Annotated in this window: 52 protein-coding genes and 2 pseudogenes (2 of these 54 only partly in view); 19 read left to right on the top strand and 35 right to left on the bottom strand. The window is 70.5% G+C overall.

What is annotated here, in order from left to right:
• The 4 genes from E8A49_RS11035 to E8A49_RS11020 form a co-directional block, all read left to right on the top strand.
• A protein-coding gene (locus E8A49_RS11035) for a LysE family translocator (protein ID WP_293380552.1) crosses the window boundary here: on the top strand, positions 1–312 show its final stretch. Its footprint begins 318 nt before the window's first position; the window shows 312 of its 630 coding nt (coding positions 319–630); its start codon lies off the left edge, out of view; it ends in the stop codon at positions 310–312.
• Between the two features lie 32 nt (positions 313–344).
• Positions 345–578, top strand: coding sequence for a BolA family protein (locus tag E8A49_RS11030; protein ID WP_293381031.1), 234 nt, complete (start codon positions 345–347; stop codon positions 576–578).
• 74 nt (positions 579–652) lie between these two features.
• Entirely contained in the window at positions 653–997 is a 345-nt protein-coding gene (grxD, locus tag E8A49_RS11025; protein ID WP_293380549.1) for a Grx4 family monothiol glutaredoxin, read from the top strand.
• Positions 997–1,422, top strand: coding sequence for a thioesterase family protein (locus tag E8A49_RS11020; RefSeq protein WP_293380546.1), 426 nt, complete (start codon positions 997–999; stop codon positions 1,420–1,422). The genes grxD and E8A49_RS11020 overlap by 1 nt, the downstream gene beginning before the upstream one ends.
• Here E8A49_RS11020 and E8A49_RS11015 read toward each other — a convergent pair.
• The gene (locus tag E8A49_RS11015; protein WP_293380543.1) at positions 1,419–2,594 is read right to left on the bottom strand and encodes a hypothetical protein; all 1,176 of its coding nucleotides are present in this window, start codon (positions 2,592–2,594) and stop codon (positions 1,419–1,421) included. The two genes, E8A49_RS11020 and E8A49_RS11015, sit on opposite strands and share 4 nt — an antisense overlap.
• A 101-nt stretch (positions 2,595–2,695) precedes the next feature.
• Between E8A49_RS11015 and E8A49_RS11010 the strand changes: the two genes are divergently transcribed.
• On the top strand, positions 2,696–3,139 hold the full coding sequence (locus tag E8A49_RS11010) for an Lrp/AsnC family transcriptional regulator (RefSeq protein ID WP_293380540.1): 444 nt from the start codon (positions 2,696–2,698) through the stop codon (positions 3,137–3,139).
• Between the two features lie 21 nt (positions 3,140–3,160).
• Here E8A49_RS11010 and E8A49_RS11005 read toward each other — a convergent pair whose 3' ends face one another.
• The 5 genes from E8A49_RS11005 to E8A49_RS10985 all read right to left on the bottom strand — a co-directional run bounded on the left by E8A49_RS11005 (position 3,161) and on the right by E8A49_RS10985 (position 8,542).
• Positions 3,161–5,404 (bottom strand): S9 family peptidase, encoded by a 2,244-nt coding sequence (locus tag E8A49_RS11005; RefSeq protein WP_293380537.1) that lies wholly within the window; start codon positions 5,402–5,404, stop codon positions 3,161–3,163.
• Between the two features lie 58 nt (positions 5,405–5,462).
• On the bottom strand, positions 5,463–5,819 hold the full coding sequence (locus E8A49_RS11000) for a hypothetical protein (protein WP_293380534.1): 357 nt from the start codon (positions 5,817–5,819) through the stop codon (positions 5,463–5,465).
• A gap of 84 nt (positions 5,820–5,903) precedes the next feature.
• Entirely contained in the window at positions 5,904–6,521 is a 618-nt protein-coding gene (gene rpsD / locus E8A49_RS10995; protein ID WP_293380531.1) for a 30S ribosomal protein S4, read from the bottom strand.
• Between the two features lie 147 nt (positions 6,522–6,668).
• Entirely contained in the window at positions 6,669–7,745 is a 1,077-nt protein-coding gene (locus E8A49_RS10990) for a DUF561 domain-containing protein (protein WP_293380528.1), read from the bottom strand.
• A complete protein-coding gene (locus E8A49_RS10985) occupies positions 7,742–8,542 on the bottom strand; it encodes an RNA methyltransferase (RefSeq protein WP_293380525.1) in 801 nt (266 codons plus the stop codon). Before E8A49_RS10985 ends, E8A49_RS10990 begins: the two co-directional genes overlap by 4 nt.
• Before the next feature lie 64 nt (positions 8,543–8,606).
• Between E8A49_RS10985 and bla the strand changes: the two genes are divergently transcribed.
• From bla to E8A49_RS10970, 3 genes are all read left to right on the top strand, one after another.
• Positions 8,607–9,617 carry a class A beta-lactamase gene (gene bla / locus E8A49_RS10980; RefSeq protein ID WP_293380521.1) on the top strand — a complete coding sequence of 337 codons (1,011 nt, stop codon included), beginning with the start codon at positions 8,607–8,609 and terminating at the stop codon, positions 9,615–9,617.
• 94 nt (positions 9,618–9,711) lie between these two features.
• A complete protein-coding gene (locus E8A49_RS10975) occupies positions 9,712–10,926 on the top strand; it encodes an NADP-dependent isocitrate dehydrogenase (RefSeq protein WP_293380518.1) in 1,215 nt (404 codons plus the stop codon).
• A 68-nt stretch (positions 10,927–10,994) separates the two neighbouring features.
• Positions 10,995–11,375: a VOC family protein gene (locus E8A49_RS10970; RefSeq protein ID WP_293380515.1), complete on the top strand. Its 381-nt coding sequence runs from the start codon at positions 10,995–10,997 to the stop codon at positions 11,373–11,375.
• A gap of 89 nt (positions 11,376–11,464) precedes the next feature.
• On the opposite strand, the gene E8A49_RS10965 is transcribed toward E8A49_RS10970, so the two are convergent.
• The 7 genes from E8A49_RS10965 to E8A49_RS10935 all read right to left on the bottom strand — a co-directional run bounded on the left by E8A49_RS10965 (position 11,465) and on the right by E8A49_RS10935 (position 19,032).
• Positions 11,465–12,121 (bottom strand): PEPxxWA-CTERM sorting domain-containing protein, encoded by a 657-nt coding sequence (locus E8A49_RS10965; RefSeq protein WP_293380512.1) that lies wholly within the window; start codon positions 12,119–12,121, stop codon positions 11,465–11,467.
• Between the two features lie 93 nt (positions 12,122–12,214).
• Positions 12,215–14,887 (bottom strand): alanine--tRNA ligase, encoded by a 2,673-nt coding sequence (gene alaS, locus E8A49_RS10960; protein WP_293380509.1) that lies wholly within the window; start codon positions 14,885–14,887, stop codon positions 12,215–12,217.
• A gap of 332 nt (positions 14,888–15,219) precedes the next feature.
• On the bottom strand, positions 15,220–16,287 hold the full coding sequence (recA, locus tag E8A49_RS10955) for a recombinase RecA (protein ID WP_293380506.1): 1,068 nt from the start codon (positions 16,285–16,287) through the stop codon (positions 15,220–15,222).
• 206 nt (positions 16,288–16,493) lie between these two features.
• The gene (locus E8A49_RS10950) at positions 16,494–17,135 is read right to left on the bottom strand and encodes a glycine zipper 2TM domain-containing protein (protein WP_293380503.1); all 642 of its coding nucleotides are present in this window, start codon (positions 17,133–17,135) and stop codon (positions 16,494–16,496) included.
• A 178-nt stretch (positions 17,136–17,313) separates the two neighbouring features.
• Positions 17,314–17,502: a hypothetical protein gene (locus tag E8A49_RS10945; protein WP_293380500.1), complete on the bottom strand. Its 189-nt coding sequence runs from the start codon at positions 17,500–17,502 to the stop codon at positions 17,314–17,316.
• Positions 17,503–17,597: 95 nt separating this feature from the next.
• Positions 17,598–18,662, bottom strand: a complete 1,065-nt coding sequence (locus E8A49_RS10940) for a sensor histidine kinase (protein WP_293380498.1) — start codon at positions 18,660–18,662, stop codon at positions 17,598–17,600.
• Positions 18,663–18,849: 187 nt separating this feature from the next.
• Positions 18,850–19,032, bottom strand: coding sequence for a hypothetical protein (locus E8A49_RS10935; protein WP_293380495.1), 183 nt, complete (start codon positions 19,030–19,032; stop codon positions 18,850–18,852).
• 266 nt (positions 19,033–19,298) lie between these two features.
• Between E8A49_RS10935 and E8A49_RS10930 the strand changes: the two genes are divergently transcribed.
• The 3 genes from E8A49_RS10930 to E8A49_RS10920 all read left to right on the top strand — a co-directional run bounded on the left by E8A49_RS10930 (position 19,299) and on the right by E8A49_RS10920 (position 21,285).
• A complete protein-coding gene (locus tag E8A49_RS10930; protein WP_293380492.1) occupies positions 19,299–20,147 on the top strand; it encodes a phytanoyl-CoA dioxygenase family protein in 849 nt (282 codons plus the stop codon).
• Positions 20,148–20,339: 192 nt separating this feature from the next.
• Positions 20,340–20,933 (top strand): PEP-CTERM sorting domain-containing protein, encoded by a 594-nt coding sequence (locus tag E8A49_RS10925; protein ID WP_293380489.1) that lies wholly within the window; start codon positions 20,340–20,342, stop codon positions 20,931–20,933.
• 118 nt (positions 20,934–21,051) lie between these two features.
• Positions 21,052–21,285, top strand: coding sequence for a hypothetical protein (locus E8A49_RS10920; RefSeq protein ID WP_293380486.1), 234 nt, complete (start codon positions 21,052–21,054; stop codon positions 21,283–21,285).
• A 63-nt stretch (positions 21,286–21,348) separates the two neighbouring features.
• Here the strand turns inward: E8A49_RS10920 and E8A49_RS10915 are convergent, their stop codons facing one another.
• Positions 21,349–21,717, bottom strand: a complete 369-nt coding sequence (locus E8A49_RS10915) for a hypothetical protein (protein ID WP_293380483.1) — start codon at positions 21,715–21,717, stop codon at positions 21,349–21,351.
• 120 nt (positions 21,718–21,837) lie between these two features.
• Between E8A49_RS10915 and E8A49_RS10910 the strand changes: the two genes are divergently transcribed.
• From E8A49_RS10910 to E8A49_RS10900, 3 genes are all read left to right on the top strand, one after another.
• On the top strand, positions 21,838–22,554 hold the full coding sequence (locus E8A49_RS10910; RefSeq protein WP_293380480.1) for an SDR family oxidoreductase: 717 nt from the start codon (positions 21,838–21,840) through the stop codon (positions 22,552–22,554).
• Between the two features lie 93 nt (positions 22,555–22,647).
• Positions 22,648–23,973: an alkaline phosphatase family protein gene (locus tag E8A49_RS10905; protein ID WP_293380477.1), complete on the top strand. Its 1,326-nt coding sequence runs from the start codon at positions 22,648–22,650 to the stop codon at positions 23,971–23,973.
• Positions 23,974–23,991: 18 nt separating this feature from the next.
• Positions 23,992–24,705, top strand: a complete 714-nt coding sequence (locus E8A49_RS10900; RefSeq protein WP_293380474.1) for an MgtC/SapB family protein — start codon at positions 23,992–23,994, stop codon at positions 24,703–24,705.
• A 10-nt stretch (positions 24,706–24,715) separates the two neighbouring features.
• On the opposite strand, the gene E8A49_RS10895 is transcribed toward E8A49_RS10900, so the two are convergent.
• Entirely contained in the window at positions 24,716–25,804 is a 1,089-nt protein-coding gene (locus E8A49_RS10895) for an alpha/beta fold hydrolase (RefSeq protein ID WP_293380471.1), read from the bottom strand.
• A gap of 136 nt (positions 25,805–25,940) precedes the next feature.
• On the opposite strand from E8A49_RS10895, the gene E8A49_RS10890 reads away from it, so the two are divergent.
• The gene (locus E8A49_RS10890) at positions 25,941–26,582 is read left to right on the top strand and encodes a hypothetical protein (protein WP_293380468.1); all 642 of its coding nucleotides are present in this window, start codon (positions 25,941–25,943) and stop codon (positions 26,580–26,582) included.
• A 59-nt stretch (positions 26,583–26,641) separates the two neighbouring features.
• Here the strand turns inward: E8A49_RS10890 and E8A49_RS10885 are convergent, their stop codons facing one another.
• Complete coding sequence (locus E8A49_RS10885; RefSeq protein WP_293380465.1) at positions 26,642–27,229, bottom strand: TIGR00730 family Rossman fold protein; 588 nt, start codon at positions 27,227–27,229, stop codon at positions 26,642–26,644.
• Positions 27,230–27,423: 194 nt separating this feature from the next.
• Between E8A49_RS10885 and E8A49_RS10880 the strand changes: the two are divergent.
• Both E8A49_RS10880 and E8A49_RS10875 read left to right on the top strand, forming a co-directional pair.
• Positions 27,424–27,615, top strand: a pseudogene (locus E8A49_RS10880) (cold-shock protein); the annotation flags it as partial.
• Positions 27,616–27,801: 186 nt separating this feature from the next.
• The gene (locus E8A49_RS10875; RefSeq protein WP_293381028.1) at positions 27,802–27,999 is read left to right on the top strand and encodes a cold-shock protein; all 198 of its coding nucleotides are present in this window, start codon (positions 27,802–27,804) and stop codon (positions 27,997–27,999) included.
• Between the two features lie 42 nt (positions 28,000–28,041).
• Here E8A49_RS10875 and E8A49_RS10870 read toward each other — a convergent pair whose 3' ends face one another.
• Complete coding sequence (locus E8A49_RS10870; protein ID WP_293380462.1) at positions 28,042–28,737, bottom strand: DUF1345 domain-containing protein; 696 nt, start codon at positions 28,735–28,737, stop codon at positions 28,042–28,044.
• Positions 28,738–28,887: 150 nt separating this feature from the next.
• Between E8A49_RS10870 and E8A49_RS10865 the strand changes: the two genes are divergently transcribed.
• Together E8A49_RS10865 and E8A49_RS10860 are read left to right on the top strand one after the other, a co-directional pair.
• Complete coding sequence (locus E8A49_RS10865; protein WP_293380459.1) at positions 28,888–29,373, top strand: DUF2076 family protein; 486 nt, start codon at positions 28,888–28,890, stop codon at positions 29,371–29,373.
• 137 nt (positions 29,374–29,510) lie between these two features.
• Complete coding sequence (locus E8A49_RS10860) at positions 29,511–31,040, top strand: EAL domain-containing protein (protein WP_293380456.1); 1,530 nt, start codon at positions 29,511–29,513, stop codon at positions 31,038–31,040.
• Here E8A49_RS10860 and ligA read toward each other — a convergent pair.
• The 18 genes and pseudogenes from ligA to E8A49_RS10770 form a co-directional block, all read right to left on the bottom strand.
• Positions 31,037–33,376 carry an NAD-dependent DNA ligase LigA gene (gene ligA, locus E8A49_RS10855; RefSeq protein ID WP_293380453.1) on the bottom strand — a complete coding sequence of 780 codons (2,340 nt, stop codon included), beginning with the start codon at positions 33,374–33,376 and terminating at the stop codon, positions 31,037–31,039. The two genes, E8A49_RS10860 and ligA, sit on opposite strands and share 4 nt — an antisense overlap.
• Before the next feature lie 21 nt (positions 33,377–33,397).
• The gene (gene recN / locus E8A49_RS10850; protein WP_293380450.1) at positions 33,398–35,095 is read right to left on the bottom strand and encodes a DNA repair protein RecN; all 1,698 of its coding nucleotides are present in this window, start codon (positions 35,093–35,095) and stop codon (positions 33,398–33,400) included.
• A 345-nt stretch (positions 35,096–35,440) separates the two neighbouring features.
• Positions 35,441–36,331 (bottom strand): annotated as a pseudogene (locus tag E8A49_RS10845) (outer membrane protein assembly factor BamD); the annotation flags it as partial.
• Positions 36,332–36,457: 126 nt separating this feature from the next.
• Positions 36,458–37,366 (bottom strand): UDP-3-O-acyl-N-acetylglucosamine deacetylase, encoded by a 909-nt coding sequence (gene lpxC, locus E8A49_RS10840; RefSeq protein ID WP_293380447.1) that lies wholly within the window; start codon positions 37,364–37,366, stop codon positions 36,458–36,460.
• A gap of 220 nt (positions 37,367–37,586) precedes the next feature.
• Positions 37,587–39,050: a cell division protein FtsZ gene (gene ftsZ / locus E8A49_RS10835; RefSeq protein WP_293380444.1), complete on the bottom strand. Its 1,464-nt coding sequence runs from the start codon at positions 39,048–39,050 to the stop codon at positions 37,587–37,589.
• 443 nt (positions 39,051–39,493) lie between these two features.
• Positions 39,494–40,873, bottom strand: a complete 1,380-nt coding sequence (gene ftsA / locus E8A49_RS10830) for a cell division protein FtsA (RefSeq protein WP_293380441.1) — start codon at positions 40,871–40,873, stop codon at positions 39,494–39,496.
• A gap of 21 nt (positions 40,874–40,894) precedes the next feature.
• Positions 40,895–41,668 (bottom strand): FtsQ-type POTRA domain-containing protein, encoded by a 774-nt coding sequence (locus E8A49_RS10825; protein WP_293380438.1) that lies wholly within the window; start codon positions 41,666–41,668, stop codon positions 40,895–40,897.
• 103 nt (positions 41,669–41,771) lie between these two features.
• The gene (locus E8A49_RS10820; RefSeq protein WP_293380435.1) at positions 41,772–42,719 is read right to left on the bottom strand and encodes a D-alanine--D-alanine ligase; all 948 of its coding nucleotides are present in this window, start codon (positions 42,717–42,719) and stop codon (positions 41,772–41,774) included.
• Between the two features lie 56 nt (positions 42,720–42,775).
• Positions 42,776–43,687, bottom strand: coding sequence for a UDP-N-acetylmuramate dehydrogenase (gene murB / locus E8A49_RS10815; RefSeq protein WP_293380432.1), 912 nt, complete (start codon positions 43,685–43,687; stop codon positions 42,776–42,778).
• Between the two features lie 13 nt (positions 43,688–43,700).
• Positions 43,701–45,134, bottom strand: a complete 1,434-nt coding sequence (murC, locus tag E8A49_RS10810) for a UDP-N-acetylmuramate--L-alanine ligase (RefSeq protein WP_293380429.1) — start codon at positions 45,132–45,134, stop codon at positions 43,701–43,703.
• 50 nt (positions 45,135–45,184) lie between these two features.
• Positions 45,185–46,441 carry a metallophosphoesterase gene (locus E8A49_RS10805; RefSeq protein WP_293380426.1) on the bottom strand — a complete coding sequence of 419 codons (1,257 nt, stop codon included), beginning with the start codon at positions 46,439–46,441 and terminating at the stop codon, positions 45,185–45,187.
• A gap of 57 nt (positions 46,442–46,498) precedes the next feature.
• Positions 46,499–47,593 carry an undecaprenyldiphospho-muramoylpentapeptide beta-N-acetylglucosaminyltransferase gene (murG, locus tag E8A49_RS10800; RefSeq protein ID WP_293380423.1) on the bottom strand — a complete coding sequence of 365 codons (1,095 nt, stop codon included), beginning with the start codon at positions 47,591–47,593 and terminating at the stop codon, positions 46,499–46,501.
• 12 nt (positions 47,594–47,605) lie between these two features.
• Positions 47,606–48,817, bottom strand: coding sequence for a putative lipid II flippase FtsW (ftsW, locus tag E8A49_RS10795; RefSeq protein WP_293380420.1), 1,212 nt, complete (start codon positions 48,815–48,817; stop codon positions 47,606–47,608).
• Positions 48,814–50,223: a UDP-N-acetylmuramoyl-L-alanine--D-glutamate ligase gene (gene murD, locus E8A49_RS10790; RefSeq protein ID WP_293380418.1), complete on the bottom strand. Its 1,410-nt coding sequence runs from the start codon at positions 50,221–50,223 to the stop codon at positions 48,814–48,816. The genes ftsW and murD overlap by 4 nt, the downstream gene beginning before the upstream one ends.
• 18 nt (positions 50,224–50,241) lie before the next feature.
• Complete coding sequence (gene mraY / locus E8A49_RS10785; RefSeq protein WP_293380415.1) at positions 50,242–51,357, bottom strand: phospho-N-acetylmuramoyl-pentapeptide-transferase; 1,116 nt, start codon at positions 51,355–51,357, stop codon at positions 50,242–50,244.
• Complete coding sequence (gene murF, locus E8A49_RS10780) at positions 51,357–52,754, bottom strand: UDP-N-acetylmuramoyl-tripeptide--D-alanyl-D-alanine ligase (RefSeq protein ID WP_293380412.1); 1,398 nt, start codon at positions 52,752–52,754, stop codon at positions 51,357–51,359. The genes mraY and murF overlap by 1 nt, the downstream gene beginning before the upstream one ends.
• Entirely contained in the window at positions 52,747–54,207 is a 1,461-nt protein-coding gene (locus E8A49_RS10775) for a UDP-N-acetylmuramoyl-L-alanyl-D-glutamate--2,6-diaminopimelate ligase (protein ID WP_293381025.1), read from the bottom strand. The genes murF and E8A49_RS10775 overlap by 8 nt, the downstream gene beginning before the upstream one ends.
• A 5-nt stretch (positions 54,208–54,212) precedes the next feature.
• Positions 54,213–55,752, bottom strand: partial view of a penicillin-binding protein 2 gene (locus tag E8A49_RS10770; RefSeq protein ID WP_366928807.1) — the 3' portion only. The gene runs 215 nt beyond the window's last position; 1,540 of the gene's 1,755 nt are visible here — the last part of the coding sequence; the start codon falls outside the window, past its right edge — the gene reads right to left on this strand; the stop codon is at positions 54,213–54,215.

The following is a 55,752-nucleotide window of genomic DNA, read 5'->3' as shown; positions in this document are numbered from 1 at the left end:
TCGCCGCCCGCCCTCTCCTGGCCCGCGGCCTTCTGGCAGGGGTTCGTGGTCAACATGGCCAACCCCAAGTCGGTGCTCTACTTCGCCAGCATCTTCTCGGCCTATGTCGGCCCGCACACGCCGGTCTGGGTGAAGCTCGCCGCGGTGGCGATCTGCGTCTTCACCTGCCAGGGCTGGCAGAGCGCCATGTCCTGGCTGTTCTCCACCCGCCGGGCGGTGGCGGCCTATGCCCGGGCGCAGCGCCTGCTGGACCGGCTGTCGGGCGCCTTCCTGGGCGCCTTCGGGGTCAAGCTGCTCTGGATCTTCGGTTGAGCCCGTGGCTCGGCGGGGCTAAGCCCTCGCCCATGCCCATCGCCCAAGCCGACCTCGAACAGATCCTTAAAGACGGCTTCCCCGACGCCGAGATCGCCGTCGAGGACTTGGCGGGCGACGGCGACCACTACCGCGCCCGCATCGTCTCGGCGGCCTTCGCCGGCCTGCCCCGCGTGCGCCAGCACCAGCTGGTCTACGCCGCACTCAAGGGCAAGATGGGCGGCGAGCTGCACGCCCTGGCGCTTGAGACCTCAGCCCCCGCTTGACCCGGAGCCTCCTTGACCGAAGAGGGCGGCGTCCCTAGCTCTTGGGCTTAAGAATTCACGCCGAGAGGGCGACCATGACCGACACCGCCACCGCCAACCCCGTCCACGACTTCATCGCCAGGACCATTGAGGAACATCCGGTGACGCTCTTCATGAAGGGCGTGCCGGAACAGCCGCAGTGCGGGTTCTCGGCGGTCTGCGTGCAGATCCTCGACCACCTGGGCGCCGACTTCGTGGGCGTCAATGTCCTGCAGAACGACGACCTGCGTCAGGGCATCAAGGCCTTCTCCGACTGGCCGACCATCCCGCAGCTCTACGTGCAGGGCGAGTTCGTCGGCGGCGCCGACATCGTGCGCGAGATGTTCCAGTCGGGCGAGCTGAAGACCCTGCTGGCCGAGAAGGGCCTTCTGGAGGCCTGATGCCGTCCGGCGGACTTCTGGAGCCGCCGGAAGGTCGCCAGGTCTTCCGGCTGACCTTCCAGCCGACGCCCGCCGACATCGACGAGAACGGCCACGTCAACAACGTGGTCTACCTGCGCTGGGCGCAGGACCTGGGCACCGCCCATTGGCGCAGCCGTGCGCCCGCCGACGCGCAAGCCGCCTGGGCCTGGGTCGCGCTGCGCCACGAGGTCGACTACCGGCGCGCCCTCCTGCCCCACGAGACGGCCCTCGGCCGCACCTGGGTCGCCGCCACCGCCGAGGGGCCGCGCTTCGACCGCTTCATCCGCATCGACGCCGAGGACGGCGCCATGTGCGCCCAGGTGAAGACCACCTGGGTCCTCATCGAACAGGCCACGGGCCGGCCCCGGCGCGTGCCGGCGTGGATGGTGGAGCTGTTCAGCTAGGTGACGCCGAGGAGGTTGGCCTTCGTCTCGTCGCGATGCTTCTTCAGGTACTTCATGAACGGGGTGCCGCCCGTACCGATCTCGGTGTCGTTCCCCGCCGATTTGCGCCCCTGCATATGGATATAGCTGGCGGCGTACTCGAGGTGGCGCGTGCGGAAGTCGGCGACGGCCTGCACCGCGGCGTTATAAGCCTGCGTGAGGGGCCCGTGGCCCGCCCGCTGCACGAAGCCACGCACACCGCTCTCCCTTCGGACATCGTCGATGAATCGCCGGTGCCCGGGGGAACGGTAGATATGCAATTCGTCGAGGAACGCCCGGAGCGGATCCGCCGCGTGTCCGACGCCCAGCAAGGCGTCCATTGACGGAACGATTGAGGACTGTGATCCCGTCTGCCCACGGAAGGCCTGCGGCAGGCCGCCAAACCGCTTGACCCCGCGGTAGACGATGCCGGCGCCGAGGGCTGGATTGTCCTTCCAGCCGTGGATGTAGGGACGAACCCGGCGAAAGTAGATGTACGGATCGCACTGCTCGGGCATGCGATCGAAGAGCGCGTTGATCTCGGCCCAGATCGCCACAATCTGCGTCAGCAGCCCTTCCGCCAGGTCCGCGGCGCCGTTGGCCGCCGCGTCGATCAAGGGACCGAAGAGCGCGAGCGCCGCGCCGGCGCGGGCTTCGATCGCCACGTGGACCATCACGAACCAGGCCTCGTCCGTGCCCGCCGCGAACTTCTGGACCATGTAGATGTTGTCGAGCGAGACGCCCTTCGCCGGGTCGAGCAGGCCCCAGTTGTCCAGCACGTAGCCGCTGTATTGCAGCAGCGGCTGCAGCCCGAGCCGCTCGGCCAGCGCGGCGATCGGGATCGCCAGGGCGGGCGGCAGGGCCGACACCGGCGGCTCCGCGCCCCAGACGTAGGCCTGCACCAGGAAGGAGTAGTGGACCATGGCCATGCGGGCCTGGACGTCATCGAGTTCGGCGATCCGCTCGGGCGGCACCACGGTCAAGGTGTCGAGGACCTTACGGACCGCCCCGGCCGGCAGGAGCTCCGGCAGCCGCAGAGCCAGATCACGCACCTGACCGAGATCCCCATCCAACGCGACGGCCGTCGCATCGTAGGGGCAGAGGAAGCCGCGCTCAGCCGTGACGTCGTAGGCCGCCAGTCTCGCCAAACCCATCGTGCGCTCCTTGATTCCGTGGCACAATGATATTCGGAGCACAGCGGCGATTTGTTGTGAATTGACGAGACACGTCACGATCTACACAATATCCCCCCAGTATGGACGCCATTGACGATAAGATATTGCGCCACCTGCAGCGGGATGGGCGGGTGACCAATTTGCAGCTCGCCGAGCGTGTGGGCTTGTCGCCGTCAGCTTGCCTGCGGCGGGTCCAGGCGCTGGAGGCGGCGGGCGTCATCAAGGGCTACAGGGCGGTGCTGGACCGGGCGCAACTCGGCGCCGGGCTGACGGTCTTCGTGATGGTGGGCCTTTCCGGCCAACTGCAACGCGATGCGCTGGCCTTTGAGCGCGCCATGGCGGAGGCCCCCGAGGTGCTGGAGTGCCACAACATCACCGGGTCGGTCGAATACCTGCTCCGGGTCGAGGTGTCCGATCTCGCGGCCTACAAGCATTTCCATTCCGACGTCCTCGGGACGGTCAGCCAGGTCAGCAGCATCACCTCGCATGTGTGCCTCGGCTCCTCGAAGGACCTTCGGGCCTGATGGAGACCAAGAACCCGGGGCTCAGGATTTCGGCTTCAGCTTCCTGTCGAAGAAATCCAGCGTGGCATGGGTGCGGTGGATCATCGGCTTGGAGGTCCAGCCCGTGCGATGGCGCAGGCCCGGATAGGTCATCATCTCGAAGGGGATGCCCTTCTGCTGCAGGCCGTAGAGCACCCGGGTCGAGTTCTCGAAGATGACGTTGTCGTCGGCCATGCCGTGGATCAGGAGCAGGGCGCCGGGCTTCAGGTTGCCCAGCCGGGCGATCACCTGGCTGTCGCGGTAGCCCACCGGGTTGTCCGCGGGCGTCCCCATGTAGCGCTCGGTGTAGGCGGTGTCGTAGAGCGTCCAGTCGGTTACCGGCGCGCCGGCAACCCCTGCGGCGAACGGTGAATTGGGGACCGTCAGCAGCATCAGCGTCATGTAGCCGCCATTGGAATAGCCGGTGACGCCTAGGTGCGCCCCGTCCACGAAGGGCAGCGACTTCAGGAAAGCCGCGCCGGCCAGCTGGTCCTCCACGTCCGGCCCGCCGGTCTTGCGGTCGAGGGCGGTCTTGAAGGCCACCGAACGGTTGGGCGTGCCGCGGTTGTCGATGGAGAACAGGATGTAGCCTGCGTCCAGCAGCACCTGGTCGGCGGGCGCGGCCCAATGGTTCTGCACCAGGGCGCCGGCCGGGCCGCCGTAGACCTGGACGATCACCGGGTATTTCTTCGCCGGATCGAAGCCTGCGGGCTTGCGCATCTCCCAATGCAGGGTCTGGCCATCGCTGGCCTTGATCGTTCCGAACTCCGGAACCGACAGGTGGTCGCGGTAGGGCCAGAACGGATGGCTGGCGTCGAGCGGGTTCGCCTCGATCCAGCGCACCAGGGTCCCGTCGGCCTTGAAGAGCCCGGTGCGCGGCGGGGTCTTGGGGTCGGAATAGCTGCCGGCGAAGGCGCCGCCGGCCTTGGCCACGTCCGCCGTCCACCAGCCGCCGGCGGGCGTCAGCGGCTTGGGCTCGGCGGGATTCAGCCAGGAGACCTCATAGAGCCGCCGTTCGATCGGCGTATCCTTGCTGGCGCTGAAGATCGCCACGTGCCGCGCCTCGTCGATCCCCTCCAGGTCGGCCACCGGCCAGTCGCCGTGGGTCAGCTGGCGGATCAGCTTGCCGTCGCCGGCGTAGAGGTAGAGGTGCTTGTTGCCGTCCCGCTCCGACGACCAAAGGAAGGTCCCGTCCTTCAGGGGCTTCATGTCCTCGCTGAGCGCCACCCAGTGCGGGCTGGTCTCGGTGAGGATCACGTGGCTCACGCCCGTCGCCGGATCGACCGCCAGGACGTCGAGCCGCTTCTGGTCACGGGTCAGGCGCTGGACGTAGACAGTCTTGCCGTCCTTCGCCCAGTTCACTCGGGCGAGGTAGATGTCGCTGCTGGCGCCCAGATCGACCTTGACGCGGGCGCCGCTGGCCACGTCGGCCACATAGAGTTCGACGATGGCGTTCGGCCGGCCCACGCGCGGATAGCGCTGGTGGACGATGGTCCCGCCCTCGGCGCCGATGTCGACGCGGTCGATGACATCCACACCGGCCTGGTCGACGTGGGCCAGCGCGATCTTCGTGTCGTCCGGCGACCACCAGTAGCCGGTCTCGCGGTGCAGCTCCTCCTGGGCGATGAACTCCGCCGTGCCCCAGCTCTTCAGTTCGGTCCCGCCGGTGGTCAGCGCCCGCTCGGGCCCGCCCCCAACCTGACCTTGAGCCAGCGGCATGAGGTAAAGGTTGTCGTCGCGGACGTAGGAGACGAAGCCGCCCTTGGGCGAGATCTTGCCGTCGATCTCGTCACCGGGCGTGTCGGTCAGCCGTCGGGTCTGGCCGGCGGCCACGTCATAAAGCCACAGGTCGCCCTGCACCGGCGCCAGGATGTACCTGCCCTGGTCGTCCCAGTGGTATTCGACCACGCCGCGGGTGCGCAGGCCCATGCGCTCGCGCCGGCTCTTCTCCGCCTCGGAGAGGGTCTTGTTGTCGGGCGCCAGCGCGCGGCCGTCGATCAGCATGTGCGGCGCGCCGCCCTTTACGTCGGCGATCCAGAGGTCGGTGACGTCCACGTCGTCGACCTTGGCCTTGAGGTAGGTCACCGCCGAGCCGTCGGGCGCCAGCGCCACCCCGCGGGCCTGCGGCCCCGACAGGTCGGGGCTGGCGAACACCCGCTCGGGCGTCAGGACTTCGGCGTTGGCGGTCATGGACGGACCCGTGGACAGACTGAGGGCCGCGATGGCGGCGGTTAGGACGAGTTTCATGGATTCCCCGACGGTTCGGGACTGACCTGACCGCAACCGCGCGCCCTTGCCAAGACCCTCAGGCGCGCGGCGGCGCCATCGGGTTCAGCAGCACGACCGGCGTCCTCGGGGCCACGCCCAGCTCGGTCCAGCCGAAGACGATCTCCGCCTGGCCGCCCCCAGCCTTGCATACGTCCACATGCTTACGCGCGAAGGCTAGGCTGACCGCGCCCGCGCGCCGCTCGACGTAGAAGGTGAAATCGGGCCTGGCCGTGCAGCCGGCGGAGGCCACACGGATCGTGACACCGTCCGGCCCGGTGCGCACCGCCAGCAACGGCTCCAGCTCAGCCAGCGGCCCGGGCGGCGCCACGGGCGCGCCCACTGTCGCGCAGCCGCCCAGCGCCAGGAAGGCGAGCACAAAGCCTCTGCGGTCCATGGCGCCACTCCGCCACAGGCGCGCCCAAAGCAAAAGGCCCGGGATCGCTCCCGGGCCTCCGCGGATCTTGGAACTCGACGCCCTTTACGACGCGTAGAATTCGATGACGAGGTTGGGCTCCATCTTCACCGGATAGGGCACCTCGGCCAGCTCTGGCATGCGCACGTACTTGGCGCTCATGCCCTTGCCGTCGACCTCGATGTAGTCCGGCGTGTCGCGTTCCGGCGACTGCAGGGCTTCCAGCACCAGGGCCATGTTGCGCGAACGCTCGCGCACCGAGACCACGTCGCCCGGCTTCACGCGGTAGGACGGGATGTTGACCCGCTTGCCGTTGACCAGCACGTGGCCGTGGTTGACGAACTGGCGCGCGGCGAACGGGGTCGGCACGAACTTGGCGCGGTAGACCACCGCGTCCAGGCGGCTTTCCAGCAGCGAGATCAGGTTCTCGGAGGTGTTGCCCTTCCGGCGGGCGGCCTCTTCGTAGATCTTGCTGAACTGCTTCTCGGTCAGGTTGCCGTAGTAGCCCTTCAGCTTCTGCTTGGCGCGCAGCTGCAGGCCGAAGTCGGAGACCTTCTGCTTGCGGCGCTGGCCATGCTGGCCGGGGCCGTAGGCGCGCTTGTTGATCGGGGATTTCGGGCGACCCCAGATGTTTTCGCCCATCCGGCGGTCGAGTTTGTACTTGGCGCTATGGCGCTTGGACATCGTTCACTCTCATTCGACCCGAGCCGGCGCCTCTCGAAAGAGGCGCGATTTCAACGGCGGCCTTCGCGTCAACCCGTCATACATCCACGACCGCGCGGTTGCCCGGCGGCGAGGAAGGCGCGGGTATGCCTATCCGGCCCTTCGGAGTCAAGTTTTGGCGGTCCGCCGGGCCAGGGCCTGGGCGACCTCTTGCGCCTCCGCCCACCAACGCTTGACCAGCTCGCCCGCCGCGCCGGGTCCGGCGAGCTTGATGGCCTGGCCGGCCCACAGCGACATCATCTCCGGGTCGCCGGCCTGGTTGGCGGCGGCGCGCATGGCCTGGGTCAGGCGGTTCTGGATCGGATAGGCCGGGACCTTCTCCTGCTCGTCGTGCATCTCGCGCACGAAGCGGTTCTCCAGTCCGCGCGCATAGCGGCCGGAAAAGGCCCGGGTCAGCCGCGTGGCGTCGTCGGGCGCCGCGCTGAGCGCCTTCTGCCAGGTGGGCCCGTTGATCGCCTCGTCGGCCAGCAGGAAGGCGCTGCCCATCTGCACGGCGTCGGCCCCCAGCGCGAGCGCCGCCGCCACGCCGCGCCCGTCCATGATCCCGCCCGCAGCGATCACCGGCAGGTCGACGGCCTGCCGCACCGTGGCGACCAGGGCGAAGGTCCCGATCGAGGAGGCCTCGATATCCTCCAGGAAGTAGGCGTGGTGGCCGCCGGCTTCGACGCCCTGGGCGCAGATGCCGTCCGCGCCGACCTCGGCCCAGGCGCGCGCCTCCGCCACGGTGTTGGCCGTGCCCACCACATAGCTGCCGGCCGCGTGCAGGGCGTCCACCTGCGCCGGGCTCAGGATCGAGAAGGTGAACGAGGCCACCGGCGGCGCGGCGCGGGTCAGGGCCTCCAGCTGGGCGTCGAAGTCATAGGAGAAACGGTTCGGGTGGTCCGGCGTCGGCAGGCCAAGTTCGGCGTACCAGGGCGCAAGCCGCGCCAGGGCGGCGTCCAACTCCGCCGGCTCCGGCTTCAACGGCGGCGCCATCAGCAGGTTCACCCCGAACGGCGCGTCGGTGCGGGCGCGCAGGTCGTCGACCACGGCCGGCATCTCCTCCGGCGCGACACCGGCGGCCGCCAGATTGCCCATGCCGCCAGCCTGGCTCACCGCCACGGTCATGGCGTCGAAGGACGCGCCGGCCATGGGCGCCTGCAGGATCGGGATCGGCAGGCTCTCCAGCATCTCGGCGAAGCTCATGCGGGATCGTCCTTCTTGGCGGCTTTGGCGGCCCGCTGGCTGGCGAGCTTGGCCAGCACGCGCCCGCGCCCCTTGGATAGGGCCGTCACCACGCCGCGGAAGGTGCGCACCTCCTGGTCGGTGAACTGGGCGCGGCCCAGCGCCGAGCGCAGGTTCTGCACCATCGAGGGCCGCTTCTCCGGCGGATGGAAGAAGCCGGCCTCGTCCAGCTCGTGCTCGAAGTGCTCGTAGAGACCCAGCATGGCCGCGCCGTCGGCGGGCGGCGGGCCCTCGCGGAACGCCGGCGGCGCCTCGCCGGCCACGGTCATGCGCCATTCGTAGCAGTTGATCGCCACCGCCTGGGCCAAGTTCAGCGACTTGAAGCGCACGTCCACCGGCAGGGTCACCACCGCCTGGCAGAGCGCGATGTCGGCGGTCTCCAGCCCGGCCCGCTCGCCGCCGAACAGGAGGCCGACGTTCAGCCCCTCAGCGATCCCGCCGGCCAGGTCCTGCATGGCCACCCGCGGCGTCAGCACCGGCAGCTGCAGCTCCCGCGGCCGCGCCGTGGTGGCGTAGACGAGGTTGAGGTCGGCCACCGCCGCCTCGACGCTGTCGAACACCCGGGCGGCGTTCAGCGGCCAGTCGGCGCCGGAGGCGGACGCCCAGGCCCGTTCCTGCGGCCAGCCGTCCCGCGGATTGACCAGGCGCAGGTCGCTCAAGCCGAAGTTGGCCATCACCCGCGCCGCGGCCCCAATGTTCTCCGCGAGCTGTGGCGCGTTCAGGACTATGACTGGCGCGCGAGGAGAGGCTTCGACCATGGTTGGGTTACAATCGCTTGGCGCGCGGAGCGCAAGCCTTGCGCGGCGCGGGGTGCTCTTCGGCGTGGCCGCCCTAGGGGGGGCAGGCGTCCTGACGCTGGCGGGGTGCCACAGGAACGAGGCGCTCACCGCCTCGCGCACACCCCGGCTCGACATGAAGCGGCTGGATACCGAGGTGGCGGCCATCGCGCAGCGCGCGGCGCCCGGCGCTTTGGGCTTCGCGCTGATGAACCTGGAGAGCGGCGAGTTCTGGGTCCGCCTGGGCGACCGCGCCTTCCCCATGCAGAGCGTCTTCAAGCTGCCGCTGGGCGCAGCCGTGCTCTCGGAGGTCGACGCCGGCCGCCTTCGCCTGGACGAGATCCTGACGATCCGGGCCGAGGACCTGTCGCCGTCCTGGTCGCCCATCGCCGACGCCTGGCCCGGCCGCGCGGCCTACAGCGTCCAGGAGCTGCTGGCGGCCGCCGTCGGCGACAGCGACAACACCGCCGCCGACCTCCTGATGAAGCACATCGGCGGGCCGGGCGTGGTGAGCGCCTGGCTGCAGTCCAAGGGGATCACCGAGGTCCGCGTCGACCGCTACGAGCGCGAGGTGCAGCCGCAGGTCTATGGCATGGCCTCCTTCCGCCCGGCCTGGAAGGGCGACGCGGCCTTCGACGCCGCCAAGGCCACCGTGACGCCGGCCAAGCGCCGCGCGGCCATGCTGGCCTACATGGCCGATCCGCGGGACAGCGCGACGCCGGAGGGCATGCTGGGCCTGCTGCGCCGGCTGGACCAGGACGAGCTGGTCAGCCCAGCCTCCACGCGCCGCCTCCTGACCCTGATGGTCCAGACGCCCCGCGGCGGCGACCGCATCAAGGCCGGCCTGCCGAAGACCGCGACCTTCGCCCACAAGCCCGGCACATCGGGCACGGACCAGGGCCTGAACGCCGCCTTCAACGACGTCGGCATCTTCACCCTGGCCGACCGGCGCAGCTATGCCGTCGCGGCCTTCCTGACCGGCTCCACGGCCACCGACGCCGAGCGCGCCGCCCTCTTCGCCGACCTCGGGCGGACGGCCGCGCGCAGCGTCGGCTAGACCGCGTCAAGAAGGCCGCCGTCCGGCCTTTGCGTCCGCGCCGCCGGGGGCTATACGGCCCCAACCCTAGTTCGCGCGGAGCGCCTGCCCACCCATGGCAAAGATCAAAGTCGCCAACCCGGTCGCCGACCTCGACGGGGACGAGATGACCCGGATCATCTGGCAGATGATCAAAGACAAGCTGGTCTTCCCCTTCCTCGACCTTGAGATCGAGTACTACGACCTGGGGATGGAGAACCGCGACGCCACCGACGACAAGGTGACCGTCGAGGCCGCCGAGGCGATCAAGCGGCTGGGCGTCGGCATCAAGTGCGCGACCATCACCCCCGACGAAGCCCGGGTGAAGGAATTCAACCTCAAGAAGATGTGGAAGTCGCCGAACGGCACCATCCGCAACATCCTCGACGGCGTCGTCTTCCGCGAGCCGATCATCTGCAAGAACGTGCCGCGCCTGATCCCCGGCTGGACCCAGCCGATCATCATCGGCCGCCATGCCTTCGGCGACCAGTACCGCGCCACCGACTTCGTGGTGCCCGGCAAGGGCAAGCTGAAGATGAGCTGGGAGGGCGAGAACGGCGACCGGATGGACTTCGACGTGTTCGACTTCCCGGCCGGCGGCGTGGCCATGGGGATGTACAACCTCGACGCCTCGATCCGCGACTTCGCCCACGCCTGCCTGAACTACGGCCTGTCGCGGGACTTCCCGGTCTATCTGTCGACCAAGAACACCATCCTCAAGGCCTACGACGGCCGCTTCAAGGACATCTTCGCGGAGGTCTACGAGGCCGAGTACGCCGAGAAGTTCAAGGTCGCGGGCCTGGTCTACGAGCACCGGCTGATCGACGACATGGTGGCCTCTGCGCTGAAGTGGAGCGGCAACTTCCTCTGGGCCTGCAAGAACTACGACGGCGACGTGCAATCGGACTCGGTGGCTCAGGGCTTCGGCTCGCTCGGCCTGATGACCTCGGTGCTGATCACCCCGGACGGCAAGATCATGGAGGCCGAGGCCGCCCACGGCACGGTCACCCGCCACTTCCGCCAGCACCAGCGCGGCGAGAGCACCTCGACCAACTCCATCGCCTCGATCTTCGCCTGGACGCGCGGCCTGGAGCATCGCGCCAAGCTGGACGGCAACGCCGAGCTCGACCGATTCGCCAAGACGCTCGAAAAGGTCTGCGTCGACACGGTGGAATCGGGTTCGATGACCAAGGATCTGGCGCTGCTGGTCGGCGACACCCAGGGTTGGCTCACCACCGAGGGCTTCATCGACAAAGTCGCCGCCAATCTCGAAAAAGCGCTCGCGGCCTAGCGACGTTATCTGTTCTTTCTCCGTCCGGGCCGGCCGCTAAAGTTATCGGGTCGGACGGGGGAAGCGCATTGAGCATCGGCTACATCACCCTTGGCGCGCTTGACGTCGAAGGCGCCCTGCCCTTCTACGACGCCGTCCTGGGCGTCCTGGGCTACCGGCGGGGTCCGCTGGCCGGCGACTGGGTTTTCTACGCCAAGGACGGCGCGCCCGGGATCTGCCTCTGCAAGCCCTTCGACGGCCAGCCGGCGCGGGGCGGCAACGGGGCGATGATCGCCTTCAAGGCCGACAGCCACGACCTGGTGAAGGCCGCCTATGCGGCGGCGCTCGCCCGGGGCGGGACCGACGAGGGCCCGCCGGACCACCGGCCGCCGGAGGCGATCAACGGCTTCTACGGCGCTTACTTCCGTGACGCGGCCGGCAACAAGCTCTGCGTCTTCACCGGCGTCTGAACGCCGAGCCGCCGTAAACCTCGGCGCAACGAAAAAGGCCAGGGAGATTGCGCCCCCTGGCCTCTCGTATTTGCCGAAGGCTCCTGGTGTCAGGCGGCGGCGACGGCGACGCGACGGCGGCGCAGGGTCGCGCCGGCCATGCCGAAACCGGCGATCATCAGCGCCCAGGAGGCGGGCTCAGGCACGCCGCCGCTCGTCGGGTCGTTGACCCAATCGAAGGTCGCGGAGACGTCGAGGCCAGCGCGCTTGCCCTTGTCGAGGCCGAAAAGGCCGGTGTTGAAGGCGCCGCCGTTGACGCCGATGGTCAGCAGGCCGCTCAGGTTGGTGCCGAAGTTCACGTCGGTCACGCCGCTGTCGGCCCAGTTCAGCACGCCGTCCTGGAAGACGCCCAGGAAGGTCTCTTGGCCAACCGTCGTGCCGTTGATCACGCCGCCCGACGTCGGGCTCGGGGTCGTGAAGGTGAAGGTCAGCTGGATCGGAAGCGGCGTCTTGTCGTCCTTCTCGATCGAACCTTCGTTCGTGTAGAGATCGAACAGATTGATGGTGGTCGTCGGGCTGCTGGCGGTCAGCACACCGTTGGCGATGTCGAAGGACCCGGTGGTCTTCGTCGCGTTCACCACGAGGCCCGGATCGCTGGTGTTCAGTTCGCTGAGCGTCCAGGTGCCAGCGAATTCAGTCGCTTGGGCCGAAGCCGCCGCAAACGCCATACCCGCCGCGGCAGCGGCGACGAAAATGATCTTACGCATAGAAATGTCCCCCTTAGGTCCAGAGCTGGACCATAACGTCTGCATATCGGGCGCCAACCGAATGCCCCTGAGGGTTGTAATATTTCTTACATACTAGCCCTCTCCGGCGAGTGCGGCCCTCACGGCGGCCAGGCCATCGGCCGCCTTGGCGCCGTCCGGCGCGCCGCCCTGTGCGAAATCGGGACGCCCGCCCGCGCCCTGCCCGCCCATGGCCGCCACCGCCGCCTTGGCCAGCTCGACGGCGTTGAACCGGGCCTGGGCTGAGCCGGTGACCGCCACGGTGACCGCGGCCTTGCCCTCCGCCGAGCCCACCAGCGCGATGACCCCGTCGGGAAGCTGCTTCTTGAACTCCTCGGCGATGGGCCGCAGGTCTTTGCCGCCGACGCCCTCCATGACCCGGGCCAGCACCTGGACCCCGCCGATCTCCTCCGGCCCGGCCAGCGCCCCGCCGCCGGAACCGCCGCCCATGGCAAGCTGGCGCTTGGCCTCGCCCAGCTCCTTCTCCAGCTGGCGGCGCTGCGCCTCCAGCGCGGCGACGCGCACCGGCACCTCGGCCACCGGGACCTTGAACTGGTCGGCCAGGCCCTTGGAGACCGCCGCCTGGTCGAGCAGCCAGCGGCGCGCGCTCTCGCCGGTCAGGGCCTCGATGCGGCGCACGCCCGCGGCCACGCCCTGCTCCTGCACCACCTTGAAGAGGGCGATGTCGCCGGTTCGCGCCACATGCGTGCCGCCGCAGAGCTCCACCGAATAGGCGCCGTCGCCGGCCAGCGACTGGCCGAGCGTCAGCACGCGGACGGTCTCGCCGTACTTCTCGCCGAACAGGGCCATGGCGCCGGCGGCCATGGCGTCCTTGGGCGCCATCAGCTCGGTCTCCGCCGGCAGGTTCTGGCGCACCACGGCGTTCACCTCGGCCTCGATGCGGTCGATCTCCTCCGGCGTCACCGGGGCGCCGTGGCTGAAGTCGAAGCGGATGCGCTCGCCGTCGACCATCTGGCCCTTCTGGCTCACATGCGGCCCGAGCACGTTGCGCAAGGCCGCGTGCAGCAGGTGGGTGGCCGAATGGTTGGCCCGGGTCTGGGCCCGGCGCTGGGCGTCCACCGCCAGGCGCACGCGCGCGCCGGGCTTCAGCACGCCTTCGAGGATCTCCAGCTCGTGGACGAACAGGTCGCCGGCCTGCTTCTGTACGTCGGCGACGCGGGCGCGACCGAGCTTGCCGCCCTCCATGGGCCACTCGGCCTCGCCCTGGTCGCCGGCCTGGCCGCCGCTCTCGGCGTAGAAGGGCGTGCGGTCGAACACCGCCTGGACGCTCGCGCCGGCCAGGGCCGCGTCGATCTCGCGGCCGCCCTCCACCAGGGCCAGCAGCTCGCCGGTCGCCTCGACGTGGTCGTAGCCCAGGAACTCGGTCGGCCCCAGCCGGTCGCGGATGGCGAACCATTCGCCGGCGGCGGCCACCTGGCCCGAGCCGGTCCAGGCCTCGCGCGCCAGTTCGCGTTGCCGCGTCATGGCCGCGTCGAAGCCCTCCAGGTCGACGGTCAGGCCCTTGGCGCGCACCGCGTCCTGGGTGAGGTCGAGGGGGAAGCCATAGGTGTCGTAGAGTTTGAAGGCCGTCTCGCCGGACAGCACCTCGCCCTCCGCCAGGCCGGCAGTCGCCTCGTCCAGCAGGCTCATGCCGCGGCCCAACGTGCGGCGGAAGCGCTCTTCCTCCTGGCGCAGGGTGTCGACGATGGCCGCCTCGGCGCGGCGCAGTTCCGGATAGGCCTCGCCCATCTCGGCGATCAGGGTGGGCGCCAGGCGGTGCATCAGGGGATCGGCCGCGCCCAGCAGGTGGGCGTGGCGCATGGCGCGGCGCATGATCCGGCGCAGCACATAGCCGCGGCCCTCGTTGGACGGGGTCACCCCGTCGGCGATCAGGAAGCTCGACGAGCGCAGGTGGTCGGCGATCACCCGGTGCGAAGGCCCGTTCGAAGCGCCGCCCGTCCCACCCACCAGATCGCGGCTGGCGGCGATGATCGTGCGGAAGAGGTCGATGTCGTAGTTGTCGTGCACGCCCTGCAGCACCGCGGCGATGCGCTCCAGGCCCATGCCGGTGTCGATGGAAGGCTTGGGCAGGTTGATGCGGTCGCCGGTCGCCTGCTGCTCGAACTGCATGAAGACCAGGTTCCAGATCTCCACGAAACGGTCGCCATCCTCGTCCGGGCTGCCAGGCGGGCCGCCGGGGATGTGTTCGCCGTGGTCGTAGAAGATCTCCGAGCAGGGGCCGCAGGGTCCGGTGTCGCCCATGGACCAGAAGTTGTCGGCGGTGGCGATGCGGATGATCTTCTCGTCCGGCAGGCCGGCGATGCGCTTCCAGAGGCCGTGGGCCTCGTCGTCCTCGGCGTAGACGGTGACCAGCAGTTTATCGACCGGCAGGGCGAACTCCTTGGTCAGGAGCTCCCAGGCCAGCTCGATCGCGCGCTCCTTGAAATAGTCGCCGAAGGAGAAGTTCCCCAGCATCTCGAAGAAGGTGTGATGGCGCGCGGTGTAGCCGACGTTGTCGAGGTCATTGTGCTTGCCGCCGGCCCGCACCGACTTCTGCGAGGAGGCCGCGCGCGGGAACGGCGGGGTCTCCGCGCCGGTGAAGTAGTTCTTGAACGGCACCATGCCGGCGTTGACGAACAACAGCGTCGGATCGTTCTGCGGCACCAGCGGAGCCGAGGCGACGATGGCGTGATCCTTCTTCTGGAAATAGTCCAGGAAGTGGGTCCGGATGTCGTTCACGCTCGGCATGGTCGTCGCAACTTTTCTTTGACCTGAAGGGCTTTCGCCCGCGTCCGCAGATGGGGACGGCCGACCGTTTACGAAACCTGGCCGGAACCGCAAGAGGATGGCCCCAAGCCGCGGCGGCGGACGCGGCCCGGCGCAGGGCGCCGGGAGGCCGGACGGAGACGCAGAACGCGGACGAAAAAGGACGCCCAGGCGAACCTGGACGTCCTTAGCTTCCCTTCATCGAGCGCCCGCGCGGGGTCGGCGGGGCGGACCGGTTGGCGGGAAGGCCCGCCCGCGGATGCGGCGTCCGACGGGGAAACCGTCTAGGGGAAACCCCTGCTGGGGCTCCGCGCCTATTCGTCTTCCGGCTCGGGACCGCCGACCAGCAGTTCCTCAGCGATGACCGCCTTGGCGCCGCGGACCGCCTTTTCGATGTCGCCCGCGATGTCGGGGTTGGTCTTCAGGAACTCGCGGACATTGTCGCGGCCCTGGCCGATGCGCTGGCTGGAGTAGGAGAACCAGGAGCCGGACTTCTCGATCACCCCGGCCTTGACGCCCAGATCGATGATCTCGCCCAGCTTGGAGATGCCCTCGCCGTACATGATGTCGAACTCGACCTCGCGGAACGGCGGGGCGACCTTGTTCTTGACCACCTTCACGCGGACGTTGTTGCCGACGATCTCGTCGCGCAGCTTCACCGAGCCGGTGCGGCGGATGTCCAGGCGCACCGAGGCGTAGAACTTCAGCGCATTGCCCCCGGTGGTGGTCTCCGGGCTGCCGTACATCACCCCGATCTTCATGCGGATCTGGTTGATGAAGATCACCAGGGTCTGGGTCTTGGAGATCGAGGCGGTGAGCTTGCGCAGGGCCTGGCTCATCAGCCGCGCCTGCAGGCCCGGCAGGCTGTCGCCCATCTCGCCCTCGATCTCGGCCCGGGGCGTCAGCGCCGCCACCGAGTCGATGACGATCACGTCGACCGCGCCGGATCGCACCAGGGTGTCGGTGATCTCCAGCGCCTGCTCGCCGGTGTCGGGCTGGGAGACCAGCAGGTCGTCCAGGTTCACCCCCAGCTTGTGAGCGTAGGACGGGTCCAGCGCATGTTCGGCGTCGACGAAGGCCGCCGTGCCGCCCGCCTTCTGGACCTCGGCCACCACGTGCAGGGCCAGCGTCGTCTTGCCGGAGCTTTCCGGCCCGTAGATCTCGACGATCCGCCCCTTGGGCAGGCCGCCGATCCCCAGCGCCATGTCGAGGCCGAGCGAGCCCGTGGAGACGCTTTCGATCTCCACGATCTTGCCCTTGTCGCCCAGCTTCATCACCGAGCCCTTGCCGAAGGCCCGATCGATCTGGCTCAGCGCCGCTTCCAGAGCGCGCTGCTTGTCACCGTCTTCACGTCCCACGAGCTTCAACGCTGTCTGCGACATTTTCCAAGGCCCTCTATCCCACGATTCCGCCAACCGAGGCGGTCATTCGCGTCCCGGCGCAGACTCAGATGTACCCAGTTTGTTCTCTGTTCGCAAGATGTTCTTGTTGATGGCCAACGGGACGGCGAAGCCGATGCAAAAAAGGCCCCCGGCGTGAGCCGGGGGCCTCGAAGCGATCCGGGCCGGCGAGCGGCCCCGCGTCAGCCTTAGCCGGCGCGGTCCATGCGGACCTGGGTCGAGAGGTTGTCGAGGCGGCCTTGCAGGGCGGCTTCGTCGCGGTCGTTCAGGCGGCCGTCGCGGCGGCGGTTCTGCTCGTCGCGGCGGATGTCGCCCAGGGTGGCCATCGCCGCGCGGGTCTCGTGATGCGACAGGGTCCCGTCGGCGCGGCCGCGCTGGATGCGGTCCTCGATCCGGCTCATCCGGGTGTCGAGGTCCATGGCGCGGCCAGGGGCCTGATAGGCCACGTCGGCGCTGTAGCCCGCAACGTTCGGCGCGCCGTCGATCCAGGCGCCGGAGCGGTCGTAGTAGCCGTAGGCCACGGCGCGGTCGGCGCCGTTGTCGTGCCAGCGGTTGTCGTTGTCGTAGTAGCCGTAGGCGTGGGCGCAGTCGCGCGGACCCTTGGACAGGTTCGAGCCGACCACCGCGCCGCCGACGCCGCCGATCACCGCGCCCTCGCCCCGGTCGTGGCGGCCGGCGACGGCGCTGCCCAGCAGGGCGCCGCCGACCGCGCCCAGCACGGTCCCGGCGGTGCGGTTCTCGCTGCGCTGCTGGCAGCTCTCCTGGGCCATGGCCAAGGACGGGATCAGGGTCGCGACGGCGAGGCCGGCGACCAGAAGATATTTACGCATAAGGAAGTCTCCTGAAAAGGATCGAACTCCTTCTCTTGGGAGAGAGAACCCACAATTACTTCGATGGTTCCGAAATTTCGGAAACGGTCAAAACATATACGAACCGTATATCGGGGCGTTTCTTAGGTATGTGACGGCTTAATACTTAATCTGGCTGGAGCCGCAGCCAGCGATCGCGTCAGCCGCGGCGCAGCTGGCGCACGCAGGCGGTCAGCAGTTGCGCGCGCTCGGCGCTCAGGCCCGACGCCTTGAGCTCCGTCAGCGCGCCCTCCAGCGGCTCGCCGCGGTGACGCGCGCCCAGGCTCCAGATCTCCGAGCGGATCGCCGCCGCGGTCGCGCCGCTGGGCAGCCAGGAGAACAGGCTCATCGCGCGCCTCGCAGGCGGGTCGACGGGTGGAGATCGCGGTTCATGGGCAGGCCCTCTTCAGCTTCGATCGACCGCGGCCACTTCGGCCGGCGCAGCTAGACAACCACCGAGAACTTCCCGATTTCGGCGGCCGGCGGGTCCGCCGAACGCACGAGGGAAATGCGGGTCCCCGGATCGGTCCCCGCCACCTCGACGACGGCGCCGAGCTGAGCGGCCAGCGCCTGGACGATGCTGGTGCCCAGACCCAGCTTGGCGGGCGCATCGCCCGTCAGCATGCCGATGCCATCGTCGCGGACGCTGAGCCTCCAGTCCGCCGCCTCGGCTTCATAGGCGACCACGATCCGGCCGCTGCGGCCATCGGGAAAGGCGTGTTTCAGGGCGTTGATCACCAGCTCGGTGACCACCAGGCCCAGGCTGACGGAGACGTCGGCCGTGGCGGTGGCCACGTCGGCCTCGACCTCCAGCCGCAGCTTCTCGCGGTCCGGGATCATCGAGGCTCCGATGCTCTCGCAGAGCTCGGTGAAATAGGGGCGCAGCTCCACGTCGCCGGTGTGGGACGCCGCGAGCTGGTGCTGCAGCGCGGCCACCGACATCACCCGGTTGTGGGCGTCGTAGAGGTGGCTCTTGATCTCGGCCGACGGCACGCGCCGGGCGCTTTGCATCAGGACGCTGGCGATGATCTGCAGGCTGTTGGCGACCCGGTGCTGCAGCTCCTGGAACAGGATCGCCTTTTCACGCAGCAGGTCGTCCTTGAGGCGTTCGGCCAGCCTGGCGTCGGTGACGTCGGAGATCGTCAGCAGCAGGCGGCGGTTCCCGGCGTCTCCGTAGTCCAGCTCATGGGCGGTCAGCACCAGCCGGCGCGGTTCGCGGCCGGGGCGGCGCAAGTCCATCTCATAGGCGTCGATGTCCGCCACGCCCCCAAGTGTCGCCCGCAGCAGGGAGCGCAGCTGCGGGACCTCCCACTCGCCCGATCCCAGTTCGAACAGGGAGACATTGGCGGCGCGGTCGGGCGTCACCTGGAAGGCGCGGGAAAAGGACAGGCTGGCGGCGACCACCCGGAGGTCGCCGTCGAGCAATAGGATCGGGGCGTCGGAGGACGCCACCAGCGCCAGGGCCAGATTGTCGCCGACCACGGCGGTGATGGGGGGAGGGGTCGCCATCTTTGGCTTCAATCGGCCGCCGGAGACTCGCGAAGCGAAAGTCGTTCCCGGCGCAGTGACTTCGGCCACCAAAATCCGCGGACCGGATTTTCGGTGTCCCTGGAGCCTAGCCTATCACGAAACGGCCAGGCCCGGTGGTCTATTGTCGCGCCTGTTGGCCCACTCGGCCTTCAGGTCAGCGGCGAGATCAAGCTTCGCCGCTTGGGATTTCGGCGTCCTCGCCGATCGAGCCTATGAAAATAGACCGGGCGCCGATCGCCCTCCATTGGGCGGCCAGCCGCAGGAACTCCTGCGCCAACGGCTCGCTCACCGCGAGGTCGGCGTTGACCGCGCACCGCTGCGCCCGGTCATGGCATTCCTCGGCGGTCATCGTCCGGGCTTTCCCATCAGGCCTTCCCAACCCCTCGAGAAGCCAGTCGTTCCCCGCATGGGCCGTTTTGTTCCAGACATCGCAAAATTCCCCGTGGAGCCCGCGGCAGTCTTGACGGCGGAGGGCCTGCGCCGCAGGCTTTCGCCATCGTTCACCGCGCCTTGCGGTGAGCCGCGGGGTGCTGCCCTGTGGTGGAAGGAACGTCTGGGCCTGCGGGTCCCGGCGCGATTTCCCCCGCAGGGCGCCGTTCTCTTGAGGAGACGGCCTTGCCCGCGACCTGCACCCCGCTTTCCCCGGACGAGGTCCGGACCTTCCGCGACGGCGGCTATCTGATCCTGCGCGGCGCGTTCGCACAGGAAGACGCGCTCGCCATGCAGGACGAGTGGTGGGCGGAGCTCGCCGAGACGCACGCGATCCTACGCGACGACCCGGGGACCTGGCGGCCGATCCCGGGCGACCTGAAACGCGCCAAGGCAAGCCCGCTGCAGCAGGCGATCCTGACGCCACGGGTGCGGGGCGTGATGGATGACCTGCTCGGCCCGGGCGAGTGGCGGCGGCCGGCCGACTGGGGCCGGACGCTGGCGACCTTCCCGCAGCCGGACGCGCGGCCGGAGCGCTGGGACGTGCCGACCGGGCTCTGGCACTGGGACAGCCCGACCGCCTGGCACCGCGACGCGCTGAACGGCCTCTTCGTGGTCAGCTTCATCGGGACGGTGGCGCCGCGCGGCGGCGGCACGCTGATCCTCTCCGGCTCGCACCGGCTGCTGGCGCGGCAGGACGCGGGCCTGGCCGCCGAGGTGCGCGACACCAACGGCCGGGCGCGGCGCAAGCTGTTCGAGGGCTCGCATCCCTGGCTCGCGGCCCTGACCGGGCTCGCGCCCTCGCCGGCGGACCGGATCGCGGCCTTCATGGGCGCGGGCGCGGAGATCGACGGCGTTCCCGTGCGCGTGGTGGAGCTGACCGGCGAGCCCGGCGACATGGTGGTCTGCCACCCGACCCTGGTCCATTGCGGCGCGCCCAACCACGGCGCCCAGCCGCGCTTCATGCGCATCCGCCAGCAGCTGATGACCCACGAGGGCCGGCGGCGCCTGAGCGGGGCCATGCATCCGCGCTAGGCGAGCTTACGACTTTAGTCGTAGGACTTTAGTCCTAGGTCTAAAGCCCTAGATCGAAGGTCCTATACTCAATTACGCCCGACGTATGCTTTATCTTTTACTTAATGAGGTCTTGCCGGATTAGCTTGGCCATGTGATACCGGCGTTCCATCAGACCCGCGTCCGGCGCGGGGGCCTTGAGGAGTGCGGGACATGAACTGGAAAATCCTGATTGCCGGCGCGGCGGCCGCCGCCGCGCTCGCGTCCTCGGCCTCCGCCCAGGCGCTGAACTTCACCTTCAGCAGCGACCTGAGCCTTGTCGGCGACGGCCCCATCTTCGGTGACGACACCATCGTGCCGGGTTTCGTGACCGGCACGATCCTCGGCCTGCAGGCCAACGGCTTCGACCAACAGGCCAGCGACGTGCTGATCGACTTCGTATCCCCGGGCGTGCTCGGCCTGCCCGGCAAGCCGTTCAGCCTGTTCGACTATGCCAACGAGCTGGCCGCGACGGTCGACCCGAACATCGTCATCAGCCAGAACGACTTCGACGTGGTGGACGGCCAGGTGGTCTTCGCCGTGTTCCAGATATTCGGCGGCTACTTCGACCTGAACGTCGCCGGACAGTTCAACTCCATGGTCAGCCCCGACTCCAACAGCCGCATCCAGAACCTGGGCGGCCTGGGCGCCGTGACCTTCTCCGTACCCGAGCCGGAGGCCTGGATGCTGATGGCGATGGGCTTTGGCGGCCTGGGCGCCCTGCTCCGCGCCCGCCGGCGCACCGCCGGGGCCGCCGTCCTGGCCTGAAGCGCTCCCCGCCGGCCGGGAGGCGTTGGCGGACCGGTGATAGAGGAACCGGCGGCGGCGCCCTTCGGTTGGATCGGCAGCTTCGCGTTCTGAAGCGACCGAGACAGGAGAATGACCGATGGGCTCCCAGTCCAACACCAACAACCCGAACCAAGGGCGCAAGCCCGACCAGCAGGCCGGGAACATGAACCGGCCGAACCCGGCTCAGCAGAACCAGCAGGGCATGGGCAAGATGACGGGTCAGCAGGGCTCCGGTCAGCGGATCGACACCGACGGCGACGGCCGCGCCCGTGACACCGGCGACAAGCGCCCCACCGACAAGGGCGGCAAGGCCCCGCCGGTCCAGCGCTAGGCGCCTTCGCCTAAGCCATCTTAAGCGCCCTCGGCCTCGGCCGGGGGCGCTTTGCTTTCTTGGCTAGTGGTGGTGGCCGCCTTCGCGGCCGCACATGCGGTGCTCGCCGCCGTCCATCCACATGATGTGCACGCCGGGGCTCCAGGTCAGCGTGCGCTGGCCGTCGCTCCAGGTGAGTTGCACCGGCCCGCCGTTCCAGGGCTGGATCGGCAGGGCATGCGGGCCCTCGCCGGCGTCGACGATGGCGATCAGGCGCGCGCCGTGGCTGTCGAAGCGGGCCACCAGATCGCCGCCCTCCTGGCACTTGAAGCGTGTGCCCACCGACGGCGCCGCGGAATCGTCGTTGTCCGCCAGGGACTGGGTCCAGGCGAGGCTCGGGACGGCCATCAGGCCGCAGAGCGCGAGCGCCGCGGCGCAGGCTGAGAGTTTCAAGACCGCCTCCTAGGCCCCCGGGAGTTGGGGCGCAGCCGCCGGCGAGCGCGCCGGGACCCTAGGATCATGCGCACCGCCCCGGCCATTCCGCAACGCCCCGCCGCGCGCTAGGAGGAGGCCATGAGCAACCCTGTCCATATTCTCGTCACCGGCTCCACGCGCGGCATCGGCGCGGCGATCTCCGACACCCTGACCGAGCGCGGCGCGCGCTTCGTGGGCCACGGCCGCGCCGACGGCCCCGGCGTGCTGGGCGCCGACCTGGCCGATCCCGCCGCGGCAGACGCCCTGTGGGACCGCGCGCTGGCGGCGCTGGACGGGCGGATCGACGTCCTGGTGAACAATGCCGGCGTGTTCGAGCTCATCGCCGCCGAGGCGCCGCTCGCGGAGTGGCAGGCCGCCTGGGGCCGCACGATGCAGATCAACCTGCAGGCCAGCGCCGACCTTTGCCGCCGCGCGGTGCTGCATTGGCGCGAGCGCGCGACCGGCGGGCGGATCGTCAACGTCGCCAGCCGCGCCGCCTACCGCGGGGATTCGCCGGCCCACTGGCACTATGCGGCGTCGAAGGCCGGCATGGTGGCCATGACCAAGTCCATCGCCCGGGGCTATGCCGGCGAGGGCATCCTGGCCTTCGGCGTCTGCCCCGGCTTCACCATGACCGGCATGGCCGAGGACTATCTGTCGAGCCGCGGCGGCGACAAGCTCTTGGCCGACATTCCGCTGGGCCGGGTCGCCCAGCCGGAGGAGGTGGCGAACGCCGTCGCCTACCTGGCCCTGGAGGCCCCGCCGTCGATGACCGGGGCGGTGATCGACATCAACGGCGCGAGCTACGTGCGCTAGGCGCGGCCCGCTGCGCCTTGGCCTTTGCAAAGAACCTGTCATCGTTCCGGGCCACAGCGGGGCGGCAGGGCTGAGGCGGGGGATTCGATGCGGGTGAAAGCGTTCGTGTGCGGACTGGCGGCGGCGCTCGCGGTTCCGGCGATGGCCGCGGCGGCCCCGGTGCTGATGATCTCCATCGACGGCCTGCGCCCCGCCGACGTGCTGGACGCCGACCAGCGCGGCCTGAAGCTGCCCAACCTGCGCAAGCTGGCCGCCGAGGGGATGTATGCGACCGGGGTCAGGAACGCCCTGCCCACCGTCACCTATCCGAACCACACGACCCTGATGACCGGCGTCTGGCCGGCCAAGCACGGCATCGCGGGCAACACCACCTTCGACCCGCTCGGCCAGAACCTGGGCGGCTGGTACTGGTACGCCAGCGACATCAAGGTCCCGACCCTCTGGGACGCCGCGCACCAGGCGGGCAAGAAGACCGCCTCGGTCTATTGGCCGGTCAGCGTCGGCGACGCGTCCATCGACTACGACATCCCGGAACTCTGGCGCGCCCACGTCGCCGAGGACGCCAAGCTGCTGAAGGCCGTCTCGACGCCCGGCCTGGTCGACCAGCTGGAGGCCGCGACCGGCCTGAAGCTCGTCCAGATGACCGAGGAGCTGCCGCAGAATAACGAGGCGCGCACAACCTTCACCGAGGCGCTGATCAAGGCCAAAAAACCCGCCTTCACCACCTTGCACCTCGCCGCCCTGGACCACGCCCAGCATGGCTTCGGCCCCGACACGCCGCAGTCGAAGGCGGTGCTGGAGCAGCTCGACGCCATGGTGGGCCGCCTGGTCGCCACGGCGCGGGCCGCCGAGCCCGGGATCGTTATCGCCGTCGTCTCCGACCACGGCTTCGCCCCTGTGCAGCATTCGGTGAACCTGGAGCAGGCCTTCGTGGACGCCGGCCTGATGTCGGCGGACGACAAGACCCACCGCATCACCTCGTGGGAGGCCGCGCCCTGGGGCGGCGCCTCGGCGGCCATCGTCCTGGCCAAGCCGGACGATCCGGCGCTGAAGGCCAGGGTCGAGGGCGTCCTGGCCAAGCTGGCCGCCAATCCGGACAACGGTGTCGCCCGCGTCGCCGACGCCGGCGAGATCGCCCGGATGGGCGGGACGCCGCAGGCCAGCTTCTGGGTCGACTTCAAGCCGGGCTATCAGGCGGGCGGACGGCCCGGCGGCCCGATGCTCGGCTCGGCCGGCGAGCGGGGCACCCACGGCTACTTCCCGGAGCATCCGGAGATGCGCGCCACCTTCATCCTGGCCGGCCCCGGCGTGCCCAAGAAGGGCGCCATCGGCGAGATCGACATGCGCGACATCGCCCCCACCGTCGCCAAGGTGCTGCAGGTCCAGTTGCCCAGCGCGGACGGCAAGCCGCTGTTCTAGCGACATGACCCACACCACATGACCTCCGCGGGCCTCGACCTCTCCCTGTCCCTGGACACCCTGGCGCGGCTGGGCGCGGCCTTCGTCCTGGGCGGCCTGATCGGGCTGGAGCGGCAGGTCCGCCAGCGCAACGCCGGCCTGCGCACCATGGTGCTGGTCTCGGTGGGCACCGCCGCCTTCGTCCACCTGGGCGACCGGCTGGCCGCGGCGGGCGGCGAGGCCAGTATCGTGGCCTATGTGGTGAGCGGCATCGGCTTCCTGGGAGCCGGCGTGATCATGAAGGAAGGCGCCCAGGTGCGTGGCTTGAACACGGCGGCGACGCTCTGGAGCACCGCGGCCGTCGGCGCCTTCGCCGGCGCGGGCCTGTTGGGCGAGGCGGCCGCGGCGGCGGTCTTCGTCCTGGCCGGCAACACCCTTCTGCGGCCCCTCGTCGACTATGTGAACCGCCGCCCGATCACGCCCGGCGAGACCGAAGCGCTCTACCAGGTGCACGTCACCTGCGCGCCGGCCGAGGCCCCTAGCGCCCGCGACCTGCTCTACGAGGAGCTGGAGCGCTACCACTATCCCGTGCGCGAGATCGAGGTGGTCTCCGAGGGCGACGAGATCGTCGAACTCGCCGCCACCCTGGTGCCCACCACCGCCAGCGCCGAGGACCTCGACGCCATCACCGCCCACCTGAACGCCCACGACGAGATCGAGGACGCCACCTGGACGGTCAGCACGACCTCGTAGGCGGGCCTCCCTACCCGCCCGAGCGCTTCAGAAGGTCGGCCAGGTCGTTCTGCCAGAAGACCGCCCAGGTGTGGGTGCCGTGGCCGTGGGTGTCGGGGCGGCAGGGGATCAGCACGAAGCGGCCGGCCTTCACCCGGCGGATCTCCACCTGCGCCAGGCCCAGCTCCGGCGGGTTGATGAAGTCGTCGCAGGAGTTCACCCAGGTCAGCGCCGCCTTGATCTTCTCCAGGTCCTTCGACGGGTCGTAGTCGCGCGAGGCCTGCAGCTGGTAGATCAGGTCGTTGGCCTCGGCGCCCTTCAGCCGCTGGGGCAGCTGCTGGGCGTACCAGGCGTTGACCTGCTCGCCCTTGGGCATCTCGATCTGCATCGGCCAGGCCGAGGCGCCGGCGATGATCAGCAGGTTCTCCGCCCCGCGCAGGCCCAGCTGCGGCTCATCCTTGTACTCGCCGCCCTGCCACGCCGGATCGGCCTCGATGGAGGTGACCGCCATCTCGCGCCACAGCCGGTTGCGGCCGGCGAGCTCCACCGCCTGGCAGGCCAGCGGCATCGCCGCCCTGGCCTCGTCCGGGTACATCTCGGCGTACATGAAGCTGTGCATGCAGCCCATGGAGGTGCCCATCACCAGACGCAGTTGCTGGACCCCCAGGGCGCCGCGGACGATGGCGTGCTCGGCCTCGACCATGTCGGTGTAGCCGTAGTGCGGGAAGCGCATGTGCAGGCCGTCGGAGGGCTTGGACGAGGCGCCGTGGCCGATGTCGTCGGGCATGATGACGAAGTACTTGGCGGGGTCCAGAACGCCGCCCGGCTTGAACAGCACGTCGGCGAACTGCGGGGCTGTGAACTGCTTCCCCGACCCGCCGGTGCCGTGCAGGACCAGCACCGCGTTGATCACATGGCCGGCGGCGTCCTTCTTCGGCTGGCCGATGGTGTAGTAGCGCAGCTTCAGCTCCGGCAGGGTCTCGCCCGAGCGGAAGTGGAAGTCCTTGATGGCGTAGTCATGCGGCTCGAAGGGCGGCGGCGCGGCCATCCCCGCTGTGGCCCCAAAGCCGGCGATGCAGCCGGCGACCAGGCCAGCCAAAAGTCCCGCAATCTTCCGCATTTTTCCGTGTCCCCGAACGCCCCGGCGCCAATCGGACGAGCCTAGCCGGGTCAGGCGCGATGCGGAACCTCCCTGCATCGACCCACGTTCTGCGGCCCGAAACGAGGGACAAACATCCCTTTACGAGGAGAGACCTATGCGTAAGCACATTCTGGCCGCCGGCATCGCCGCCGTGGCCCTGATCCCGTCCCTGGCCATGGCGCAGGAGACCTGCGAGCAGCGCAGCGCCAACCGCACCACCGGCACGGTGCTGGGCGTCCTGGGCGGCGCCCTGCTGGGCAACGCCATCGCCGGACACGGCGGCAAGGCGGGCGGCACGATCATCGGCGGCGTCGCCGGCGGCGTGGTCGGCTCGAACCTGGCCAAGGGCCCGCACGACTGCGTCCACGCCTACGGCTACTACGACAACGAAGGCGTCTGGCACGACAACCACGCCGACCGCGCCGTGGCCTATGGCTACTATGACCGCAGCGGCGTCTGGGTCGACGGCCCGCCGGTGGGCGTCGAGGGCTACGCCGCCGACGCGGCCTACACCAGCCGCGCCAACACCGTCGACGTCTCCACCCGCATCGACCGCATGCGTGGCTGGATCGACCACCAGCGCGACGACGGCGCCCTGTCGCACCGCGACGCGCGCATGGCGATGAACACCCTGGACGACATCAAGCGCGAGGAAAGCGACCGCCGCCGCGATGGGCGCCTCTCCGACCGCGACGAGGCCGCCCTGCAGGCCCGCCTCGACACCCTGTCGGACCAGGTCCACATGGACCGCCGCTAAATCCGGCCAGACCCTGACACCGCGAGGCCCTCGGCGCACGCCGGGGGCCTTTCGCACGCCTAGTACCGCTGCTCCACCGGCGCCACGCCCCACTTGGGCGGCGGCGGGACGTAGGTGCGGAAGGCCTCCAGCACGCCTTCGGTCCGCGGCGCGTAGATCAGCATGTCGACGTACTGCTGGGCGAGGAAGCCCTTATCGGCCATCTGCTGGATCGTGGCCCGCATCGGCTCGTAATAGCCGTTCACGCTGACGAAGCCGCAGGGCTTGGCGTGGAAGCCCAGGAGCGCCCAGGTCCACTGCTCGAAGATCTCCTCGAAAGTGCCCGGCCCGCCCGGCAGGCAGAGGAAGCCGTCGGCCAGCTCGGCCATGCCCCACTTGCGCTCGTGCATGGAGTTGACGACGCGCAGCTCCGTGAGTCCCCGGTGGCCGATCTCCTGGTTGACCAGGTCGGCGGGCATCACGCCGATCACCTTGCCGCCGGCGGCCAGCGCCGCGTCGGCCACGGCCCCCATCAGCCCCACCTTGCCGCCGCCGTAGACCAGGGTCAGGCCCGCTTGCGCGATCAGGGTCCCGGCCTTCACCGCCTCGTCAAGGAAGGCCGGATCGGTCCCGGTCGCGGAGCCGCAATAGACGCAGATGCTGTTCAACGGACCAGGTTCCCGCGAGGTCAACAAGCAAAAGGAGGGGCGCTCCAATAGGCCGATTGCGCTCTTCTGTCACGGCGCGGCTGGCCTCCTGGCATTTCGCCAGCTACATAGTTTGTCACGGACCGCCAAACTCGGGGTCCGGACGTCCTCGTTCTGAGGGCGGTGAGGCACTCTATCTCGGTTAGGTCAGGCGAATGGCGAGCGGCACGGTCAAGTGGTTCAATACCGCTAAGGGCTTTGGTTTCATCCAACCGGACGACGGCGGAAGCGACGTCTTCGTCCACATTTCAGCCGTCGAACAGGCAGGCCTTCGCGGCCTGAATGAAGGCGATCTGGTCAATTTCGAACTCGAGCAGGACCGGCGGTCCGGCAAGCTTTCGGCGGGCCAGCTGGTGGTCACCGGCCAGGGCGCGGCCCCGGCTCGTGGCGGCGGCGGCGGCGGCGGCTTCGACCGCCCGCGGGGCGGCGGCGGCGGCGGTTTCGACCGTCCGCGCGGCGGCGGCTTCGGCGGCGGCGGTGGCGGTGGCGGTGGGCGTCCTTCGGGCGATCCGGCCGGCGCCGGCTCGGGCACGGTGAAGTGGTTCAACCCCACCAAGGGGTTCGGCTTCATCCAGCCGAACGACGGCGGCCAGGATGTGTTCGTGCACATCTCGGCGGTGGAACAGGCGGGCCTGCGCGGCCTGAACGAAGGCCAGCACGTGGCCTACGACCTGGAAGCCGACCGTCGCAGCGGCAAGACCTCGGCGACGAACCTGCGGGTCAACGACTAGGCTAAGGCGCGCCTCCTCCGCCGCGAGGCGGAGGAGGTCTCGCTAGAACAACCCCGCCGTCAGGTTGATGGTGAGGGCGACGATGATCGTGTTGAACACGAAGGCCACCCCACAATGCACGGTGGCCAGCCGGCGCAGGCCGCGCGAGGTGATGTTGGCGTCCGCGGTGGCGCAGGCCACGCCGATCACCACGGAGAAATACAGGAAGTCCCAGTAGTCGGGCGGCTGATGGCCGGGGAACTCGATCCCCTCGGAATCGCTGGCCCCATCGTCCTCGTCCACCCCGTACCACTCGTGGGCGTAGTGCAGAGCGAAGATCATCTGCACCGTCAGCCAGGACGCCACCACGGTGATGAAGGCCAGGAGGATGTGCCCCGCCTTCAGGAAGCCGTGGGCGTCCTTGGCCAGCGACAGCTCCGCGCCGATCGCCCAGATGCTGGCCGCCGCCGCAGCCAGGGTCAGGGCCAGGATCACGCCGCGGCCCTCGTCGTCGATCTCCGCCTGGGCGCGGATGTCGGTGGGCGTGTGGCGCAGCATGTTCAGGAACATCAGCGTCAGAAAGGTCAGCGACAGCGCGTCCCAGGCCAGGATCGCCCGAGTGCTGGCGTGCATCTGCGGCGCGAGCCAGATGAGGGCGACGCCGACGATCGCGCCGGCCGCCGTGCCGGCGGTCAACCGTGGGCGCGGACCCAGCGGCCCCAGGAACCGCCGCCAGCCCAGGACTTCGGCGCGCGCCATCAAGAGCCTCCTCGGAACGCCGGCAGCATCGTGCGAGTCCGGCGGGCGGCGCTAGGCATACCGAAGCCCTGTGACGATCTTCGCGAGGCGCCAGCGCCCATGCTATGGCGAGGCGCCCAGATCTCGGCGTCCTAACCGGAGACCCGCCCCGTGACCCCCGACGAACGCGCCATCCTGCAAAGCTTCCTGTCCGACCTCGCCCAGACCCCGATCGTCACCAAGGACGCCGAGGCCGCGGCGATGATCGAGGACACGATCCGCGCCAACCCGAACGCAGCCTACCTCCTGGTGCAGCACGTCATCCTGGCCGACCAGGCCCTGCACGCCGCTCAGGCGCAGTTGGCGGCGCAGGGCGGGGCATCCAGTTCGTTCCTGGCCCCGCAGGCGAGCCCGCCGCCGGCGCCCGCGCCGCGGCCCAACGTCTGGGGCGATCCGGGCGGGACGATTGGCCAACCCGCTGGCTATGGCGCAGGTCCCTGGGCCGGCCAGGGCGGCGGCCCGGTGCAGTCGAGCCCCTTCGCCGCCAACAGCGGCCTGGGCGGCTTCCTGCGCAACGCCGGCCAGATGGCTGTCGGCGTGGCGGCCGGCGACTTCCTGTTCCAGGGCATCGAGAACATCTTCTCCCCGCGCTGGTAGCTCCAAAACTTCTCGCCAGCCGCGAAACCGGCGGTTAAGGGCGCTTGGGCTAGGGTGAGCCTCCACGCGAGGCCTCCGTCCTGCCCCTCAAGCCGCACCGACTGCTGGGATTCGCCTTCGCCAGCGCCGACCTCCTGGTGGAGATCGCGCCGAACGGGACGATCGACTTCGCCATGGGCGCCAGCGAGGCGCTGTCCGGAACCGCCGAGACCGCGCTCGTCGGCCACAACTGGGCCGACTTCATCGAGCCGGTCGACCGCAGGATGCTGGCCATGCTGCTGGAGGGCCTGGAGCCCGGACGCCGCGCCGGCCCGGTCATGGTGCGCCTGGCCGCTCCTGAACGGGCTGTGACGCTCACCGCGCTGCGCCTGCCGCAGAACCGGGGCGCGGTGTCCTGCGCCCTGGCCCAGGCCCGCTATGAGCCGGCGTTGTTCGAGGGCCGGCTGGCCGACCGCGCCGCCTTCGAGACCCTGACCCGCGACCTGCTGGGCGTCGCCAACGGCGCCGGCAAGGAGCTGGAGTTGTCGCTGGTGGAGCTGGCGGGCCTCAGCGCCGCGCGCAGCGGGAGCAGCCCCGACGCCCGCGAGGAGATGGAGGCCCAGCTCACCGCTCTCTTGCGCGCCCAGGCCTGGGGCGGCGCCGCGGCCACCGAGCTGGAGAACGACCGCTTCGCCCTGGTCCGCACCAAGGGCGAGACGCCGGACGCCTTCGCCGCGCGCCTGGGGCGGCTGATGGGCAAGGTCACCGCCGCGCCGATCGCTCCCAGCGCCGGCGCCATGGGCGTGGGCGGGATTGACCGGCCCCAGCAGGTGGTGCGCGCCCTGCGCTACGCCCTCGACGGCTATTCGCGCGAGGGATCGGCCTGGGAGATGCCGGCCAACCTGGCTGACGCGCTCAACCTGGCCATGGACAAGGCGCTCGCCGAGGCCGGCCTCCTGGGCGCGGCCATTTCCGACAAGACCTTCCGCCTGGCCTACCAGCCGGTGGTCGACCTCTACAGCCACAAGGTCCACCACTTCGAGGTGCTGGTGCGCTTCGGCGAGGATGAAAGCCCCTTCCCGCAGATCCGCATGGCCGAGGAGCTGGACCTGATCGAGGCCCTCGACTTCGCCATCCTGGAACGCGCCGTCGGCGTGCTGGCGCCGGATCCGGAGCTGAAGCTGGCGGTCAACGTCTCGGGCCGCACGATCATCAGCCCGGCCTACATCGAACGCGCTGTGAGGCTCGCCAAGGATCATCCGGAGATCTCCGGGCGGCTGATGTTCGAGCTGACCGAGAGCGCGGCCATCGACGACCTGGCGCTGGCCGACCGCCACCTGCAGGCCCTGCGGGAGGCCGGCTGCGAGGTCTGCCTGGACGACTTCGGCGCGGGCGCCGCCTCGCTGGCCTACCTGCAGCAGTTGCACTTGGACGTGCTCAAGATCGACGGGCGCTACATCCGCGACCTGCAGTTCGGCTCGCGCAGCGCCACCTTCGTCAAGCACCTGGTCGACATGTGCCGGGAGCTCGGCATGAAGACCCTGGCCGAGATGGTCGAGACCTCGACGGTGGAGGACGCGGTGCGCCGCGCCGGCGTCGACTTCGCCCAGGGCTGGCTCTACGGTCTCGCCGCCGACACGCCCACCGCGCCCGCGCCAAAGAACCAGTGGAAGGCCAAGGCCAGCTAGCCGGCCACCATCGCCAGCCACTCGTCCTCGCTGATCACCTGGACGCCCAGCTTGTTGGCTTCGGCCAGCTTGGAGCCGGCGCCGGGGCCGGCCACCACCAGGTCGGTCTTCTTCGACACCGAGCCGGAGACCTTGGCGCCCAGGGCCTCGGCCTGGGCCTTGGCCTCGTCGCGGGTCATCTTTTCCAGGGCGCCGGTGAAGACGATGGTCTTGCCGGCCACGGCGGTGTCGGTCTTCGGCCGCTCAGCCGGGATCACCCGCAGTTCGCGCATAAGGGCCTCGACCAGGGCGCGGTTGTGCGCCTCGCCGAAGAACTCCGCGATCATGCGCGCGGCCACCACGCCCACGGCGTCAACCCCGGAGAGCTCGTGGAAGGCCTCGCCCGGCGTCTGGGCGGCGGCCTCGAGCGCGGCGGCCTCGAAGGCGGCCCAGTCGCCGAACCGCAGCGCCAGCGCCGCGCGGGCCTTGGAATTGAGCTTGGGGATCGCCAGGCGCAGGTGCTCGTCCAGCGAGATCTCCGGCGGGATCAGCATCGGCTGGCGCGCGCGGGCGAAGGCCAGCACCGCCTCCACGGCCGTGGGGCCAAGGCCGTCGAGGTCGGAGAGCTCGGCGAACATCGCGCCCGCGATCTGGCCGGCGGCGGCTTCCGAGACCTCGACGAACCGCTCCACCGTCTCGAGGTGGCGGGCGAGCGCGAGCGAGGTGGTCTCGCCGATGTGGCGGATGCCCAGGCCGTAGATGAAGCGGTCGAGGGCGATGTCGCGGCGCGCCTCGATATTGGCCAGCAGGTTGCCGACGCTGGTCTCGCCGAACCGCTCGGTCTCCAGCAGTTCGGCGCGCTTCTCATGCAGGCGGAAGATGTCGGCGGGGCTCTCCAGCCAGCCACGCTCGGAAAACAGCGTCAGCTGCTTCTCGCCCAAGCCTTCGATGTCGAAGGCCCGGCGGCTGACGAAATGGCGCAGGTGGGCGAGCTTCTGGAACGGACAGGCGAACTCACCGGAGCAGCGGCGCACCACGGTCTCCGCCCCGGCCGCCGTGGTCTCGCGCACGATCTCGGTCGCCAGCGGGCACGGGCAGCGGGTCGGGAAGTCAAAGGGCGCCGCGTCCTTCGGCCGCTCCTCCAGCACCACGCTGACGATCTGCGGGATCACGTCGCCGGCGCGCTGCAGGATCACCGTGTCGCCGACGCGGACGTCCTTGCGGGCGATCTCGTCGGCGTTGTGCAGGGTGGCGTTCTCCACCACGACGCCGCCCACCGTCACCGGATGCAGCCGCGCGACCGGGGTGATCGCGCCGGTGCGGCCCACCTGGATGTCGATGGCCTCCAGGACGGTGCGCGCCTGCTGGGCGGGGAACTTGCGCGCGATGGCCCAGCGCGGGGTCCGCGTGATGAAGCCCAGCCGCTGCTGCCAGTCCAGGCGGTCGACCTTGTAGACCACCCCATCGATGTCGAAGGCCAGGTGCGGCCGCACGGCCTCCATGCGCGCATAGGCGGCCAGCAGGCCCGCGGCGTTCTCCACCCGCTCGCTCTGCGGCGTGGTCGAAAAGCCCCAGGCCGCGAGCTTGCCCAGCGCCTCCCACTGGGTCTCGGCGAACGGCCGGCTGAAGATCCCCCAGGCGTAGGCGAAGAAGGCCAGCGGCCGCGCGGCGGTGATCTTCGGGTCGATCTGGCGCAGCGACCCAGCCGCGGCGTTGCGGGGATTGGCGTAGGTCTTCTGCCCAGCCTCGGCGGCCGCAGCGTTCAGCGCGGCGAAGGCGTCGTGGCTGAGATAGACCTCGCCGCGCACCTCGATCGCATCCGGCCAGCCGTCCCCCGCCAACCGATGCGGGATGTCGGCGATGGTGCGGACGTTGGCGGTGACGTCCTCGCCCACCCGCCCGTCGCCGCGCGTGGCCGCCTGGACCAACTGACCGTTCTCGTAGCGGATCGAGCACGAGAGGCCGTCGATCTTCGGCTCGGCGGTATAGGCCACCGTCTCGTCGGCGGAGAGGCGCAGGAAGCGGCGGATGCGCGCGTCGAACTCGACGGCCTCCTCATCGGCGAAGGCGTTGTCGAGGCTGAGCATCGGCACGCCGTGCGTCACCGGCGAGAACTGCGCCGCCCGCGCCGCGCCCACCCGCAGGGACGGCGAGTCCTCGCGCACCAGCTCCGGGAAGCGCGCCTCGACGTCGAGGTTGCGCCGCTTCAGCGCATCGTACTCGCCGTCCGAGATCGTCGGCGCATCCTGCTGGTGATAGCGGATGTCGTGCCCGGCGATCTCCTCGGCCAGCCGCGCAAGTTCCGCGGCGGCTTCGTCGGGGGTGAGGTCGGCGACGGGCTTCATCACCTCACCCATAAATCGGCGCCATTCGCAGCGCTACGCCTTGATCAGCGCGCGGGCCGCGGCGCGGGCGGCGTCGGTGATCTCGGCGCCGGCGAGCATGCGGGCGAGTTCTTCCTCGCGCTCGGCGGTGGCGAGCGGCTCGACCGTGGTGCGCAGGCGCTCGCCCTCGCCGGCCTTCGCGATGCGCCAGTGGGCGTCGCCCCGCGCGGCCACCTGCGGGGAGTGGGTGACCACCAGCACCTGGGCTTCATCCGCCAGGCGCTTCAGGCGCAGGCCCACGGCGTCGGCGACCGCGCCGCCCACGCCCTGGTCCACCTCGTCGAAGATCATCAGCGGCTGCGGCCCCGCGCCGCGCCCCGCCAGAGCCGCTTTCAGGGCCAGCGCGAAGCGGGCCAGCTCGCCGCCCGAGGCGATGGCGCCCAGGTCCCCGAACGGCGCGCCGGGGTTGGTGGCGATCTCGAAGGCCACCCGGTCGAGGCCGTTGGGTCCGGCCTTGTCCTCCGCCAGGCCCGCGACGGCGACGCGGAAGCGGGCCTTGTCGAGCTTGAGCGGGGCCAGTTCGGCCATCACCGCGCCGGCCAGCCGTTCGCCGGCGGCGGCGCGCGAGGCGGAAAGCTCGCCGGCGGCGGCCAGATAGGCCTCGCGGGCGGCGGCCAGGGCGCCCTCCGCGGCCTTCAGGGCGTCGGCCGAGCTTTCCACCGCCTGCAGCCGTTCGGCGAAGCGGGCGCGCAGGGTCGGCAGGGTCTCGACGCTGACGCCCAGCTTGCGGGCCAGGCCCCGCAGGTCGAACAGCCGCTCCTCGGCCTTTTCCAGGCGATCGGGCTCGAAGTCGAAGGCCTCCGCGGCGGCGTCGACCGCCGCCTCGGCCTCGGCGGCCTCGATCAGCACCCGGTCGAGCGCGGCGGAGGCTTCCGTCAGGCGTTTCACCGCAGCCCCGCCCTCCGCCGCACCGGCCAGCAGCGCCCGCTCGCGCGCACGGTCCAGGGCCCGGACGGCGGCGGCTGTGCGCGGCGCCAGGCCGTCGAACACCTCGCGCGCGGCGGCGATGTCGGCGATGGCCTTCTCCGCCGCGCCCAGGATGGCGCGCTCTTCGGCCAGCTCCGCCTCCTCGCCCTCGCGTGGGTCGAGCCGGTCGAGTTCGGCCAGGCGAAGGGTCAGCTCCTCCGTCTCGGCGTCGGCGCGGGCGACCTCGGCGCGCAGGGCCTCCACGGCCTCCTTCGCCGCGCGCCAGGCCCGCCAGCGCTCGGCCGCCGCCCTGCCCTGCGGCTCCAGCCCGCCGAAGGCGTCGAGCAGTGGGCGATGGGTGCGCGCGTCGAGCAGGCCCACGGTCTCGTGCTGGCCGTGCACTTCCAGCAGCGCCTCGCCGATCTCCTTCAGCACGCCGACGCCGGTCGCCTGGTCGTTGACGAAGCCGCGGCTGCGGCCATCGGCCGACAGCGTGCGGCGCAGGACCAGGTCCTCGTCGCGGGCGTAGCTCAAACCCTTCTCTTCCAGCAGGTCCCAGACCGGATGGGTGGGCGCGGGGGCGAACACCGCCGAGGCCGCCGCCTGGGCCGCGCCGCGGCGCACCAGCCCGGCCTCGGCCCGCGCGCCCACCGCCAGGCCCAGGGCGTCGAGCACGATCGACTTGCCGGCCCCGGTCTCGCCGGTCAGCACGGTCAGGCCCGGCCCGATGGACAGGTCCAGGGCCTCGATCAGGACAACGTCGCGGATCCACAATCCGATCAGCATCGCGCGGCCTCGAATCGGCGGCCAGACGGCGCCGCCGCCGGCATTTGATCACTTTTTGTTCTCATAGCCAACCGGGCGCAATCACCTGCGCCCGGCGGAAGATGTCGAGAGCTATGGGCCCGTCGGCGCGGAGGTGACCGGCGTCGGGGTGGGATCCGGTTGCGGCGCGCTCTCGTCGGTCTTGCCGCCGCCGGTGAACGGGATGTGGAAGAAGCTGCGCTTCTTCTTCGGCGGCGTAGCCGGCGCATCGTCAGCATCCGGGGTCGGCGCGGCGGCAGGCGCGAGCGGCGCCGCGCCGTCGGGCTTCTTCGTCGCCAGCGCCGCGGCCGCGGTCGGGTTGTCGCCGCCCGGCGGGGCGATGGTGGTCGACTTGTCCTTGGTGAAGGCGGCGTGGAAGACGCTGCGCTTGGAGACGACCGTCGGCACCTCCTGCGGGCGCAGGCCCTTGGACGTCAGCAGGGCGTAGGCGTCGCTATACCAGCGGTCCCCAGGGTAGTTGTAGCCCAGCACCGCGCCGTTCTTCGACGCCTCGTCGGTGAGGCCCAGGGTCAGATAGGCCTCCACCAGGCGGTATAGCGCCTCGGGGGCGTCGCTGGTGGTCTGATAGCGTTCGACCACGGTCTTGAAGCGGTTGATGGCGGCGAGCGTGTCGTTCTGGCGCAGGTACCAGCGGCCGATGTTCATTTCCTTGCCGGCCAGCTGGTCGTTGACCATGTCGATCTTCAGCCGGGCGTCGAGGGCGTATTCGGTGTGCGGATAGCGCGAGACCACCTCGCGCAGGTTCTCCAGCGCCTCGCCGGTGGCGGCCTGGTCGCGGCCGACGTCGACGATCTGCTCGAAGTAGCAGATGGCCTTCAGATAGTGGGCGTAGGGCGCGGCCGCATTGCCGGGATAGAGCGACAGGAAGCGGTCGGCGTCGGCGATCGCCTCGTCATAGTTGTTGGCCTGATAGTGGGCGAAGGCCTGCATCAGGATCGAGCGGCGCGACCACTCCGAATAGGGGTGCTGGCGCTCCACTTCCTGGAAGTACTCGACCGCCTGGTTCCACAGGTGCCGGTCCATGCGGTCGGCGCCGGTGGAATAGAGCAGCTCCACCGGCCGCTCCTCATAGGCGAGCTTGGCCTTTGGCGCGGGCTTATGGATGCCGCCGCAGCCGGCGACAGCCATGCCGCAAAGAATGGCGACGAGCGCCCCCTTGGTGAACGCTTGGGGGCGAGCCCACGAATTGCGAAGCAAGAACACCTTCACCTCAATAGACGACGCGCGCCCCCACGCGGAACATCGCTTCTACACCAGGGCGTGGACGGCGCAAACGAAGGCCGCGCGCCTGCGACCACGCGGCGCCCGATCCTGGCGTTTTAATCAGACCGCGACGTCGATTTCGTCGGCGAAGGTGACGACGCGCCAGGCGTCGGGCCGCGCGGCCAGCGCCCGGACGAGCTGGTTGTTGATGCCGTGGCCGGCAAGTTCGCCCTCGAATCGGCCGAGGATCGGCGCGCCCAGGACATAGAGGTCGCCGATGGCGTCCAGCGCCTTGTGGCGCACGAACTCGTCGGGGCGGCGCAGGCCCTCCGGGTTCAGCACCCGGTCGCCCTCGATCACCACGCAGTTGTCCATGGTGCCGCCGCGGGCCAGGCCCATGGCGCGCAGAGCCTCGACCTCGTGCAGGAAGCCGAAGGTGCGGCAGTCGGCGAGTTCGCGCCGGAAGGCCGCCTCGTCCATCGCCAGGTCGATCTCCTGGCGGCCGATGACGGCGGTCGGGAACTCGATGGCGAAGGCCACTTCGAAGCGCATGGCCGGCTTCAGCGCCGCGCGCTTGTCGCCGTCGGTGACCTCGACGGTGTCGATGAGTTCGATGAACCGGCGTGCGGCGGCCTGCGGGCGGCGGCCGGCGCGGTCGAGGATCTTCAGGAACGGCCAGGACGAGCCGTCCATGATCGGCATCTCTGGCCCGTCCAGCTCGACCACGGCGTTGTCGATGCCCGACATGACCAGGGCGGCCATCAGGTGCTCGATGGTGGCGACGGTGACGCCGGCGGCGTTGGTTATCACGGTGCCGAGCTGGGTCTTGCAGACCGCCTCGGGGCTGACCGGCACGCGGTTGTCGCGGTCGGTGACGTCGAGGCGCACAAAGACCACGCCCGCGTCGGTCTCGGCGGGCCGCACGGCGACCTGGGTGTATTCGCCGGTGTGCACGCCCACGCCGGCGAACAGCGCCGGAGACTTGACCGTGTGCTGGAAGGCGCCGCTCTGGAACCCGTCTGCCGCCACGCTGGACCTTCCCCTGGTGCTCGCCCCGGAACGCCGGGACCCTGAACTGGGGCGCCGGCCCCAAAACCGAGGGGCGCCCAGTCCTGCGTTAAGCAAGCTGGTGCGCCGCAGCAAAACAATCCCTGTTTCGCAATGTTTCGGTTAACGGAGTCCGAAAACGAAGGACGCCGCGGAAGCCTTTCAGCCACCGCGGCGCCATCGGTTTTATTTGGCTTTACAGCTAGTTCGCGAGGCGGCGCAGGAAGGACGGGATCTCGAGGTCTTCGCCCTGCTGGGCTTCTTCCTGCGGCGCAGCGGCTTCCAGCGGCTGGGCCCCGCCGCGCACCGGCGCCGCGCGCGGAGCCGGCGCGTGAGCGGCCGGCTGCGGGGCGTCATAGCGGGGGCGGCCGCCGAACAGGCTCAGGAACCCGCCGCGGGGCTTCCGCTCCTCATAGGCCGGCTCGGCGAACAGCGGCTCGTCCTGCGGCTCGGCGACGGCCGGGTCGACGATGCGGGCGATCGGCTGGACCACCACCGGCGCGGGCGCCGGCGCGGCGGCCACGGGGGCCGAGTAGAGGTCGGGCTGCTCTTCCTCGACGGGCGCGGCGGCCAGCACGGGCTCCGCGACCGGTTCCGGCGCGAGCGGCGCGGCGGCGGACGCGTAGGAGGTTTCCGGCACGCGCAGGGGCGGCGCGGTCATTGGCCGGCGCTCGAGCTTGGGCTCGATGGCGGCGATCGAGGCGCCATCCATGCCGGTGGCCACCACGCTGACGCGGATCATGCCGTCCAGCGACGGGTCGAAGGCCGCGCCGAAGATGATGTTGGCTTCCGGATCGACCTGCTCGGAGATGGCGTTGGCCGCCTCGTCGACTTCCAAGAGGGTCATGTCGAGGCCGCCGGTGACGTTGACCAGCACGGCCTTGGCCCCCTTCAGCGAGACCTCGTCGAGCAGCGGGTTCTGGATGGCGTTCTGGGCGGCCATCAGGGCGCGGTCGTCGCCCGTCGCCTCGCCGGTGCCCATCATCGCCTTGCCCATCTCGGTCATCACCGTACGGACGTCGGCGAAGTCGAGGTTGATCAGGCCCGGCAGCACCATCAGGTCGGTGATCGAGCGCACGCCCGAGTGCAGCACCTGGTCGGCCATGCCGAAGGCCTCGGCGAAGGTGGTCCGCTCGTTGGCGACCCGGAACAGGTTCTGGTTGGGGATGACGATCAGGGTGTCGACGTAGCGCTGCAGCTCGGCGATGCCGGCGTCGGCCAGGCGCATCCGGTGGCGGCCCTCGAAGTGGAAGGGCTTGGTGACCACGCCCACCGTCAGGATGCCGCGCTCGCGGGCGCACTTGGCGATGATCGGCGCGGCGCCGGTCCCGGTGCCGCCGCCCATGCCGGCGGTGATGAACACCATGTGGGCGCCGTCGAGATGCTCGCCGATCTCCGGGATGCTCTCCTCAGCGGCGCTCATGCCGATCTCGGGATGGGCGCCGGCGCCGAGCCCCTGGGTCGCCAGGACGCCAAGTTGCACGCGGCGCTCGGTCTTGGCGAACTGGAGCTGCTGGGCGTCGGTGTTGGCGACGACGAACTCGACGCCTTCCAGCCCGGCCTCGATCATGTTGTTGACCGCGTTGCCGCCGGCCCCACCCACGCCAAAGACGACGATGCGCGGCTTCAGCTCAGTGGCGCGCGGCGCAGTAAGAGCGATAGTCATGGGACCCCTTCCCAAAAACAGTTCGGCCCAAATCGGCTCGGGCGCCCCGCGAAACCCGCCTCGCGATGCGCCGTTCGTAACGATGCGTTAAGTACGCGCTCAGACCCTTAATTGAGCGTTAACCGCATATCGTGAGTCGCGAGCGCGTCGAGCGCTGCCATTCAGGAAAAATCCCCTTGCGTCACAAGGCGTAAGCCGAATCAGGCGCCGCCTGCGGCGTTCCGGCTCGCCTGTGGAAAGCGGGGATCGTTCGTTAAGCTGTCCCGAGAGCGGCCGGTTAACGCAGCGTCCGCCCTCCGCCGATCCGGGCGCCGGCAAGGGCGCCGGGGCCGGCAAGGTCGGCGCCGCGCCGGAACCGGCGACCTGGGCGCTGATGCTGGCGGCATCGGCGTGGCCCCGCGCCGCGGTCGCGGAGCGCCCCAGACCGCCTGGACGTTTTCGGCCTAGAGGTTCTCGCGCAGCCAGCTGGCGGCCTTGGCCACCGGGTTGGCGCGGGGGTCGAGCGGCTCGCGGCGCAGCTTGGCGGAGGCGAGCGCCTTGGCGCTGACCGCCTCGCGCGGGCCGAAGGCGGCGCGGTGCAGGATGCCGGCGGCGGCGGTGAAGGCCGGGCCGGAGGCGGCGTCGGCCAGGTGCGGCACCCGGCGCGGCCGCCCTAAGCGCACCGGACGGTCGAACACGCGCACGGCCACTTCCCGCACGCCGGCCAGCTGGCTGGCCCCGCCGGTCAGCACCAGGCCCGCGCCCGGCTCGATGGGCGCGCCGGAAGCCTTCAACCGGTCGCGCAGCAGCTCCAGGGTCTCTTCCACGCGCGGGGCGATGATGCCCTTCAGCAGGCTGCGCGGGGCGATGACCGGGCCCGCGCCGGGATCGTCGCCGCGCGGCGGCGCCTCGATCATCTCGCGGTCCTCGTTGGCCGAGGCGATGGCCGAACCGTGCAGGGTCTTGATCCGCTCGGCGCCGGCGATGGAGGTGGACAGGCCGCGCGCGATGTCCTGGGTCACGTGCTGGCCGCCCACCGGCACGGTCTCGACGTGCACCAGGGAGCCGGCGTTGAACACCGCCGCCGAGGTCGAGCCGCCGCCCATGTCGATGCAGACGCTTCCCAGGTCCATCTCGTCCTCCTCCAGCGCCGCGAGCGCGGAGACGAAGGGGGCGGCGACCACGCCGTCGAACTGCAGGTGGGCGCGCTCGATGCAGGCGCCCAGGGTCTGGAACACGGCCTCGGAGACCGAGACCACCAGGAGCTCGACGCCCAGGGTGCGGCCGAACATGGCGCGCGGATCGCGCACCCCGCCCTGCCCGTCCACGCTCCAGGCGATCGGCAGGATGTGGGCGGCGCGGCGCCCCGGCAGCTTGATCTGGGCCAGCGCGTGGCTGATGGCGCGCACCAGGTCGTTGTCGCCGATCGGCCGCGCGCCGATGGAGACGCGCCCCGACACGCGGGCGGAGGTGAGCTGGCCGCCGGCGGTGGCGACGGTGACGCCCTGGACATTGACGCCGGCCACGTTCTCAGCCCGCTCGACGGCCTGGGCGATAGCTTCCGACGCCTCGTCGAGGTTGACGATGGCGCCGCCGCGCACGCCGCGCGACTGGACATAGCCGACGCCGGCGGTGGTCAGCGTCCGGTCGCCCTTGCGCACGCCGTCCGGCTTCATGATGAAGCAGGTGACCTTCGATGCGCCCAGGTCGACGGCGGCGACCACCGGCGGACGCGACAGCGCCGCCTTCAGCCCATCGCGGCCGCCGTCCTTCTTGCCGCTGGCCGGGTCGGCGAAGCGGCGCGCCTCGACGGGGGCTTCGGCTCGGGTCGCGAACTTGAGCATCTTAAAAGGCTTCCATCTACGTCAGAGCCCGGCCGCGGTCGGCAGGGCGTAGGTTTGGGTCTGCAGGGCCTGGACCTGGCGCGGACGCACCGAGATCACGTCGGGATTGCGCAGGTCGATCCGGTCGAAGCCGAGCTCCAGGACCCGCGAGCGTTGGTCGAGGCGCTCCAGCTGCATCAGCGCCGCGTCCACGCCGTCGGCGGGCAGCTGGATCAGCGAGCCGTCCTTCATGCGCACGTCCCAGCGGCGGTCGTCGACGCGCACCAGGGCGTCCATCTGGCCGATCAGGCGCGGGCGCTGGGCGATCACCGGCAGGATCTCCGGCGCGTGGTCGGCCGCGCCCTCGCCCACCACCAGCGGCAGGGTGGCGAAGCGGGCTGGATCGGCTTCCTTGATCACCTGGCCATGGTCGTCGATGACGAACTGGCGGCCGGCGTGCTGCCAGACGGCGAGCTGGCGGTGCTCGACCACCGAGACCACGAGAGTGTCGGGCAGGAGGCGCACGACGCGGGCCTCCTTCACCCAGCCCACGCGCTGGACGTTCTGGCGCAGGCCGTCGAGGTCGAGGCCCAGCATCGGCTGATTGCGGTAGACGCCGGCGGCCTTGACGATGTCGGCGGTGGCCATGGGCGAGGCGCCCTGCACCTCGATGGTCTTCAGCCGGAAGCCCGCCGCGCCGAAACGGTTGTCGATCCCGGAGCCGATCGCCGCGACCATGCGCTGGCCGCGGTGGCCGGTGGCGAGGGTCGCGCCCAGCGCCAGCGCCAGCACCGCGACGGCGCCGGCGAGCGCCACCCGGGGCGACAGGCCATGCGCCGCCTCGGCGCCCGCCCGCCGCGCGGCCGCGGCCGGAGCTGGGCGCGGCGCCTTGGGAGGTGTTTTCGCGGAGGGTTTCGCCCTAGGCCGGCTTCCCCCCCGCACCGCCGCGGGCATACGCGTCCTCCGTGATCCAAAGCACCAGAGCGTCGAAATCCACGCCCTGCTGCGCCGCCTGCTCGGGGACGAGCGAAGTGGGCGTCATGCCGGGCTGGGTGTTGACCTCAAGGAGGACCAGAACGTCGTTAACATCGTCATAACGCAGATCGGCCCGGGTAACCCCTCGGCAACCCAGGGCGGCATGCGCCAACTCACACATTCGCAGAGCCCTTTCAAAGGCTTGGGTGGGTATTTTGGCCGGCACGATGTGCGTCGATCCGCCGTCGGCGTACTTGGCCTCGTAGTCATAAAAACCTGTGCGCGGAATGATGTCGGTGACGGTCATCGCCTTTCCGTCCATCACGCCCACGGCGAGTTCGCGCCCGGCGACGTAAGGCTCGATCATCACCTGCTCGCCGAAGGTCCAGGACGGGGCCACGATCTCCTGCGGCGGGCGGTTTGCGCCTTCGAAGACCAGGAAGACCCCGACGGAGGAGCCCTCGGCGTTCGGCTTGACCACATAGGGCGGCGCCATGACGTGCTCGGCCGCCGCCTCGAAGCGGTTGAAGAGGCCGCCGCCCGGCACCGTCACCCCCGCCGCGGCCAGCACCGCCTTGGCCTTGGCCTTGTCCATGGCCAACGCCGAGGCCAGCACGCCGGAGTGGCTGTAGGGCAGGCCCAGCGTCTCCAGCACCCCCTGGACGCAGCCGTCCTCGCCCCACTCGCCATGCAGGGCGTTGAAGCAGACATCGGGCTTCAGCGCGCTCAGCACCTGGGCCAGGTCGCGGCCGGCGTCGACGCGGCTGACCTTGGCGCCCAGCCGCTCCAGGGCCGCGGCGCATTCGCGGCCGGAGACCAGGCTCACCTCCCGCTCGGCGGAAAGCCCGCCCATCAGCACGGCGACATGGTGTCCGGAAAGCGGTGTGGGCATGGGAGACTCGTCAGGACGGAGATTGTGGATGGCGGTGACCGAGCCGCCGCGCCGGGTCAAGCGGAAGCGGGCCGTCCGATCCGCTTGATCTCCCATTCCAGCTCGACGCCGGTCTTGGCGTGCACGTCGGCGCGGACCGCCTCGCCCAGCCCTTCCAGGTCGGCGGCGGCGGCCTCGCCGGTGTTGATCAGGAAGTTGGCGTGCAGGGGCGAGAACATCGCCCCGCCAAAGGGTTTGCCGCGCCAACCCGCCTCGTCGATCAGCTTCCACGACGACTGGCCGGGCGGGTTCTTGAAGGTCGAGCCGCCGGTCTTCTCGCGGATCGGCTGGGTCTGTTCCCGCCGGGCGGTGATCTCGTCCATCCGCGCCATGATGGCCGCCGGATCGTCGGGCCGGCCCTCGAACAAGCCGCCCAGGAACACCAGCGGCTCGGCCGCCGCGCGGGCGGATTTGCGGTAGCTGTAGCCGAGCTCGGCGTTGGACAGCGTCAGCCGCCGGCCCGCGCGGTCGAGCGCATAGGCCTCGACCAGCACGTCCTTGGTCTCCGCCCCGTAGCAGCCGGCGTTCATCACCAGGGCGCCGCCCACCGAGCCCGGCACGCCGCGGTAGAACTCCAGCCCGGCGATCCCGGCCTTGGCCGCCTCCCGCGCCAAGTTGGCGTCCAGCGCCGCGGCGCCGGCGAAGATACGGCTGCCCCCGCGCGGCTCGACCGTGGCGAAGGCCTTCCCCAGGCGGATCACCACGCCCTCGACGCCACCATCGCGCACCAGGGTGTTGGAGCCCACGCCCAGCAGGGTTACGGGAACCGCTGTATCCAGCGCCGCCAGGAAGTCCGCCAGATCCGCCTCGTCCTGCGGCAGGAACAGGACGTCGGCCGGCCCGCCCACCCGCAGCCAGGTGAAGGGCGCCAGCGGCTCGTCGCGCAGCAGCCGCCCGCGGACTGTCGGCAGGGCGTCCTGCCAGCTCATGCCGCCGCCCGCCTCATTCGGCGGCCAAGGCTGTGAGCTGCTCGGGCAGGGCATAGGCCCAGGCCGTGATGTCGCCGGCGCCCAGCAGGATGACGAGGTCGCCCGGCCGCGCCTCCTGGCGGATCAGCGCGGGGAGTTCGGCGGGGCTGTCCAGGGTCAGCACCCGGCGGTGGCCGTAGCGGCCCAGGCCCGCCGCCAGGGCGTCGCGGTCGACCCCTTCGATTGGCGCTTCGCCCGCGGCGTAGACGTCGGCCACGATCACCACGTCGGCGTCGTTGAAGCCATGGCAGAAATCGTCGAACAGGTCGGCGAGGCGCGAATAGCGGTGCGGCTGGACCACCGCGATCACCCGGCCCTCGGTCACCGCCCGGGCGGCCTTCAGCACCGCGGCGATCTCCACCGGATGGTGGCCGTAGTCGTCGATGATGCGCACGCCGTTCGCGACGCCGGTGGTGGTGAAGCGCCGCCGCACCCCGCCGAAGCCGGCCAGGCCCTGGCGGATGTCCTCGGCGCCGACGCCCAGTTCGCGGGCCACGGCGATCGCCGCCAGGGCGTTCATGGCGTTGTGATGCCCCGCCATCGGCAGGCGCAGGCCTTCGTAGCGGATCGTCTCCGCGTCGCCGCCGGCCGCCTGGGGATGCGGCTGCACCACCACGTCGAAGCGGCAGCCGTCGGGGCCCATCTCGATCCCTTCGGCGCGGACCTCCGCCTGCGGATTGACGCCATAGGTCACCAGACGGCGGTTCTCCACGCGGCTGGCCATGGCCTGGACCTCCGGATGGTCGGTGCAGACCGCGGCGAAGCCGTAGAACGGGATGTTCTCCACGAAGTCGCGGAAGGCCTTCTTCACCGCGTCGAAATCGCCGTAGTGGTCGAGGTGCTCGGGGTCGATGTTGGTGACCACGGCCACGGTGGAGCGCAGCTTCAGGAAGGTGCCGTCGCTCTCGTCGGCCTCGACCACGATCCAGTCGCCGGCGCCGACCTTGGCGTTGGTCCCGTAGGCGTTGATGATCCCGCCGTTGACCACCGTGGGGTCCAGGCCGCCGGCGTCCAGCAGGGCCGCGACCATCGAGGTAGTCGTCGTCTTGCCGTGCGTGCCGCCCACCGCCACGGAGAACTGCAGCCGCATCAGCTCGGCCAGCATCTCGGCGCGGCGCACCAGCGGCAGGCGCCGCTCGCGGCCGGCGACCATCTCCGGATTGTCCGCCTTGACGGCGGTCGAATAGACGACGGCGGAGGCGCCGTCGACGTGGCCGGCGTCGTGGCCGATGAACACCTTGGCGCCCAGCTTCTCCAGCCGTTCGGTGTTGGCGCTGGCCTTGGCGTCGGAGCCCTGCACTTGGTAGCCGATGCGCAGCATGATCTCGGCGATGCCGCTCATGCCGATGCCCCCGATGCCGATGAAGTGCACGGGGCCGATGTCGAAGGGCACGGGGCGGCGGGTCATGGCTCGGTGCTAGCGCATTGCCGGCGCAGGGGAAACCATCGCGCGAGGCCTCACGCCGCGACGCAGGCCAGCCGCCCGGCGCGCAGGGTGCAGCGGGCGATCACCTTGTCGGTCAGGTCGTGGAAGACGCCCACCCAGTCGTCGGCGGCGCCCTGCCCCACCCGGTCGAGGACGAAGTAGCCGAAGCGGTCCATGGCGAAGGCCGGGGTCTCCGCGCCGTCCACCGGGATCGTCGCAATGACCGGCGTCGCGGCCTTGTTGGAATCCAGGATGTCGCCGCCGGTGCCGACCACCAGCTGGCTCGGCCGGCCGGCCACCGCGTCCAGGCTGTAGAAGGTGTGCAGGTGGCCCGCGACGATCATCTCGGTTTGGCCCAGTCCCGCGGTCCTGACCGCCTGGCGCTCGTTGGCGTTGCCGCCGGTGTCGGTGAGCAGCGAACCGGCGCGGAACACCTCCCAGAGCGGGCGGTGGGTCACCAGCCAGACCGGCGTGGCCCCGGCGGGGATCGCCTTCAGATCGGCGGCGAAGGCGGCGGTCTGGTCGGCGTTCAGGTGGGTGTCGTCGGGGTCGGCGCTGTCCAGCACCGCCAGGCGCGCCCCGCCGATGTCCACGGCGAAGGTGGCGCTGTGCCCGGCCGGACAGGCCAGCGCCTTGGGATCGGCGTCGAGCAGCCGGAACCAGCCCTTGCCGCCGCGCTGGCAATCCTCGTGGTTGCCGCGGGCGAAGACCCAGGGCGCGGCCTTCAGAAGGCCCTGGGCCGGATCGAACAGCTCGGCCTTCCAGGTCAACCACTTGTCGCCGTAGGGGCTGCCGGCGCAGCCGCCCATCAGCGGCGGGCACGGGGTCTCCCGGTAGTAATAGTCGCCCACATGGATCACCAGGTCCGGCTTCTGGGCGGCGGCCAGGGCCGCCACCTTGGCGAAGGGCCAGCCGCCGACGGGGTCGTTGCAGTCCTGGACGACGGGCCCCTTCAGCCGGCAGCCGCTATCGCCCAGGATCACCAGGCGCTGCGGCCGGGCCTTGGGCAGCGGCAGGGCGACGCCCTCCACCGAGGCGTGCTTCGCGCCCTTGGGCAGGGGCGCCTCGCAGATGCGGTTGGCGAAGGCTTCGTCGGGGCCGGCGCGCAGGCTCATGGCGCGCGGCTTCCCGTCGACATCGAGCGCGGGACAGGCCGATCCGTCGGACACGGCGCGGACTTCGGCGCCCGCCCCGGTCATCTGCACCCAGGCGGCAGCCGGCGCCGCCGCGACGACCGCCGGAAGGCCCATCACGCCCAGGACGAAGAGGATGGCCGCCGTGCGCCGCATGAAACATCTCCCGGCGCGAGGCGCGCCCGCGAAACCATAGCCGCGCGCTCGGCGCCGTTACAGCCGCGCCGTCTCTTCCACGACGTCGGCGAGCCGCTCGGCGGCGTCCGGGATGGACACCGCACGGGAAGCCGCGGCCATGCGCGCCAGGCGCGCGGGGTTGCTCAGCAGCTTCTCCAGCGCGCCGGACAGGCTGGCCACCGTCAGCTGGCTTTCCCGGGCCACCTCCGCCCCGCCGGCGTCGGCCAGCAACTTGGCGTTCTGGCCCTGGTCGTCGTCGAGCGCGATGGCCAGCGGCACCAGGATGGCCGGCCTGCCGGCCACCGCGAACTCGCAGACCGAGCCCGCGCCGGAGCGGCCGATCACCAGGTGGGCCGCGCCCAGGCGGCTCGCCATGTCGCGGAAGAAGGGCGCGATCTCGGCGTCGACCACGGCGTTGCGATAGATGCGCCGCGCGGTCTCCATGGACTCCGGCCGCGTCTGCTGCTGGACCGCCAGGCGCTGGCGCAGCCCGTCGGGCAGGGCGGCGATGGCCTCGGGGACCAGCTCGGACAACAGGCGCGCGCCCTGGCTGCCGCCGGTGATCAAGAGGCGGATCGGCCCGTCGGCGGTGGGCGGAACGTAGGGGACCTCGGCCAGGGCGCGGATCGCCGGGCGCACCGGGTTGCCGACCACCGTGGCCGCGGCGGCCACCTGCGGCGGGGCCTTCAAGAGCGTCGGGAAAGCGCAGGCCACCCGGGTCACATGGCCGGCCAGCATGCGGTTGGCCCGGCCCATCACCGCGTTCTGCTCGTGGATCAGGCAGGGCCGCTTGTCGAGGATCGCGCCCACCAGGGCCGGCGCCGAGGGGTAGCCGCCGAAGCCCACGATGATGTTGGGCCCGATCTCGCGGTAGGCGGCGCGCGCCTGCATGGCCCCGCGGAAGACCGCCAGGCCGGCGCGGACCATGCCGATGGGGTCGCCGGGCCTGTAGGTGGCGGACGACAGCGGAATGTGCCGCTCGGCCGGGAAGTCCTGCGCCAGGCCCGCCACCCGCTCGTCGGAGGCCAACACCACCGACCAGCCGCGGGCGATCAGCGCCTCGGCCAGAGCCTGGGCGGGGAACAGGTGCCCGCCGGTGCCTCCGGCGGCCAGGACGGCTGTTTTGCGCATGCTGTTCCGCGCTTAAGCGAACGCGCCGGCCTTGGCGAGCCCTTCGCCGACCGTATAGGCGCCCGGCCGGCGGCGGGTGAGCGCCAGCGCCAGGCCCAGTGTCAGCCCCATGGCCAGCATGGAGGAGCCGCCGTAGCTGATGAACGGGAGGGTCATGCCCTTGGTCGGGATCATGTCGAGGTTCACCGCGACGTTGATGATCGCCTGCAGGCCCACGAGGACGAAGAGCCCGGCCGCCGCCACCTGCTCGAAGGGGTCCGACAGCTTCATCGCCCGGTAGAGGCCGCGCACCACGATGATCGTGAACAGGGTCACCACCAGCATCAGGAACACCAGCCCGAACTCCTCGGCGCCCACCGAGAGCGCGAAGTCGGTGTGGGCGTCGGGGATCGAGCGCTTCAGCACGCCCTCGCCGGGGCCCCGCCCGAACAGGCGGCCGGCGGCTTGCGCCACACGGGCGGCGTCCACCTGGTGGGTGTCGGCCTTGTCGGGCTGCAGGAACTTGTCGACCCGCGAGGCCACGTGGGGCAGCAGGAAATAGGTCGAGCCGAGGCCGGCCACGGCGACGACACCCAGGCCCATCACCCAGGACAGCGGCACGCCGGCCATCCAGAAGACGGCCCCGAAGGTGGCGGTGATCAGCACTGTCTGCCCCACGTCCGGCTGCATCAGGAGCAGCGCCACGGGGATCAGGTAGAGGGCGAAGGCGATGGAGACGCCCGGCACGCCCTGCCCCTTCTGGCCCTCGGAGAACATCCAGGCGACCAGCACGATCAGCGCCGGCTTCATGAATTCCGAGGGTTGTAGGGAGAAACCGCCGAGCTCGATCCAGCGGGTGGCGCCTTTGGCGTTGTGGCCCAGGAACGGCAGGGCGACCATCACCGCGATGGCGATCAGCCAGATGAAGAAGGCGCTTCGCTTGACGGTCTTGACGTCGAACATCGAGGTGACGACCAGGATCGCCGCCGCCGCCGCGGCGAACACGCACTGGCGCACGGCGAAGTGGAACGGATCGCCGATGTTCATCCGCGCCGCCGCCGCCGGACTGGCCGCGAAGGCGATGACCACGCCCACCGCGATCAGCAGGGCCACGACGCCCAGCATCCAACGGTCCACCGTCCACCACCAGACCCCGATGGCGCTGCGGTCGGAGCGCGCGAAGGCGTGGTGCGCCTGGGCGCGCGAGGCGGGAGCTCGGTTCTGATCGGGCGTGGCCGCGGTCATGCAGCACCTTTGGCAGCATGGACGAGTCGTTGCACGGCGGCTCTGAAGGCCTCGCCGCGCGCTTCGAAGTCCGGATACTGGTCGAAGGAGGCGCAGGCCGGCGACAGCAGGACGACGGCGTCCTGGCCGCTGGCGGCCGCATCGGCGTAGGCCTGGGCCACGGCGGCGTCCAAGGTCCCGCACTCGGCGAAGGCTGCCTTGCCCTCCAGGATCTGGGCGAAGGCGGCGGAGGCCTCGCCGACCAGATAGGCCTTGGCGACCCGCGGGAAGAGGTCCTCCAAGGGCGCGATCCCGTCGGTCTTCGCCCGGCCGCCGGCGATCCAGTAGGCCTTCGGATAGCTGGACAGCGCCTGGCGCGCGGCGTCGGCGTTGGTGGCCTTGGAGTCGTTGACGAAGCGCACGCGGCCGAGGGTCGCCACCGTCTCCATCCGGTGCGCCAGGCCTGGGAAGGTCAGGAGGTGCTCGGCCGCCTCCTGTGGGTCGATGCCCAGGCCCTTGGCGGCGGCGTAGGCCGCCGCGGCGTTCTGCCAGTTGTGGCGGCCGGGCAGCGAGCGGGCGCGGTTCAGGTCGGCGACCTCCTGGGCGCGTTCCCCCGTCGCGTCATAGAGCAGGCCGTTCAGCACATAGATCCCGCGTCCCATGGCCTTGGACGCCGAGACCGGCACGATGGTGCGGCGGTTGGCGGCGGTGATCTCGGTGCAGATCTGCTGGCCCCAGGCGTCGTCCACCCCGATCACCGCGGTGTCGCCCTTGCCCTGGTTGGCCAACACCCGGCGCTTGGCGGTGACGTAGCCCTCCATGGAGCCGTGCCGCTCCAGGTGGTCGGGCGTGATGTTGAGGATGACAGTGACGTCGGCGTGCAGGCTGGAGGTTAGGTCCAGCTGGTAGGAGCTCAGCTCCAGCACGTAGACCGCGCCGCCGTGCATGTCCTCCAGGTCGAGGACGCCGATCCCGATGTTGCCGCCGATGCGCACGTCGCGGCCAGCCTGGGCGCAGACATGGCCGATCAGGGCCGTGGTGGTCGACTTGCCGTTGGTGCCGGTGATGGCGACGATCTTCGGCTTCTTGTGCTCCGGCGCCGCGTTCACCGTGCGGGCGAAGAGTTCGACGTCGCCCACGATCTCGACGCCAGCGGCGCGGGCCTTCTCCACGGTCCAGTGCGGCGCCGGATGAGTCAGCGGCACGCCGGGCGACAGCATGACCGCGGCGAACTGCGACCAGTCGGCGGCGGTGAGGTCGACCAGCGGCAGGCCCTCGGCCTCCGCCGCGGCGCGGGCCTCCGGCTTTTCGTCCCACAGCGCCACCTGGGCCCCGCCGGCGATGAGGGCGCGCGCCGCCGCCAGGCCCGTGCGGGCCAGGCCGAACACGGCGACCGTCCTGCCTTCGAAGCCGCGGACCGGGATCATGGCTGCGCTGTCCCTCCCTTACCGCAGCTTCAGCGTGGCGAGCCCGAGGAGGGCCAGCATGATCGAAACGATCCAGAAGCGGATCACGACGGTCGATTCCGACCAGCCGAGCTTCTCGAAGTGGTGGTGGATCGGGGCCATCAGGAAGATCCGGCGGCCGGTGCGCTTGAACCAGGCGACCTGGATGACCACCGACAGGGTCTCGGCCACGAACAGGCCGCCGATGATGCCGAGCACGATCTCCTGGCGGGTGGCCACCGCCACCGCGCCGATGCCGCCGCCCAGCGCCAGCGCCCCGGTGTCGCCCATGAAGATCCGGGCCGGCGGAGCGTTGTACCAAAGGAAGCCCAGGCCGGCGCCGATCATCGCCCCGCAGTAGACGGCGATCTCGCCGACCCCAGGGACGAAGTGCAGCTGCAGATAGTTGGCGAAGATGAAGTTGCCGACCAGGTAGGCGATCAGGCCGTACGCGGCCGCGGCGATCATCGCCGGCACCGTCGCCAGCCCGTCCAGGCCGTCGGTGAAGTTCACCGCATTGGCCCCGCCGACGATCACGAAGGCGCCGAACAGCAGGTAGAACCAGCTGAGGTTCAGCACCGCGCCCTTGAAGATCGGCATCGCCACCGAGGTCAAAAGGTTCGGCGCTTCCGGCGGCTTGGCCGCGAAGAGGATGATCAGGGTGATCGCCGCCATGGCGATCAGCGCCTCCAGCACCAGGCGCGTCTTGCCGGAGATGCCGTCGGTGGTCTGCTTGGTGACCTTCGAATAGTCGTCGAGGAAGCCCAGGAAGCCGTAGCCGGCGGTCACCAGCAGCACCGCCCAGACGTAGACGTTGCTGAGGTCCGCCCACAGCAGGGTGCCGACGATCAGGCCGGCGAGGATCATCACCCCGCCCATGGTCGGCGTGCCGGCCTTCTCGGTGATGTGGCGCTGGATGCCCTCGGCGCGGATCGGCTGGCCCTTGCCTTGCTTGGCCTGCATCCAGCGGATGAAGCGCGAGCCCATGGCCACCACGATGAGCTGGGCGGTGAATACCGACATGGCCGTGCGGAAGGTCAGGTAGCGCAGCAGGTTGAGCACCGAGACGTGCCCGTGGCCGCCGGCGGAGACGTGCTCGTAGAGCCAGTAGAACATCAGCCGGCCTCCGCTGGCCGGACGTCGAGGCGCATCAAGGCCTGGGCGATCAGCCCCGCCTTCGATCCGTTCGAGCCCTTCACCATCACCACATCGCCGGGCTCTGCGGCCCGCTCGACCTGCGGGGCCAAGGCCGCCGCCGTCTCCGCGTAGCCGCCGCGCCGAGTCGAAGGAAGCGCGTCCCAGAGGGATTTCATCAGGGGCCCGGCGGCGAACACCAGGTCCACATGGGCGTCGGCCAGGGGCTCCGCGAGGGCGGCGTGGAAGCCTGCGGCCTTCGGCCCCAGCTCCAGCATGTCGGTGAGCGCGACGATCCGCCGCCCCGCCGTCCGCCGCGCGCCCAGTGTGGCGATGGCCGAAGCCATGGAGACCGGATTGGCGTTGTAGCTCTCGTCGATCAGGGTGAAGGCGCCGCCGGCCAGATGCACCGTCCGCTCCGCGCCGCGCCCCGCCAGCGGCTCGAAGCTGCCCAGCGCCGCCAGGCCATCGCCGAGGTCGACGTCCAGGGCCTCCAGCATCAGGAGCACGGCCATGGCATTGAGGCCCCAGTGCATGCCGGTCTGCAGGATCGGGAAGTCGAGGCCCTTGCCGTGGAAGCGCGCCTGGACGACCGCATGATCGCCCGCGCCCTGGAAATCGATCAGCCGGGCGTCGCAGCCCTCGGCCCGGCCGAAGGTGCGCACCTCGGCGCCCCGGGCGCGGGCGGCGTTCTTGAGCAGGCCGAACCAGGCGTTGTCGGCGTTCAGCACCGCGATCCCGCCGGGCTCCAGCCCGTCGAACACCTCGGCCTTGGCGCGGGCCACGCCCGCCTCGCCGTCGGTGAAGTTCTCGGTGTGGACCGGCCCAACGGTGGTCACAGCCACGGCGTGTGGGCGGACCATGGCGGTCAGCGGGCGGATCTCCTCGGCGTGGTTCATGCCGATCTCGAACACCGCGCGCTCGGTGTCGCGCGGCATGCGCGCCAGGGTCAGCGGCACGCCGATGTGATTGTTGTAGGACTTGACCGAGGAGTGCGCCCGGCCCGCCAGCATCAGGCCCGCCATCACCGCCTGGGTGACGCTGGTCTTGCCCACCGATCCTGTGATCGCGCCCCGGCGGGCCGCGGGCGCCCGGTCGCGGGCGGCGGCGCCCAGGCGTTCCAGGGCCTGCATCGTGTCCGCCACAATTACCGCCGAGCCTGAGACCGGCTGGGAGGCCAGGACGCCGGCGGCGCCTTGGTCTCTCGCTTGGTCTACGAACTCGTGGCCGTCGCGGACGCCCCCCAGGGCCACGAACAGGTCGCCGGGCTCCAGGGTGCGGGTGTCGATGGAAACGCCGGTGGCGGCAAAGGCCCTGCCCTCTAGCCGGCCGCGGGTGGCCTGGACGATCTCGTCGGAGGTCCAGAGCGGGTCAGGCATCGCCGGCCGCACTCCGCAGGGCCTGCGCGGTCTCGGTCACGTCGTCGAAGGGATGGACCACGTCGCCCACGATCTGGCCCTGCTCGTGCCCCTTGCCGGCGACCACCAGGATGTCGCCCTCCGACAGCAACCGCGCCGCCTCCCGAATGGCCTCATGGCGGTCGCCGATTTCCTTCGCGCCTTTCGCGCCGGTCAGGATCTCGGCGCGGATCGCCCCTGGAGCCTCGCTGCGCGGGTTGTCGTCGGTGACGATGGCGACGTCGGCCAGCTCCGTGGCGATGCGGCCCATCAGCGGGCGCTTGGTGCGGTCGCGGTCGCCGCCGGCGCCGAACACCACGATCAGTTTGCCGCGCACGTGCGGACGGAGCGCCGCCAGCACCGTCGCCAGCCCGTCCGGCGTATGGGCGTAGTCCACATAGGCCTCGCCGCCACGCGGACCGGCGCCCACGCGCTGCAGCCGCCCGGGCGCACCCTCCAGCCGCTCCAGCCCGGCGAAGGCCTCCTCAAGGGTAAGGCGCGCCGCCACTACCAGACCCGCCGCCACCAGGGCGTTGGAAGCCTGGAAGGCGCCGGCGAGCGGCAGGATGACGTCGTAGGCCTTGCCGTCATGGGCGATCTTCAGCCGCTGGCCGGCCGGGGTCGGCGTGCGCTCCAGCAGCGTCAGGCCCTGGCCGGCCGCACCCACGCTCATCACCGTCTGGCCCGCCGCCACCGCGGTCCCGGCGAAGGCGGCGTAGGCGTCGGAATCGGCGTTCAGGACGGCGGTCCTGCCGCGGCTCAGCAGGGTCTCGAACAGGCGCAGCTTGGCCGCACGGTAGACGCCCATGGTGCCGTGATAGTCCAGATGGTCCTGGGTCAGGTTCAGGAAGCCGGCGGCGGTCAGCTTCACCCCGTCCAGGCGGCGCTGGTCGATGCCGTGCGAGGAGGCCTCCATGGCCAGGTGGGTGACGCCCGACTGCGCCAACTGCGCCATCAGTTCGGCCACATCGGCGGCGTCCGGGGTGGTCAGGCCCGGCGGCGTGATCTGCGTGTCCGCCGCGCCAGGGGCGGAGACCCGCACGCCCAGGGTGCCCATGCTGGCGGCCTTGAAGCCGGCGTGGGCGAACATCTGGCGGCAGAAGCCGGCCACCGAGGTCTTGCCATTGGTGCCGGTGACGGCGACGCAGGTTCCCGGCTGCTGGGCGCCCCAGAAGGCCGCGGCGGCGAGCGCATAGGCGCGGCGCGGGTCGGCGGCGATCACCAGGGGGGCGCCCACGCCCTCGATCTCGCGGCCGGCCAGGATGGCGGCGGCGCCCTGCTCCAGCGCCCGCGGCGCGAAGCTCCGCCCGTCGACCTTGGCGCCCGGCAGGGCGGCGAACAGCCAGCCCGGCCGCACCTTGCGGCTGTCGGCGGTGACGCCCTCGATCTGCGGGTCGACCGAGAGGTCGCGCTTGACGAGGTCGGAGAGGCGCATCGGGGTCAATGTTCTTCCCCCGCTGAGGCGTTGGGGTCGGCGGCCGTGTAGGGGTTGGTCTCGGCCCGCTTCTGGACGCCCAGGAAGGGCGCGATCCGCTCGATGATATGGCCGGCCGCCGGGGCGGCGACGATGCCGCCGGTAGGGTCGGCGCCGGTCTTGTCGCGCTGCGGCTCATCCAGCAGCACCAGGACGAAGTAGCGCGGATCGCTGAGCCGCCCGTCGGTGGGGAAGACCGCGGCGAAGGACGAGACCTGCTTGGTGGTCGAATAGCGCCGCGCGGCGGCGTCCCACTTGTCGCCGGTGCCGGTCTTGCCGCCGACGTTCAGGCCCGGGACGTTGGCCGACTTGCCGGAGCCGCAGGGGCAGGAGACGTTGGAGCGCATGATCTGCAGCAGGGTGAGCGCGGTGCTTTCCTGCACCATCCTGGGCCCGTGCACCACAGTTCCCGCCGGCAGCTTCTTGATGGTCAGCGGCAAGAGCTCGCCGCCGTTCATCAGGCCGGAATAGGCCCGCGCCACGGCCAGCGGGGTCACGTTGATGCCGTGGCCAAAGGAGGTCGAGGCGATGGCGTCCTCGTTCCAGATGCGCGGCGTCAGCGGCCGGGCGGTCTCGAGCAGCTCGGTCTTCGCCGGCTGGGTCAGGCCGAAGCGGTCGAAGTAGGCGTGCAGCCGCTCGGGTCCGATGGCCTCCCCCAGCCGCGCGGTGCCGATGTTGGAGGAGTGCTGGAACACCTCCACCAGAGTCAGGACGGCGTGGGTGGCGTGGTAGTCGTGGATCGTCCGATACCCGAGCTGGAACGGGTGGGTGGCGTCGAAGGTCGAGGACGGCGTGGCCACGCCGGTGTCGAGGCCGGTGGCGACGGTGAAGCCCTTGAACGTCGAGCCCATCTCGTAGATCGCGTTGGCCGCCTTGTTCTGGCGCGCGTCCAGACTGAAGGCGCCGGGCTTGTTGGGGTCGAAGGTCGGATAGTTGGCCAGCGCCAGGATCTCGCCGGTGTGGACATTGATCACCACGCTGGCCGCGCCCTTCGGATGGAACTGGGCGACGGCCTTGTAGAGCTCGTCCTCCACAGCAGCCTGGATGCGCAGGTCGATGGAGAGCGGCACGGACCCGCCGCTGGCGGCGGCCTCGCGGACCTCGTCGTTCAGCGCCGCCTCCGCGCCGGCCAGGCCCTGGCCGCCGGTGTCGGCGAAGCCCACTAGGTGGGCGGCGGTGTAGCCCAGCGGATAGACCCGCTTCTGCTCCGGCTCGAAGCTGACGCCGGGCAGGCCCAGGTCGTGGATCTGGGCGCGGACCTCCGGCGTCAGGCCGCCGATCACGAAGGTGCGGCGTCCAGCCCTCAGGGCCTTCTCCAGCCGCTCGGGCGTCAGGTCCGGCAGGGCCGAAGTCAGCACGTGGCGGGTCTCGCCGGTGTCCCAGATCTCGCGCGGGTCGATGTAGAGGCCGTAGTGCAGCAGGTCGGCGGCCAGCATCTGGCCGTTGCGGTCGACGAGGTCGGCGCGCGCCGCGCCCATCGGCGGGGCGTAGGCGTCGCCCTCCGCG

This window comes from Phenylobacterium sp., from assembly GCF_004799515.1.
Classification (GTDB): Bacteria; Pseudomonadota; Alphaproteobacteria; order Caulobacterales; family Caulobacteraceae; genus Phenylobacterium.
The sequence above is the reverse complement of the archived record's forward strand: the minus strand, read 5'-3'. Positions and strand labels throughout refer to the sequence as shown.

Excerpts from the sequence above, each read along its gene's own strand:
- E8A49_RS11030 (WP_293381031.1), top strand. The coding sequence starts at position 345 with ATGCCCATCGCCCAAGCCGACCTCGAACAGATCCTTAAAGACGGCTTC.
- grxD (WP_293380549.1), top strand. The coding sequence starts at position 653 with ATGACCGACACCGCCACCGCCAACCCCGTCCACGACTTCATCGCCAGG.
- E8A49_RS11020 (WP_293380546.1), top strand. The coding sequence starts at position 997 with ATGCCGTCCGGCGGACTTCTGGAGCCGCCGGAAGGTCGCCAGGTCTTC.
- E8A49_RS11015 (WP_293380543.1), bottom strand. The coding sequence starts at position 2,594 with ATGGGTTTGGCGAGACTGGCGGCCTACGACGTCACGGCTGAGCGCGGC.
- E8A49_RS11010 (WP_293380540.1), top strand. The coding sequence starts at position 2,696 with ATGGACGCCATTGACGATAAGATATTGCGCCACCTGCAGCGGGATGGG.
- E8A49_RS11005 (WP_293380537.1), bottom strand. The coding sequence starts at position 5,404 with ATGAAACTCGTCCTAACCGCCGCCATCGCGGCCCTCAGTCTGTCCACG.
- E8A49_RS11000 (WP_293380534.1), bottom strand. The coding sequence starts at position 5,819 with ATGGACCGCAGAGGCTTTGTGCTCGCCTTCCTGGCGCTGGGCGGCTGC.
- rpsD (WP_293380531.1), bottom strand. The coding sequence starts at position 6,521 with ATGTCCAAGCGCCATAGCGCCAAGTACAAACTCGACCGCCGGATGGGC.
- E8A49_RS10990 (WP_293380528.1), bottom strand. The coding sequence starts at position 7,745 with ATGAGCTTCGCCGAGATGCTGGAGAGCCTGCCGATCCCGATCCTGCAG.
- E8A49_RS10985 (WP_293380525.1), bottom strand. The coding sequence starts at position 8,542 with ATGGTCGAAGCCTCTCCTCGCGCGCCAGTCATAGTCCTGAACGCGCCA.
- E8A49_RS10975 (WP_293380518.1), top strand. The coding sequence starts at position 9,712 with ATGGCAAAGATCAAAGTCGCCAACCCGGTCGCCGACCTCGACGGGGAC.
- E8A49_RS10965 (WP_293380512.1), bottom strand. The coding sequence starts at position 12,121 with ATGCGTAAGATCATTTTCGTCGCCGCTGCCGCGGCGGGTATGGCGTTT.
- alaS (WP_293380509.1), bottom strand. The coding sequence starts at position 14,887 with ATGCCGAGCGTGAACGACATCCGGACCCACTTCCTGGACTATTTCCAG.
- recA (WP_293380506.1), bottom strand. The coding sequence starts at position 16,287 with ATGTCGCAGACAGCGTTGAAGCTCGTGGGACGTGAAGACGGTGACAAG.
- E8A49_RS10950 (WP_293380503.1), bottom strand. The coding sequence starts at position 17,135 with ATGCGTAAATATCTTCTGGTCGCCGGCCTCGCCGTCGCGACCCTGATC.
- E8A49_RS10945 (WP_293380500.1), bottom strand. The coding sequence starts at position 17,502 with ATGAGCCTGTTCTCCTGGCTGCCCAGCGGCGCGACCGCGGCGGCGATC.
- E8A49_RS10940 (WP_293380498.1), bottom strand. The coding sequence starts at position 18,662 with ATGGCGACCCCTCCCCCCATCACCGCCGTGGTCGGCGACAATCTGGCC.
- E8A49_RS10935 (WP_293380495.1), bottom strand. The coding sequence starts at position 19,032 with ATGACCGCCGAGGAATGCCATGACCGGGCGCAGCGGTGCGCGGTCAAC.
- E8A49_RS10925 (WP_293380489.1), top strand. The coding sequence starts at position 20,340 with ATGAACTGGAAAATCCTGATTGCCGGCGCGGCGGCCGCCGCCGCGCTC.
- E8A49_RS10920 (WP_293380486.1), top strand. The coding sequence starts at position 21,052 with ATGGGCTCCCAGTCCAACACCAACAACCCGAACCAAGGGCGCAAGCCC.
- E8A49_RS10910 (WP_293380480.1), top strand. The coding sequence starts at position 21,838 with ATGAGCAACCCTGTCCATATTCTCGTCACCGGCTCCACGCGCGGCATC.
- E8A49_RS10900 (WP_293380474.1), top strand. The coding sequence starts at position 23,992 with ATGACCTCCGCGGGCCTCGACCTCTCCCTGTCCCTGGACACCCTGGCG.
- E8A49_RS10895 (WP_293380471.1), bottom strand. The coding sequence starts at position 25,804 with ATGCGGAAGATTGCGGGACTTTTGGCTGGCCTGGTCGCCGGCTGCATC.
- E8A49_RS10890 (WP_293380468.1), top strand. The coding sequence starts at position 25,941 with ATGCGTAAGCACATTCTGGCCGCCGGCATCGCCGCCGTGGCCCTGATC.
- E8A49_RS10870 (WP_293380462.1), bottom strand. The coding sequence starts at position 28,737 with ATGGCGCGCGCCGAAGTCCTGGGCTGGCGGCGGTTCCTGGGGCCGCTG.
- ligA (WP_293380453.1), bottom strand. The coding sequence starts at position 33,376 with ATGGGTGAGGTGATGAAGCCCGTCGCCGACCTCACCCCCGACGAAGCC.
- recN (WP_293380450.1), bottom strand. The coding sequence starts at position 35,095 with ATGCTGATCGGATTGTGGATCCGCGACGTTGTCCTGATCGAGGCCCTG.
- ftsZ (WP_293380444.1), bottom strand. The coding sequence starts at position 39,050 with ATGACTATCGCTCTTACTGCGCCGCGCGCCACTGAGCTGAAGCCGCGC.
- ftsA (WP_293380441.1), bottom strand. The coding sequence starts at position 40,873 with ATGCTCAAGTTCGCGACCCGAGCCGAAGCCCCCGTCGAGGCGCGCCGC.
- E8A49_RS10820 (WP_293380435.1), bottom strand. The coding sequence starts at position 42,719 with ATGCCCACACCGCTTTCCGGACACCATGTCGCCGTGCTGATGGGCGGG.
- murB (WP_293380432.1), bottom strand. The coding sequence starts at position 43,687 with ATGAGCTGGCAGGACGCCCTGCCGACAGTCCGCGGGCGGCTGCTGCGC.
- murC (WP_293380429.1), bottom strand. The coding sequence starts at position 45,134 with ATGACCCGCCGCCCCGTGCCCTTCGACATCGGCCCCGTGCACTTCATC.
- E8A49_RS10805 (WP_293380426.1), bottom strand. The coding sequence starts at position 46,441 with ATGCGGCGCACGGCGGCCATCCTCTTCGTCCTGGGCGTGATGGGCCTT.
- murG (WP_293380423.1), bottom strand. The coding sequence starts at position 47,593 with ATGCGCAAAACAGCCGTCCTGGCCGCCGGAGGCACCGGCGGGCACCTG.
- ftsW (WP_293380420.1), bottom strand. The coding sequence starts at position 48,817 with ATGACCGCGGCCACGCCCGATCAGAACCGAGCTCCCGCCTCGCGCGCC.
- murD (WP_293380418.1), bottom strand. The coding sequence starts at position 50,223 with ATGATCCCGGTCCGCGGCTTCGAAGGCAGGACGGTCGCCGTGTTCGGC.
- mraY (WP_293380415.1), bottom strand. The coding sequence starts at position 51,357 with ATGTTCTACTGGCTCTACGAGCACGTCTCCGCCGGCGGCCACGGGCAC.
- murF (WP_293380412.1), bottom strand. The coding sequence starts at position 52,754 with ATGCCTGACCCGCTCTGGACCTCCGACGAGATCGTCCAGGCCACCCGC.
- E8A49_RS10775 (WP_293381025.1), bottom strand. The coding sequence starts at position 54,207 with ATGCGCCTCTCCGACCTCGTCAAGCGCGACCTCTCGGTCGACCCGCAG.